The 46,306-nt window shown below is 33.0% G+C and carries 49 protein-coding genes and 1 pseudogene (1 of these 50 cut by a window edge); 23 read left to right on the forward strand and 27 right to left on the reverse strand.

Going from position 1 to position 46,306, the window contains the following annotated elements; all coding sequences use genetic code 11:
* The 6 genes from KO515_RS17475 to miaA all read left to right on the forward strand — a co-directional run.
* Window positions 1-2, forward strand: partial view of a four helix bundle protein gene (locus KO515_RS17475; RefSeq protein WP_215937622.1) — a 2-nt sliver only. It extends 370 nt beyond the left edge of the window; just 2 of its 372 coding nucleotides fall inside the window; the start codon falls outside the window, past its left edge; the stop codon is cut by the window's left edge — 2 of its three bases fall inside, at window positions 1-2.
* Window positions 3-78: 76 nt separating this feature from the next.
* A complete protein-coding gene (locus tag KO515_RS17480) occupies window positions 79-1,317 on the forward strand; it encodes a DUF1015 domain-containing protein (protein ID WP_215937623.1) in 1,239 nt (412 codons plus the stop codon).
* 58 nt (window positions 1,318-1,375) lie between these two features.
* Window positions 1,376-2,035, forward strand: a complete 660-nt coding sequence (locus KO515_RS17485; RefSeq protein ID WP_215937624.1) for a YggS family pyridoxal phosphate-dependent enzyme — start codon at window positions 1,376-1,378, stop codon at window positions 2,033-2,035.
* A 79-nt stretch (window positions 2,036-2,114) separates the two neighbouring features.
* On the forward strand, window positions 2,115-3,479 hold the full coding sequence (locus KO515_RS17490) for an exonuclease domain-containing protein (RefSeq protein ID WP_215937682.1): 1,365 nt from the start codon (window positions 2,115-2,117) through the stop codon (window positions 3,477-3,479).
* A 131-nt stretch (window positions 3,480-3,610) separates the two neighbouring features.
* The gene (locus tag KO515_RS17495; RefSeq protein WP_215937625.1) at window positions 3,611-4,522 is read left to right on the forward strand and encodes an ion transporter; all 912 of its coding nucleotides are present in this window, start codon (window positions 3,611-3,613) and stop codon (window positions 4,520-4,522) included.
* A gap of 25 nt (window positions 4,523-4,547) precedes the next feature.
* Window positions 4,548-5,456 carry a tRNA (adenosine(37)-N6)-dimethylallyltransferase MiaA gene (miaA, locus tag KO515_RS17500; RefSeq protein ID WP_252723898.1) on the forward strand — a complete coding sequence of 303 codons (909 nt, stop codon included), beginning with the start codon at window positions 4,548-4,550 and terminating at the stop codon, window positions 5,454-5,456.
* A gap of 10 nt (window positions 5,457-5,466) precedes the next feature.
* Here miaA and KO515_RS17505 read toward each other — a convergent pair whose 3' ends face one another.
* From KO515_RS17505 to KO515_RS17580, 16 genes are all read right to left on the reverse strand, one after another.
* On the reverse strand, window positions 5,467-5,865 hold the full coding sequence (locus tag KO515_RS17505) for a VanZ family protein (RefSeq protein WP_215937627.1): 399 nt from the start codon (window positions 5,863-5,865) through the stop codon (window positions 5,467-5,469).
* A gap of 68 nt (window positions 5,866-5,933) precedes the next feature.
* A complete protein-coding gene (locus KO515_RS17510; protein ID WP_092469772.1) occupies window positions 5,934-6,641 on the reverse strand; it encodes a response regulator transcription factor in 708 nt (235 codons plus the stop codon).
* Between the two features lie 9 nt (window positions 6,642-6,650).
* Complete coding sequence (locus KO515_RS17515) at window positions 6,651-8,222, reverse strand: sensor histidine kinase (protein WP_252723899.1); 1,572 nt, start codon at window positions 8,220-8,222, stop codon at window positions 6,651-6,653.
* A 72-nt stretch (window positions 8,223-8,294) separates the two neighbouring features.
* Complete coding sequence (gene coaE / locus KO515_RS17520; protein WP_215937628.1) at window positions 8,295-8,885, reverse strand: dephospho-CoA kinase; 591 nt, start codon at window positions 8,883-8,885, stop codon at window positions 8,295-8,297.
* A 1-nt stretch (window position 8,886) separates the two neighbouring features.
* Window positions 8,887-9,849 (reverse strand): hypothetical protein, encoded by a 963-nt coding sequence (locus tag KO515_RS17525; RefSeq protein ID WP_215937629.1) that lies wholly within the window; start codon window positions 9,847-9,849, stop codon window positions 8,887-8,889.
* A 7-nt stretch (window positions 9,850-9,856) separates the two neighbouring features.
* Window positions 9,857-10,858, reverse strand: a complete 1,002-nt coding sequence (locus KO515_RS17530; protein ID WP_215937630.1) for a glycosyltransferase — start codon at window positions 10,856-10,858, stop codon at window positions 9,857-9,859.
* 161 nt (window positions 10,859-11,019) lie between these two features.
* The gene (locus tag KO515_RS17535; RefSeq protein WP_215937631.1) at window positions 11,020-13,065 is read right to left on the reverse strand and encodes a T9SS type A sorting domain-containing protein; all 2,046 of its coding nucleotides are present in this window, start codon (window positions 13,063-13,065) and stop codon (window positions 11,020-11,022) included.
* A gap of 240 nt (window positions 13,066-13,305) precedes the next feature.
* On the reverse strand, window positions 13,306-14,124 hold the full coding sequence (locus KO515_RS17540; protein WP_215937632.1) for an enoyl-ACP reductase FabI: 819 nt from the start codon (window positions 14,122-14,124) through the stop codon (window positions 13,306-13,308).
* A 7-nt stretch (window positions 14,125-14,131) separates the two neighbouring features.
* Window positions 14,132-14,641, reverse strand: a complete 510-nt coding sequence (locus KO515_RS17545) for a tetratricopeptide repeat protein (protein ID WP_215937633.1) — start codon at window positions 14,639-14,641, stop codon at window positions 14,132-14,134.
* Window positions 14,642-14,674: 33 nt separating this feature from the next.
* Entirely contained in the window at window positions 14,675-16,327 is a 1,653-nt protein-coding gene (recN, locus tag KO515_RS17550; protein WP_215937634.1) for a DNA repair protein RecN, read from the reverse strand.
* A gap of 133 nt (window positions 16,328-16,460) precedes the next feature.
* Window positions 16,461-17,348, reverse strand: coding sequence for a DUF4835 family protein (locus tag KO515_RS17555; protein WP_215937635.1), 888 nt, complete (start codon window positions 17,346-17,348; stop codon window positions 16,461-16,463).
* On the reverse strand, window positions 17,341-18,552 hold the full coding sequence (coaBC, locus tag KO515_RS17560) for a bifunctional phosphopantothenoylcysteine decarboxylase/phosphopantothenate--cysteine ligase CoaBC (RefSeq protein WP_215937636.1): 1,212 nt from the start codon (window positions 18,550-18,552) through the stop codon (window positions 17,341-17,343). The genes KO515_RS17555 and coaBC overlap by 8 nt, the downstream gene beginning before the upstream one ends.
* Window positions 18,553-18,566: 14 nt before the next feature.
* Window positions 18,567-18,893, reverse strand: coding sequence for a DNA-directed RNA polymerase subunit omega (locus KO515_RS17565; RefSeq protein WP_215937637.1), 327 nt, complete (start codon window positions 18,891-18,893; stop codon window positions 18,567-18,569).
* An 11-nt stretch (window positions 18,894-18,904) separates the two neighbouring features.
* The gene (locus KO515_RS17570) at window positions 18,905-19,705 is read right to left on the reverse strand and encodes an outer membrane protein assembly factor BamD (RefSeq protein ID WP_215937638.1); all 801 of its coding nucleotides are present in this window, start codon (window positions 19,703-19,705) and stop codon (window positions 18,905-18,907) included.
* A gap of 107 nt (window positions 19,706-19,812) precedes the next feature.
* The gene (dapA, locus tag KO515_RS17575) at window positions 19,813-20,697 is read right to left on the reverse strand and encodes a 4-hydroxy-tetrahydrodipicolinate synthase (RefSeq protein ID WP_215937639.1); all 885 of its coding nucleotides are present in this window, start codon (window positions 20,695-20,697) and stop codon (window positions 19,813-19,815) included.
* On the reverse strand, window positions 20,697-21,215 hold the full coding sequence (locus tag KO515_RS17580) for a DUF6913 domain-containing protein (protein ID WP_215937640.1): 519 nt from the start codon (window positions 21,213-21,215) through the stop codon (window positions 20,697-20,699). Before KO515_RS17580 ends, dapA begins: the two co-directional genes overlap by 1 nt.
* A 71-nt stretch (window positions 21,216-21,286) precedes the next feature.
* On the opposite strand from KO515_RS17580, the gene KO515_RS17585 reads away from it, so the two are divergent.
* Both KO515_RS17585 and KO515_RS17590 read left to right on the forward strand, forming a co-directional pair.
* Window positions 21,287-22,045 carry a 5'-nucleotidase C-terminal domain-containing protein gene (locus KO515_RS17585; RefSeq protein ID WP_215937641.1) on the forward strand — a complete coding sequence of 253 codons (759 nt, stop codon included), beginning with the start codon at window positions 21,287-21,289 and terminating at the stop codon, window positions 22,043-22,045.
* A gap of 3 nt (window positions 22,046-22,048) precedes the next feature.
* Window positions 22,049-22,963 (forward strand): bifunctional metallophosphatase/5'-nucleotidase, encoded by a 915-nt coding sequence (locus KO515_RS17590; RefSeq protein ID WP_215937642.1) that lies wholly within the window; start codon window positions 22,049-22,051, stop codon window positions 22,961-22,963.
* 70 nt (window positions 22,964-23,033) lie between these two features.
* On the opposite strand, the gene KO515_RS17595 is transcribed toward KO515_RS17590, so the two are convergent.
* From KO515_RS17595 to KO515_RS17615, 5 genes are all read right to left on the reverse strand, one after another.
* Window positions 23,034-23,816: a hypothetical protein gene (locus KO515_RS17595; protein ID WP_215937643.1), complete on the reverse strand. Its 783-nt coding sequence runs from the start codon at window positions 23,814-23,816 to the stop codon at window positions 23,034-23,036.
* Between the two features lie 66 nt (window positions 23,817-23,882).
* Entirely contained in the window at window positions 23,883-25,877 is a 1,995-nt protein-coding gene (ligA, locus tag KO515_RS17600) for an NAD-dependent DNA ligase LigA (protein WP_215937644.1), read from the reverse strand.
* A gap of 2 nt (window positions 25,878-25,879) precedes the next feature.
* Window positions 25,880-26,551, reverse strand: coding sequence for a hypothetical protein (locus KO515_RS17605; RefSeq protein ID WP_215937645.1), 672 nt, complete (start codon window positions 26,549-26,551; stop codon window positions 25,880-25,882).
* Between the two features lies 1 nt (window position 26,552).
* Window positions 26,553-27,446, reverse strand: a complete 894-nt coding sequence (gene prmC, locus KO515_RS17610) for a peptide chain release factor N(5)-glutamine methyltransferase (RefSeq protein WP_215937646.1) — start codon at window positions 27,444-27,446, stop codon at window positions 26,553-26,555.
* A 3-nt stretch (window positions 27,447-27,449) separates the two neighbouring features.
* Window positions 27,450-27,941 (reverse strand): GNAT family N-acetyltransferase, encoded by a 492-nt coding sequence (locus tag KO515_RS17615; RefSeq protein ID WP_215937647.1) that lies wholly within the window; start codon window positions 27,939-27,941, stop codon window positions 27,450-27,452.
* Between the two features lie 49 nt (window positions 27,942-27,990).
* Between KO515_RS17615 and KO515_RS17620 the strand changes: the two genes are divergently transcribed.
* The 5 genes from KO515_RS17620 to KO515_RS17640 are packed head-to-tail and all read left to right on the forward strand — an operon-like array spanning window position 27,991 to window position 31,511.
* Window positions 27,991-28,449, forward strand: a complete 459-nt coding sequence (locus KO515_RS17620; protein ID WP_215937648.1) for a hypothetical protein — start codon at window positions 27,991-27,993, stop codon at window positions 28,447-28,449.
* 33 nt (window positions 28,450-28,482) lie between these two features.
* A complete protein-coding gene (gene ribD / locus KO515_RS17625; protein ID WP_252723900.1) occupies window positions 28,483-29,454 on the forward strand; it encodes a bifunctional diaminohydroxyphosphoribosylaminopyrimidine deaminase/5-amino-6-(5-phosphoribosylamino)uracil reductase RibD in 972 nt (323 codons plus the stop codon).
* Window positions 29,441-30,058: an HAD family hydrolase gene (locus KO515_RS17630; RefSeq protein ID WP_215937650.1), complete on the forward strand. Its 618-nt coding sequence runs from the start codon at window positions 29,441-29,443 to the stop codon at window positions 30,056-30,058. The genes ribD and KO515_RS17630 overlap by 14 nt, the downstream gene beginning before the upstream one ends.
* Entirely contained in the window at window positions 30,055-30,906 is an 852-nt protein-coding gene (locus KO515_RS17635; protein WP_215937651.1) for an EamA family transporter, read from the forward strand. Before KO515_RS17630 ends, KO515_RS17635 begins: the two co-directional genes overlap by 4 nt.
* Window positions 30,906-31,511: an IMPACT family protein gene (locus tag KO515_RS17640; protein ID WP_215937652.1), complete on the forward strand. Its 606-nt coding sequence runs from the start codon at window positions 30,906-30,908 to the stop codon at window positions 31,509-31,511. The genes KO515_RS17635 and KO515_RS17640 overlap by 1 nt, the downstream gene beginning before the upstream one ends.
* On the opposite strand, the gene KO515_RS17645 is transcribed toward KO515_RS17640, so the two are convergent.
* The gene (locus tag KO515_RS17645; protein ID WP_215937653.1) at window positions 31,506-31,913 is read right to left on the reverse strand and encodes an acyl-CoA thioesterase; all 408 of its coding nucleotides are present in this window, start codon (window positions 31,911-31,913) and stop codon (window positions 31,506-31,508) included. The genes KO515_RS17640 and KO515_RS17645 overlap by 6 nt on opposite strands.
* Before the next feature lie 200 nt (window positions 31,914-32,113).
* Between KO515_RS17645 and dnaA the strand changes: the two genes are divergently transcribed.
* The 4 genes and pseudogenes from dnaA (at window position 32,114) to KO515_RS17665 (ending at window position 36,215) form a co-directional block, all read left to right on the forward strand.
* Window positions 32,114-33,541, forward strand: coding sequence for a chromosomal replication initiator protein DnaA (dnaA, locus tag KO515_RS17650; RefSeq protein WP_215937654.1), 1,428 nt, complete (start codon window positions 32,114-32,116; stop codon window positions 33,539-33,541).
* A 12-nt stretch (window positions 33,542-33,553) separates the two neighbouring features.
* Window positions 33,554-34,008 (forward strand): annotated as a pseudogene (locus KO515_RS17655) (low molecular weight protein-tyrosine-phosphatase).
* 69 nt (window positions 34,009-34,077) lie between these two features.
* Window positions 34,078-35,499: a PQQ-dependent sugar dehydrogenase gene (locus KO515_RS17660; RefSeq protein WP_215937655.1), complete on the forward strand. Its 1,422-nt coding sequence runs from the start codon at window positions 34,078-34,080 to the stop codon at window positions 35,497-35,499.
* The gene (locus KO515_RS17665; RefSeq protein WP_215937656.1) at window positions 35,499-36,215 is read left to right on the forward strand and encodes an SAM-dependent methyltransferase; all 717 of its coding nucleotides are present in this window, start codon (window positions 35,499-35,501) and stop codon (window positions 36,213-36,215) included. Before KO515_RS17660 ends, KO515_RS17665 begins: the two co-directional genes overlap by 1 nt.
* 6 nt (window positions 36,216-36,221) lie before the next feature.
* Here the strand turns inward: KO515_RS17665 and KO515_RS17670 are convergent, their stop codons facing one another.
* From KO515_RS17670 to dapF, 5 genes are all read right to left on the reverse strand, one after another.
* Window positions 36,222-36,878, reverse strand: coding sequence for a peptidoglycan-binding protein LysM (locus KO515_RS17670; protein WP_215937657.1), 657 nt, complete (start codon window positions 36,876-36,878; stop codon window positions 36,222-36,224).
* A 118-nt stretch (window positions 36,879-36,996) separates the two neighbouring features.
* The gene (locus tag KO515_RS17675; RefSeq protein ID WP_215937658.1) at window positions 36,997-37,902 is read right to left on the reverse strand and encodes a DUF2279 domain-containing protein; all 906 of its coding nucleotides are present in this window, start codon (window positions 37,900-37,902) and stop codon (window positions 36,997-36,999) included.
* 3 nt (window positions 37,903-37,905) lie between these two features.
* Window positions 37,906-38,949, reverse strand: a complete 1,044-nt coding sequence (mltG, locus tag KO515_RS17680; RefSeq protein WP_215937659.1) for an endolytic transglycosylase MltG — start codon at window positions 38,947-38,949, stop codon at window positions 37,906-37,908.
* Window positions 38,950-38,951: 2 nt separating this feature from the next.
* Window positions 38,952-39,476, reverse strand: a complete 525-nt coding sequence (locus KO515_RS17685; RefSeq protein ID WP_215937660.1) for a GNAT family N-acetyltransferase — start codon at window positions 39,474-39,476, stop codon at window positions 38,952-38,954.
* Window positions 39,470-40,243, reverse strand: a complete 774-nt coding sequence (gene dapF, locus KO515_RS17690; RefSeq protein WP_215937661.1) for a diaminopimelate epimerase — start codon at window positions 40,241-40,243, stop codon at window positions 39,470-39,472. The genes KO515_RS17685 and dapF overlap by 7 nt, the downstream gene beginning before the upstream one ends.
* Before the next feature lie 177 nt (window positions 40,244-40,420).
* Here dapF and KO515_RS17695 point away from each other — a divergent pair, with 177 nt between their 5' ends.
* The 6 genes from KO515_RS17695 (at window position 40,421) to KO515_RS17720 (ending at window position 46,286) form a co-directional block, all read left to right on the forward strand.
* A complete protein-coding gene (locus KO515_RS17695; protein ID WP_215937662.1) occupies window positions 40,421-41,830 on the forward strand; it encodes a trypsin-like peptidase domain-containing protein in 1,410 nt (469 codons plus the stop codon).
* A gap of 139 nt (window positions 41,831-41,969) precedes the next feature.
* Window positions 41,970-43,418, forward strand: coding sequence for a glyceraldehyde-3-phosphate dehydrogenase (locus KO515_RS17700; RefSeq protein ID WP_215937663.1), 1,449 nt, complete (start codon window positions 41,970-41,972; stop codon window positions 43,416-43,418).
* A 270-nt stretch (window positions 43,419-43,688) separates the two neighbouring features.
* On the forward strand, window positions 43,689-44,312 hold the full coding sequence (locus tag KO515_RS17705) for a tRNA (guanine-N1)-methyltransferase (protein ID WP_215937664.1): 624 nt from the start codon (window positions 43,689-43,691) through the stop codon (window positions 44,310-44,312).
* Window positions 44,313-44,571: 259 nt separating this feature from the next.
* Window positions 44,572-45,111, forward strand: coding sequence for a menaquinone-dependent protoporphyrinogen IX dehydrogenase (gene hemG, locus KO515_RS17710; protein ID WP_215937665.1), 540 nt, complete (start codon window positions 44,572-44,574; stop codon window positions 45,109-45,111).
* 106 nt (window positions 45,112-45,217) lie between these two features.
* Window positions 45,218-45,895 (forward strand): tRNA (guanosine(37)-N1)-methyltransferase TrmD, encoded by a 678-nt coding sequence (gene trmD, locus KO515_RS17715; RefSeq protein WP_215937666.1) that lies wholly within the window; start codon window positions 45,218-45,220, stop codon window positions 45,893-45,895.
* 172 nt (window positions 45,896-46,067) lie between these two features.
* Window positions 46,068-46,286 (forward strand): hypothetical protein, encoded by a 219-nt coding sequence (locus KO515_RS17720; RefSeq protein WP_215937667.1) that lies wholly within the window; start codon window positions 46,068-46,070, stop codon window positions 46,284-46,286.
* Window positions 46,287-46,306: the final 20 nt, after the last annotated feature.

Below are 46,306 nucleotides of genomic sequence, written 5' to 3' on the forward strand. Positions count from 1 at the left end.
AACATAAAGTAAAATTACATAAATAAGAACCCTTACTATTTACTCAACACTTTTCACTTTACACTTTTCACTAAAAAAATGCCCAAAATAATCCCATTCAAAGCCGTAAGACCAACAAGAGCAATCGTTGGCCTCGTTGCTGCGCGTCCATATCAAAGCTATACAATTGATGAGCGCGAATCTCGAATGGCTTATAATCCTTATAGTTTTCTTCATATTGTGAATCCTGGTTATAAATACGACCAAGAAGTGACAGGTGAAGAACGCTATAGATTGGTAAAAAACAGGTATTTGGAATTTAAGGAGGATGGCGTGTTTGTTCAAGATGAAAAACCATCGTTTTATGTGTATAAAATTGTGAACCGGCACGGACAAGAATTCAACGGTATTGTGGCCGCAACAAGTGCTGAGGATTACGAAAATGACATCATAAAAAAACATGAGGATACCATTGCCAAACGTGAAGAAACCTTTAAAAGCTACTTACAAACCGTTGGCTTTAATGCAGAACCTGTTTTATTAACCTATCCAGACAATGCCATTATTGCTCATATTATAAAAGACGCTCAAAAGGGACATGCGGAGTTTGAGTTTACAATGACCTACAGAGACACGCACTATTTATGGAAAATAGATGATGCCGATACTATTGCTACGATTCAAAGTGAATTCAAAAAAATGAATACTATTTATATTGCGGATGGTCATCATAGATCAGCTTCATCTTACTTATTATATAAAGACGAAAAAGCAAAAAACCCTAATCATAACGGCAATGAATCGTACAACTTTTTTATGTCGTATTTAATTCCGGAATCCGATTTAGTCATTCATGAGTTTAATAGATTGATTAAAGACTTAAATGGCTTTACAAAAGAAGAATTCCTAATAAAATTAGATGCGTCATACAGAATAGAAAACAGAGGATTGATACCTTACAAGTCAACAAAACCACATCATTTTAGCATGTATTTGGATGGTGAATTCTATTCGCTTTATTTACGAAAAACGGCCTACGAAATCCATACCGCATTAGATCAATTAGATGCGCAGGTACTGTATAAAACAATTCTTCAACCTATTTTAGGAATAAATGACCTAAGACATGACAACAGAATTTCGTATGTTAGTGGTCAACACGAAATGATTACTATTAAAAGTAGTGTTGATAGCGGAACATATAGTGTTGGCTTTGGGATGTGCCCTTCCAATGTTGAACAAATGAAACAAATTGCAGACGAAGGTTTAACCATGCCTCCAAAGAGCACTTATATTTTACCTAAGTTGCGAAGTGGCATTACCATCTACGAGTACTAAAAAACACAGTTCTTTAGTTATGAATTAGAACGACATAACTGAATCTAAAATCTTAAAAATGAGCATAAAACAAAATCTAAGTCGTATAAAATCAACATTACCCGAACATATCACTTTAGTCGCTGTTTCAAAAACTAAACCCGTGTCTGATTTAATGGAAGCTTACGATGCTGGTCAGCGTATTTTTGGAGAAAATAAAATCCAAGAAATGGCAGATAAATATGTCGAAATGCCAAAAGATATTGAGTGGCATATGATTGGTCACGTTCAGCGTAATAAAGTGAAATATATGGCTGAATTTGTGAAATTAATTCACGGAGTAGAAAGTTTTAAATTACTAAACGAAATAAACAAGCAAGCCAAAAAACACAATAGAATTATAGACTGCTTACTTCAAATTAAAATTGCAGAAGAAGATAGTAAATTTGGTATGTCTGCTTCAGATGCTTCTACCCTTTTACGGTCTGATGAGTTTTCAGAATTAAAGAATATTAGAATAGTTGGAGTTATGGGCATGGCCACTTTTACAGATGACATGACACAAGTTGAGAATGAATTCAAATTCCTAAAACACACATTCACAGAACTTAAAGCGATAAACCCAGAACTTAAAACAATCAGTATGGGCATGAGTGGAGACTATATGTTGGCAATTGATTGTGGAAGTACTATGGTTCGTGTAGGAAGTAGTATCTTTGGGTCTAGAAATTATAATTAACACGTCATTTCGAATTAGATACGAGGAAGCCAACAATTTGACTTCACACTGCTCTAAATGATGTAAAACAAATATTACTATTTACGCAATACTAGACATAGAAACCACTGGTGGAAAATACAATGAAGAAGGCATAACAGAAATCGCAATTTATCAATTTGATGGTCATAAGGTAACCGACCAATTTATTTCTTTGGTGAATCCTGAACGCGACATTCAACCTTTTGTAGTCAATCTTACAGGAATTAATTCAAAGATGCTTAAAAATGCCCCCAAATTTTATGAGGTGGCGAAACGCATCGTTGAAATTACTGAAGACTGTATCATCGTTGCTCACAATTCTTCTTTTGATTATAGAATTCTTAAAACCGAATTTAAGCGATTAGGGTTTCCATTTAAAAGAAAAACACTTTGCACGGTTGAGCTCTCTCAGCAGCTCATCCCAGATATGCCTTCGTATAGTTTAGGTAAATTAACACGCTCACTAGGCATTCCAATGAGTGAACGTCATCGCGCTAATGGTGATGCTATGGCTACTGTAAAGTTATTCAAATTACTCTTAAATAAAGATTTGGATAAAGTTATTGTAAAAGATGCTATTAAGGTTGAGCAAAAATCTAAAATAGCTCCTAACCTTAAAGATATCATAGAACAACTACCTGCTGACACAGGTGTGTATTATATCCACAATGCCAATGGTGAAATCATATATATTGGTAAAAGTAAAAATATTAGAAAACGCATTATTCAACATTTTACAGGCACCAATTCTAAGTCTAAGAAAATTCAGAAATTAGTAAGCACTGTAACGTATGAAAAAACAGGAAGCGAACTCGCTGCACTCTTAAAAGAAAGTGCCGAAATAAAAGCAAATAAACCTATTTTCAATAGAGCCTTACGACGAACTATTTTTACGCATGCACTATATAGCGTTGTTGACAAAAATGGCTATATCAACCTTTTTATAGACAAATCTAGTAGAGAAGAAACACCTATTACCACCTTTAATACGCGAGGAAGTGGAAAACAGTTTATGTTTAAAGCTGTTGACACGTATAATCTGTGCCAAAAACTCACCAATTTGTATGCAACAAAAACGAGTTGTTTTAAATATGATGTAAAAGAATGTCTTGGTGCATGTATTAATGAAGAACCTGCTACATCGTATAATGAGCGCGTCAATGCACTGATAGAAAAATTTAGCTACGCAAATAAAGATATGCTTATCATTGACAAAGGGCGTACCATTGAAGAAAAAAGTGTGTTTTTAATTGAAAATGGGGTTTTTAAAGGTATGGGATTTTTTGATCTAAATCATCAAATTAATAACAGAGCTATTTTAAAATCGCTGATTACACCCATGGAAAATAATAGAGACACAAAACACATCATTCAGAGTTATATGCGACGAAATAAAAGATTGAAAATTGTTGATTTAGATTGAAACATGTGTTATGTTGGTCATTAATTATAGTCATTACTGACTTCCTTTTTTGGATTATTCAAGATCATCAAAATTAATTATCATCCATTATTTTAGAAAAGCAATAATTTAACTTTTCGTACATTTAGAACATGATATCGAATCAAAAGCAAAATTGGAAAATTAAAATACATGAAGTGATCTATGAAGCCGACACTCCTTCTGGAAAACTTTTTGACATATTATTGTTAATTTTCATATTGGTTAGTATCCTTTTAGTAATGCTAGAAAGTGTTGTTAGCATAGATGAAGAATACCACGAGCTCTTATATATTGGTGAATGGGTTGTCACTATATTATTTTCTATAGAATATATTTTAAGAATAATCTCAGTAAAAAAACCATTTAAATATATTTTTAGTTCGTTTGGAATCATCGATTTCTTATCAACTATACCCATGTATTTATCTTTCCTTTTTGTTGGTTCTCAAGCATTAGTTACGTTGAGGGCATTGCGATTGCTTAGAGTCTTTAGGATTTTAAAATTGGCGCGCTATTTAGGGGCCTCTAATCATTTAAAAGCATCATTAGTAGCAAGTCGTGTAAAAATTATGGTTTTCTTGTTCGCTGTAATGATTAGTTCTGTCATTTTTGGAACGATAATGTATTTAGTTGAAGGTGAAGCCAGTGGTTTTGATAATATACCAAAGAGCGTATATTGGTGTGTGGTAACATTAACTACTGTTGGGTTTGGAGATATTGCACCACAAACACCTTTAGGGCAATTTATTACAACTTTTATAATGATTTTAGGTTACGGAATTATTGCTGTACCCACAGGAATTGTTTCCGCAGAATATGTTAGAGCTGGTAGAAAGACTGACTTAGGAACTGATGCTACAGAAAATGAAGCCATAGAAGCGCATGCTTATAAGGATTCAAATAAACCTTCTGATAATATTAAGCTTCATCTCAATTCGCAACATTGTTCTAATTGTCATGCTTCTGATCACAGAGATAACGCTGATTTCTGTTATAATTGCGGCAATCAACTACATCATTAACCTGCAGATATCATAAATGTCTAAAATGTCCCAAAACTACGTCATTACTATTGTTGGTCCTACTGCCATTGGTAAAACAGCATTAAGTATAAAATTAGCACAGCACTATAATTCTGAAATTGTATCTGCTGATTCTCGTCAATTTTTTAAGGAAATGGCTATTGGTACAGCTGTACCATCTCAAGAAGAACTGAGTGCTGTACCACATCATTTTATTCAGCACAAATCGATTAAAGAACCTTTTAATGTCGGTGATTTTGAACGTGATGCTATATCTAAAATTGAAGAATTACATCAAAAAAATCCTATTGTTGTAATGGCTGGTGGTTCTGGATTATATGTTAAAGCAGTTACAAAAGGCTTAGACTATTTCCCTGAGGTCGATTCTGAAATTAGAACAACGCTTAACCTTAAACTTGAAATGGAAGGTCTCATGCCTTTACAAGAACAACTAAAAACCTTAGACCTTGAAACTTATAATGCTATTGCAATAGATAATCCTAAACGTGTCATTAGAGCTTTAGAAATTTGTATTGGCACCAATAAACCTTATTCATCATTTCTCACTAATTCCGAAAAGCATAGAGCGTTTAAAACGATTCAAATAGGATTAAATGCGGAACGCTCCGTTATCTACGATAGAATTAACCAACGTGTAGATATAATGATTGACAACGGTCTATTGGAAGAAGCAAAAGCTTTGTTACCGTTTAAAGACCTTAATGCCCTAAACACTGTTGGTTACAAAGAATTATTCGCATATTTTGAAGGAGAATCTACGCTAGATTTTGCTATTTCCGAAATCAAAAAAAATACCAGACGCTTTGCTAAAAGACAACTTACTTGGTTTAGAAAAGACAATTCAATTACGTGGTTTGATTATGAAACTGATGTAGAAACTATAGTCAACTATATAAACGCACAAATGTGTTAAACACACTGTGTTATTCCGTTTCTTGCAAATCCACGACTCCATTCGTAACTAATAAATTACCCAAATAGGTAAAGGTCAATATACCTAAACCATCTGCAATCAAATCCATGATATCGAAGGTACGATTTGGGAAATAGCCTTGACTCAATTCTTCTAAAATTACAAATACCAAAACCAACAGCGTGCCTAGCGGTACCTTCTGCCAATACTTAAATTGTTTAAATTGTAAGGCTATGTTTACAACTAAGGTTAGTATTCCAAAGAGAAAAAAATGGCCAATCTTATCCCCAAAAGGGATCATATCTGTGATATTGAAAAATACATTTTGTTTACCACTATCAGCAGAATAGATAATCCATATGATAAAGACTAAACATACAATTGCAATTCCTTTAAAGACCATTTTCATATATAGAAGTTTATGGCAAATAAAAAATCCAGCTCATTGAACTGGATTTTTTATTTTTAAGACTTAACTTATTTGTTGTTAATGACTAATCTAAAGCCTTCACCATGAATGTTCAAAATTTCAACATTAGGATCTGGTTTTAAGTATTTACGTAATTTGGCGATATACACATCCATACTACGAGAGGTAAAATAGTTATCGTCTCTCCATATTTTTGTTAATGCTAATTCTCTTGGCATTAAATCATTTTCATGTAATGCTAGTAAACGTAATAATTCGTTTTCTTTAGGTGATAATTTAGAAGGCTCTTCACCATCAAACTTAAGAAAACGCAGTTTTGAATTTAAATCAAATCGACCAATCTTAAACTCAAATTGTTTACTATCAGCCACGGTATCTTTAGCTTTACGTTGCATAATAGCTTTTATCTTCATTAACAATACTTCGCTATCAAACGGTTTGTTAAGATAATCGTCTGCACCAACTTTATACCCTTTAAGGACATCTTCTTTCATGGCTTTTGCCGTTAAGAAGATAATTGGCACATCTTCGTTCTTTTCTCTTATTTCTTTGGCTAATGTAAACCCATCTTTATATGGCATCATTACGTCTAAAATACATAAATCGTAATCATCCTTTTTGAACTTCTCAAAACCTTCCATCCCGTTTTTAGCATGGACAACGTCGTAATCGTTCATCATTAAATAATCTTTTAAAACCGTTCCAAAATTTGGATCGTCTTCTACTAAAAGAATTTTTTTGTTTTGCTCTTCCATAATTCGTTTTTATGATATTAACGGCATTTTTATAATAAAAGTGCTGCCTTTTCCTTTTTCACTTTCTACTGATATATAACCTTGATGGTCTTCTACTATTTTCTTTACATACGCTAAACCAAGCCCATGTCCTTTTACATTATGTACGTTTCCGGTGTGTTCTCTATAAAATTTCTCGAACACTCTTTTGGCAACTGCCTTAGACATTCCATTACCTTGATCGGCTACTTTTATAAGAATACTATTGCCTACGTTTTCGGTATATACATCTATTTTAGGTGCATCATCCGAATATTTAATAGCATTATCCAAAATATTAACAATCACATTTGTAAAATGCGTATCATTTGCTAAAACTGATGTATGTTCAGCGTTTAAATGTGTTTTTACGTAACCTTGTCTATCCTCTACTATTAATTCTACATGGGTTACAGCATCTTCTACCAATTCATGTACATCTAAACGCTCCTTACTTATATCAAGTTCGTTTTTATCTAATTTAGAAATACGCAACACATTTTCTACTTGAGCATGCATACGTTTATTTTCTTCTTTTATCATTCCTAAATAACGTAGCACTTTCTCTTGGTCGCTAATTATTTTAGGGTTTTTTATAGAGTCTAAAGCCAAATTAATTGTTGCAATTGGTGTTTTAAACTCATGTGTCATATTATTTATAAAATCGGTCTTAATCTGTGATATTTGTCGTTGTCTAATCAACTGATAAATAGCACTCGTATAAGCGATAATTATAATACCTGTAAATATTATTGAAAGCACAATCATCCATAATATTGAAGAGAAAAGGTATTTTTTTCTCTCAGGAAAATCTATCCAAAGATTGTAACTGCTTTCTTTATTATTATCTAAAAATACTTTGACACCGTAAGCACTTTCATCTAGTAATTCAAAATTTTCGGTTTTCACCTTCGTAGCTAAATCATCATCATAAATCGCAAATTCAAAATTGAGATCAATCCCTTCAGATTTAAGCTCTCTTTTTAATAAGGTTTCAACTTGCGCTACTGACACACGCTTATAAACAGGTTTATCCTTTAATAAGGTTTTAAATGTATCCTCGTACACTTGTTTGTCTAGCGCACTTAAAGAGGAATATTCTCTCAATCGTGTTTCAGGATCTAAACGTCTAATTCCATCAATACTCGTATTATTATACGTTTCTGTAACACGCTCGCTAGATAGTTTACTAATATTAAAACTATCAGCATCAATTTCAAAGAACAATGATGGCACTTTAAAACGCTCTTCTAAAACCGTATTACGATGTATTATAGTTTTATCCTCTCCTTCATCTTCAGTAGCTACAAATAATTGCTTTATTATGGAAGAATCCGCCTTATTATCTTTGCTTAAATAAGGTTGAAGTTTCATAAAATAATCGCGATACTCGTACTCCTCTATAGCTTGAGACACTAAACTTAATGAACGTTTTACACTAAACGTAAAATTCTTCTTTTCGTATTCTAAACTATTATTTATAAAGAATAATTGTACAAAAATAATTCCTATAAGTGATAAACTCATTAGGATTACTAATAACACAAACAGTTTTTTGCTCATCAGTCAAATTTAACATTTTAACATTTAGAATAAATTAGGTTTAACCTAACGTTAACAAATGAAGTTAAATTATTAGGGATTTAATATTTTAAGCAGATTATTATGAATATTCTCGGCTTGTTCCCTAGCTTCTTGTAGAGTATTGTTAACTATCACAAAGTCAGATTTTTCTATTTTATCTGCATCAGACCATTGATTTTTCATAATGGCCTCTACTTTTTCTTGTGAAACACCATCGCGTTGCATAACACGCTTAATTCGTAAATCTTTGTCTGCCACAACTGTGATGATATAATCATATTCATTCTGAAGATTGTTTTCAAAAATTATTGCGACTTCTTTAATGACGTATGCTGCATCTTGTTTACTTAGCCACTGTTTAAAATGTGCCGCTACTTTTGGATGCACAATGGCATTCATTTTAGAAAGTAAGGTCTTATCATTAAATATTTTTGAAGCTAAATAGGGTCTGTTTAACACATTGTTTTCATAAGCTTTATCACCAAACAAGTGTATTAGCTTTCGTCGTATTACTTTTGAACGATTCATTAAAGCCTTGGCTTCGTCATCTGCAATATAAACCGGAATACCATAAGACTTAAAGCACTTTAAAATCGTGGACTTACCACTTCCAATTCCACCTGTTAACCCTACTACTACCATATTATAACTCAATAAAGTCTATTTGTTTTTGCTTGATATTTACATGCTTTACAAAATCAGGCTTCTTCACCACCTCTGGGATTAAAAACGTTTGATTATCTTCTAGTTCAGCATAATCGCATTCTACTTTAAAATCTACGGCTTTTATAGCATTATAATTTTCTAAATCTACATAATACGACAGCGTAACCGTTTTAGGAAAGTAATTAATAACCACGTTTTTTGGTTGATTTTTTATAATAATAGGCACTTCTATAGTCCCTTCTGTAAAACGAACGACTTCCCCAGTCACCTCCATAATTTTAGGAAAAACATCCACATTATCATAATCTGAAATATCTAGTCTCACGATATTTTCTATATCACTTTTAACATCATTCAAAACCAATGTTTCTGATGCGACCTCACTAATATTATTTACTTCCTCTAATGAACCTACAACTTTTACACTATCTATATTTAAACTGAACTCTCCTTTTAAATCATAACCGACCGCATAATTAATAGATTTATTAAATACTATAGGAACATATTTTGACGCCCGTTTTGAATAAGAAATTAACAGCGTATCTGGCATAATAGAAATTAAGTCATAAGATTTGCCTAACTGATCTTCTATGAGATACTTGTGTTTAATGACATCGAAAACAAAACTATTAGATGTTATGGTAACATCACTCTTAGCGTTGACCACTAATTCTTTAACATCACTAAATACAAAAGGCACCAACGAAAACCCTTTGGCTTCCACATAAGCTTGAATATAATTGGTTGAATCGTTTTTTAATAAGATTTCGTCATCAACATTGACTAAATTTACTTTTAATTTAAGGGTTTGCTTATAGTCATTAGATAGTTTAGAAAAAATTAAAAACACAAACGCGATTATAAAGAATAAAATAAACAGCTTAACGTTTTTCTTCTTTAAATGATCTAGTATGTTTAAACGCTTCTTTTGATCCATTTTGAATTTAAAAAAATAGTTCTGGAAATGCTTCTTTAGGATCTCTTCCTAAGATAAGTAAATTAAATGTTGATTTCAAAAACCCATAGCCATATCCAAAAAATTGAATTATTATAGCAAACAAGGCTTGAAGCGCCACACTTAGATTTCGATTTGTAATTAAAGCTATTAAAAAAGCTAAAGCAAAATAAAATCCGTACACATATAAAAGTAAATTAATTTGAAAAATTGCTAAAAGTATTGAAACAATGCAACCTAAGCTAAATACTGTAGGAAACCAATAGACTATACTTTTAGAGTCTGGGTGCCATTGGTTAAGAATTGGTCTGACCATTCCAAATTTATAGACTTGCTTATAAAATTTAGACCAAGATACACGTCGTTTGTGATAGACAAAAGCAGACTCAATTAGTGTGGTTTTAAAACCTAATTGATGTAAACGCAACGACAAATCAGGATCTTCACCTGGATGAATTTTTCCAAATCCTCCTGAAGCTTGAAAAGCCTTTTTAGACAAACCCATATTAAAACTTCGCGGTTGAAAATTTTCGACTTGTTGTTTTCCTCCTCGTATACCTCCTGTGGTAATAAAAGACGTCATCGCAAAATTAATGGCTTTTTGAAGATTAGAAAATGAACTATGAGCTGCATCCGGACCACCAAAACAATCGTAGTATGATGCTTCTAAAAACTGTTGTACTTCATTTAAATAATGAGGTGGCAACAACACATCTGAATCTAAAATGATAAAGTAGTTACCTTTTGCCTTCTGCATGCCATAATTCCTAGAATCTCCTGGGCCAGAATTAGGTTTAAAATAATATGCAATATTCAATTGGTTATTAAATTGCTTAACCACCGTTTCAGATGTTTCGGTTGAGCCATCTTCAATAATTACAATTTCATAAACATACTCACCTTCAACGTTTAAATAACTATCTAGTAGTTCTTTAATTTCGTTGGGTCTGTTGTAGACAGGAATAATAAATGAAAAATTGATGGCCTTCATAAGTTACAAAGGTAAATAAACCAAACGCAATTTTTAACAGTTACTGTCGCTTAAAATTAATTCTAAATTTAGAAGACTAATCCATTTCGTTCTGTTGAATTTAGAGCAAAAAAAAGCCGCTAAAATTAGCGGCTTTTCTGTATTTAAAAAGTTTTTAAGACTTATTGCTTAATCACTCGTATGGTTTTAGTCACATTTGCAATAGTTACTTTAACAAAGTAAGTCCCTGTTTGTAAGTGAGACATATCTAAATCACTATCAACGGTATTAGGAGTAGCTCTTAATACTTCTTGACCTAGCATATTATACATTGCCACATGCTCTATTGTATTTTGAGCATTTAATGATAATGTGTTTTTAACTGGGTTTGGATAGTAAGAGAACGCTGCTTCAGTTTCAAAATTGTTTACACCTAAAACTTCATCTTCAGACCAAATTTTTAGATCAAAGGTTTTGCCTACTGTTGTGCTAGTACCATATTGGTAAATTCTAGTGTAATAAGTTTCTCCTACTGTTAAACCTGTAGCATTTATTTCTTCAGTTGTTCCATTATCAGCACAGTCAACAACTGTTAAAGCTCCACAGGTCCCAGAATACAACATAGCAACACCATCAAAACCATTCAGTTCATATGTTATGTTAACATTTTCTGTTGTTGCTTCAAAAGAATACCAAACATCGTCATTAGCTGTTCCTGTCCATGCCCCACAAGTCTCAGCATCTAAGCCAGAAGCTGTTGCCCCTTCAATTGTACCTGCTGTTGCAGTAGCACTAGCAACATCAGCTATTTCAGTTTCTTGAGTTACAGATTGAGCACCTGCACAATCATTGTTAGTAGGAGCACACGCATTAATCACATATGTACCTAATTCAAAATCACAATCTGAACTAGAATGAACAACATCTAAAGTTATAGACGTTCCAAAAGCATATGGTCCTGCTACTGCTGCAGACCCTGAAATTGTAAAAGTATCAGTACCATCACTAACTTCTGTAGCATCACCCAATGTGCTAAATGTAACATTCAAGACAAATGTACTCGCTGAACAATCCTCTACAAGTTCTACTGTAGCTTCAGCTGAAGTACAACTAACATAATAACCACATAAATCAAAAGATCCTATTTCATCATTACCGTAATCCCAAACTCTTAAATAGTATGTTTCACCACTTGTAAGACCTGAAATATCCCATGGCCAACCAGTCCCAAATTCAGTACAACCTTCTTCAACAAGACTACCTACTGTACCTGAATAATATGCACCAGCTACAGATACTAAACCATCGAGGTTAGATGTATTAAGCGTTAGTGCTCCACTTGCTGGTGCCACAAATGTATACCATAAATCACCTTTATCTGTTGGTGCACCATAACTACCACATGATGGTGCCGCAACACCAGAATCTGAAGTTCCAAAATTTGACGCAGAAATTGTATTCGCACCACACTCTGTTCCTTCATCTAATGTTAAGGCAATAGCGTTTGCTGCATCGTCATTAGCAGCAGATGCTAGAGTAGTAAATGATTGCTCTGTACAATCTGTAGGTACACCTACAGTGTTAGAAGGGGTAATAGTTACATAATAAGTTGTACCTTCTGATAAAGCACCAATGTTAGTCGTCAAAACATTGCCTAATGTTTCAGAGTAAACATCTGATAAACCAGACGCAGTACCAACAGTTACATCGTAATTATCTACTAAACCTGTCGCCGCAGACCACGAAATATCACCTTCTAAATTAACGTCTTCAGTTTCTGTTAACACAGCATCACAAAGTGGAGCACTAGTTACAGTAAATGTAACCATTAAATCAATATCAAAATACACAGTATCCGACCAATTATCAATATCATTTGAGGTAATCGTTATTGTGGTAAAACCCGTAACGTCTATACCATTAAAGTCGCTATCACAACCAGACGCTATACTCGTTCCATCTGAAACTCCACCTACAACTGATAAATCAAAAGCATACCAATCTCCACAATAGGTAGTTGTTCCAGTTGCTGAACTATAATGTGTTGTAAAATCTCCTAATGAAATTTCCGTAATTGGATCACTACCATTTACAGTTACATCTGAACTATTAATAGTAAGTACTGTTGGAGCACTATCCAATCCATTAGTACCGAAGTTTTGAGCGACTTGTGAGAATCCAGATAAGGATAGACCAAGTAACAAAATTAATAAAGTAATTTTCTTCATAAAAAATATATTTAAGTTAGTAATTCTTTAAAAATATGTTAAATCTATAGAAGAAAGTAAGGTTTAACTTTCAAATCGTTGAAATGTCGAAAATATCGACGAGAAACATCCAGAGGCACATTTTTTATTCAGTATTCTTTTTTCATTAGTTAAGCTTTCAAAATTCATGAAATTCAAAAGAAACAAAAAGCCGCTATGTAAATTACATAACGGCTAAAAGTATCGAGTTTATTGAGTTTTTTACTGCTTATCTACAAAAGCTTTCATAACCGCATCACTGACGCCCATATTACTAAAGCCACCATCGTTATAAAGATTTTGTAGTGTAACACGTTTGGTTAAATCACTAAATAAGGTAATGGTATAATTAGCACAGTCCATAGCAGTGGCATTTCCTAAAGGGGACATTTTATCTGAATAGGCAATAAACCCATCAAAACCTTTTACTCCACTACCAGCGGTTGTTGGTGTTGGCGATTGTGAAATTGTATTCACACGTACTTTTTTATCTCTACCAAAGAAATAACCAAAACTGCGCGCTACACTTTCTAAATAGGCTTTATTATCTGCCATATCATTATAATCTGGAAAAACACGCTGCGCTGCCATATAGGTTAAGGCCACAATACTTCCCCATTCATTCATAGCATCTGCCTTATAAAGAGTCTGCATCACTTTATGAAACGACATCGCAGAAACATCGGTTCCTTTTTGCGTCCATGCATAATTTTGATCGGTGTAATGTTTTCCTTTTCTTACATTAATAGACATCCCTATAGAATGTAAAACAAAATCAATTTTACCTCCTAAGATTTCCATAGACTGCTCTACTAGGTTTTGTAAATCTTCTTCAGAAGTTGCATCTGCAGGAATAATCTGTGCCCCTGTCTTTTCCGCCAATTCATCTATTTGCCCCATTCGTATAGAAACAGGTGCGTTGGTTAATACAAATGTTCCTCCTTCTTCGTGAACACGGATTGCCGTTTTCCAAGCGATCGAATTTTCATCTAAAGCTCCAAATATGATTCCTTTCTTTCCTTTTAGTAAATTGTATGACATGTTTAAATTATTTAAATATGATTGATATTTTTTGAAAAAAATTCATTTTCCCTTGAATTCTTTGTAATGATGCATTAATTTCCTCAATATAATTTCCTGCAGTGGAATGCATTTTAGCCGTCTTATAATAACGATATGCCTCTTTTAGCTTAAATTTAAGTTCGTATGCTTTTGCCATCTGATTATATATTATGCCTTTATCAACGCCATTAATTTTGAGAGTATCTTCACCAAATTTCAGCATAGCGTCATAACTCTTTATATCTATTAAGAAATAGGCATAATTTGTGTATGTGGAATAATATTTTTTTTCATATTTCAAAGCGAGCTTATAATGTTTCTGAGCTTTTACAAAATCCACTAATTTATAATGATAAATCCAACCAAGGTGATTGTGAGCCCTTCCGTAATCAGGGTAATCCATCAATATCTCTAGTAGTAAATCTCTCCCTTCAATTATTTTATTATCAACAAGTAACTTATCTGCTTCAAAGAATAAACCCTCTATATCATTCATTAAATCAACGCTTTTATGAATTCAAATATACTATTAATTCAATAATTGCTTCGCATGCGCCATAGCAGAATCTGTAATGGTTAAACCACCTAGCATTTGTGCGATTTCTACAATACGCTCATCCTCATTAAGTTTTTTGAGCTGCGTATGTGTTATATCTTTAATGTCTGTTTTAAACACTTTAAAATGTGAATTACCTTTCGCTGCAATTTGAGGTAAATGCGTAATAGAAAATACTTGCATCCTACTACTCATTTGTTTCATAATGTCTCCCATTTTATTCGAAATTTCACCTGAAACACCAGTATCAATTTCATCAAACATAATAGATGGAAGCTGAATGTATTCCGCCAAAATAGATTTAATAGCTAACATAATACGCGATAATTCTCCACCTGAAGCTGACTTTTTCAACTCATTAAAACTAGACCCTTTATTGGCCATAAATAAAAACTGCAAGCTATCTTTTCCGTGTTTAGTAAACTGAGCTGTGGCTTCTAATTCTACTTTAAATTTGGCATTTGGCATCCCTAAGTCTGACAGTATTGCTTCTAATTTTGAAACAAAAACAGGAATCACTTTTTTTCTATTCTTATGAATCTTTAAGGCAATTTGATTTAATTTATCATTTGCTTTTAAAATCTCTTGTTCTTTATCTAATATCGATTGATCTAAACTTTCTGTATTATCAATCTTTAATTGTAAATCCTTCTTAATTCCTATTAAATCTTCAATTTCTGAAACGGCATGTTTTTGAAATAAATTATTTACAATTTGAAGTTTACTATTGATGCGTTCCAATTCTTGAGGATCGGTAGAAAGGTTATCTTCAAGATTATCTATTTCAATAAGAATATCATCTAATTCTATACCAACACTGATAACGCGTTCTTTTAATAATTCATACGGCTTACCGAAACTCGCAATCTTGGACAATTCTTGTTTTACTATATTAATCTGATCAATCACTCCAAGATCTTCTGCACTTAAAGTTGCTTTAGCACTACTTAACTTCTCACCTATGACTTCTACATTATTGAGTTCTTCGTACTGCGTTTCTAAATCTTCGAGATTAATTTTATCCAAATTAATTTCATTTAATTCATTAGATAAAAATAGATTGTAGTCGTACTCTTTTATTAATTCGGCTTTAGACGATTTTAATTCTGCTAAAGTTTTATTAAGTTTTTTATAAATTCCTAATTGCTTAGAGAAATCTTCTAAGTTGGATTTATTAGCCGCCAAAGCATCAATAACCTTAAATTGATAATCATCTTGAGTTAACTGTTGGGTTTGCTGCTGTGAATGAATATCTATAAGATAACTACTTAAAGCTACTAAACTTTCTAAAGTTACAGGTGTATCGTTAATAAAGGCTCTAGATTTTCCAGAAGGTAATATTTCTCTTCTAATAATGGTGTGCACATCGTAATCTAAATCTAAAGCATCGAATAAGGCTTTTAAATCATAATTCGCAATATCGAAAATGGCTTCAATAATACATTTCTCTCCGTCATTTTTTACCTGACTTAAATCGGCACGTTTCCCTAAAACCAAAGACAAACCTCCTAATAATATGGATTTACCTGCACCTGTTTCACCGGTGATAATAGTAAAACCATTATTAAACGCTACATTGAGCTCATCAATAAGTGCGTAATTCTTTATGTAAAGTGATGTTAGCAATTGCTTATAATTAGGTATTACAAATTTAAGTTTTTAAGACTAAGTAATATATAAATTATATTGGAAATATGATGGAGTTATTAAAGCCTTCAGTTTTACCCCAGAACCTATAGAAAGGCGTGTTGATAAAAACTCAATACTTAATATTTCTCCATTTTTGAGAGTGCATTGGAGCTATTCTATTTAAGATATCTGTTGCGTCAGCAATATTAACATTTGGCCCACCAGATAAAACATCTAGAATTTCATCAGCTTTAGCATCAAAAAATACACGCATCAAATAAGAATTAGGTCTAGATCTATGCACATTTTGCAAATCATCTAATGCCGCTATAATCTTAGTTTTACCTTCTTTTACATTTTCATTCATAAGGTCTAAACCACCTCTATGATAATTGTACATAGCCAACCGTATATCTTTGTAAGACGGCGACATTAAACTATTAATTAAAGCAAAACGGGATTGTAATCCGTCTTCTAATTTCCAACCTTGTCCGTTAAGTTGTTGAGAATAGTTTGCGATAATTTGGGCTTGTTTAAAATACTCATCTCCACCGTTAAGCTCAAAGGTATCAGCATCCATGCCTAAAATCATATATACATGAAATGATAATACAGAAATTAAGTTCGATTCAAATTGACCTTCATTGAATACTAAATTTTGAAACTCTAAATACTCAAAATTAAAAGTCTTATCGTTATAATTATATACAGGTGAGCTGTAACTAGAATTAAAAATAGGTCGGGATGAAGATACTTGAAGCGATGCTGAAAATAAATTATTACTTTGTTGTGACACATTAATCACCATATTACAATTAATGCGCTCTACTGGACTAAACGCTTTACTTGTCCATTTTGTATTATTGATAAACTCTGTAAGTTGATTTCCTAAGGTTTTAAAAATAACATCATTTTCATTGCCTGTTTGCTGTGCAATAACATTCACTGTACAATTTAACTCTTGAGAAAATACTACAGATGTTAATAAAAAAGCAAATATAAAAATTAGGTTACGCATGAGTTTGTTTTAGTATTAAGTCCATTAAATCTACAGCTACGTCAGCTTTTGATTTTAATTCATTTTCAATAATAACGTTAGAAAACGTTATAAATGTAACTTTATTTGTTGACACTCCAAAACCAGCTCCTTTATCTTGTAACGAGTTGAGCACTATTAGATCTAAATTTTTAGACTTTAATTTTCCTTTAGCATGCTCTAAAGCATTTTGAGTTTCTAATGCAAAACCTACGAGAAATTGATTTTCTTTAATGTCTCCAAGCGACTTTAAGATGTCTTTAGTTTTTTCTAACTCAATAGTTAACGTCGTATCCTTCTTTTTTATTTTCTGAGACGCCACATTCTTTGGTCTATAATCTGCAACTGCAGCCGACAGGATAGCAATATCTGACGTGCTAAAATGCTTATGCACTTCATTATACATATCTTCTGCACTCACTACAGGTTTAACAGTGATACGGTTATTTGAAACTTTCTGATGAGTCGGTCCGGTGACTAAAACCACTTCTGCACCTAATTTAGATGCTGCTTTAGCAATTTCGAAACCCATTTTACCACTAGAATGATTACCTATAAAACGGACTGGATCAATAGCCTCATAGGTTGGGCCAGCCGTTAATAATACCCGTTTACCACGCAATGGTAATTGGTCTAGAATATCATTTTCAATAAAAGCAACAATATCCTCTGGTTCTGCCATTCTACCTTCACCTACTAAACCACTGGCGAGTTCACCAGTTCCTGCAGGTATTAGTTTATTTCCGAAAGACATTAGTTTTTGAAAGGATGTTTTGGTAGATTCATGCATATACATGTCTAAATCCATTGCTGGTGCAAAATACACCGGACATTTTGCAGAAAGGTAAGCAGCTAAAAGAATATTATCGCAAACACCATTAGCCATTTTAGCCATGGTATTGGCTGTAGCCGGAGCAATCACAAAGATATCTGCCCAAAGACCTAAATCGACATGGTTATTCCATACGCCATTATCATCATCTTCATCTATAAAAGACGAATAGACTGGGTTTTTTGATAGTGTGGAAAGGGTAAGTGGAGTTATAAACTCTTTAGAAGCAGGCGTCATAACGACTTTAACGTTAGCGCCTGCTTTAATGAATAATCTGACTAAACTGGCAGACTTATATGCGGCAATACCAGCAGTAATGCCCAATAAAATATTCTTATCCTTTAGAATAGACATCTAAGGCTTTTGGTTTATTTCTGAGAATCCTCAGTATTTCTATGATAAATCTTATTATCTAACCATTCTTTAACTGCTAAAGCGTGTGGCTTTGGTAATTTTTCGTAGAATTTTGAAACTTCAATTTGTTCTTTGTTTTCAAAAATTTCTTCAAGACTATCATTGTAAGTTGCAAATTCTTCTAATTTGTCTATTAACTCACGTCTAATGTCTGTATTAATTTGTTCCGCACGTCTTGAAATAACTGAAATCGCTTCATAGATATTATCCGTTGCCGCATCAATTTCATTTCTATTGTAAGTAATTGTACTTACTGGCGCATCTGTCTTTTTTAAATCCATCGTTATAATGTTTAACTTTTAGTAGTAAACGTATTTAATTGTTGTTGTAATTCTTCATTCATTATTGTAGCCGCTTCCAAATATTCTGAATTAGGAAACGCTTTCTTCAAAGCTTTAAAATATCCGATAGCCTCTTTAAGACGATCTTCTTTTAAATAATCAATACTTAATATCGATAAATTGTAAGCGGAATCAAATCTGTAATAAAATGCCTCATGTCTTAAATCAGCACCAGGAAACTCGAGCATAAAATTATTAAACGCTTTAATAGACGCTTTATATTCACTTATAGTATTGTATTGCTTGGCTATTTCAAATGATTTTTTCTGCAATTTGAAATCCAACTCTTTCACCAATTCGTTAGCCTCACCTAAATATTGTGATTCTGGATATTGGTTTACAAACAACTGTAATTTCTCAATTGCTTCAATCGTTTCTTTCTGTTCTTTAGAATAGACCGGAGAATTATGATAGTACCCTTTAGCAGCTAAAAAAGACGCTTGTTCAGCTTTTTCACTTTGAGGATAAATATCTGTAAATTTATCAAAATGAAAACTTGCAATATAATAGTCCTTTAACTGATAAGAACACATAGCATGCATAAACGTTATTTTTTCCGCTTGTGGTTTTCCTCTAAACTGTTGAAGAATTTGATCCAACAATCTATAAGATTTATTCCATTTTTCGGCTTCGTAAAGTTCAGTAGCCATTTCGAATTTTGCAGCGGTATCTTCAGATTTTAGAGTTTTCTGAAAGTCGCTACAAGAAATAAGTAGAATACCGATAAGTAGTATGTAAAGTCCTTTCTTCATAATTTTAAACAGAATGCAAAAGTAAGCATTATTAACGGATTTAAAAAACAATTATTATCCGCTAAATTAAGTGTTGTATCTGGGCGAAAAACCTATTTATATTAAGTTTAACTTTTTCCTAGAATTTTTAACTCAGATTTAATGGTTTCATTCAATTGATCTGTAGCCTCAACAAGTGGTAAACGCACGTGTGGCTTAGAAATACTCAATGCGCTTAGAACGGCTTTGATGCCAGAAGGATTATTCTCAGAAAAAATGAGTCCTGTAATTGGCATTAACTTAAAATGAATATCATAGGCTTCCTTGGCTTTACCTGCTATTCCTAAACGTATCATTTCAGAAAACTCCTTTGGCAAAGCTTGACCAATAACAGATATCACACCAGATCCGCCAGCTAAAGCAACACCTAATGCTAAATCATCATCACCAGATAAGACTAAAAAGTCTTCAGGTTTTGTTCTTAATAACTCTAAATATTGATGAACATTGTTTCCTGCTTCCTTCACAGCAATAATATTATCGAAGTCTTTTGCTAATCGCAACGTGGTTTCAGGTAACATATTAGATGACGTTCTACCAGGAACATTATATAAAATAATTGGTTTTGGTGTTACCGCAGCAATAGCTTTAAAATGTTGGTAAATACCTTCTTGAGTTGGTTTGCTATAATAAGGAGATACCGACAAAACACCATCAATACCCGTAAAATCTGTTGCCTCTATTTCACTTATCACATTCGCCGTATTATTGCCGCCTATACCTAAAACCAATGGCAATCTTCCATTATTAATTTTAGTTATAAAGGTAATTAATTGCTTTTTCTCCTCTGGGGTCACTGTCACACTTTCGCCTGTTGTTCCACTTATAACTAAGTAGTCCGTTCCGTTAGCAATGTTATATTCTACCAAACGCTCTAAAGCATCAAAATCGATGGTTAAATCTGCGTTAAAAGGTGTAATTAGCGCAACACCTGTTCCTATAAATTTGGTCATTATAATTTATTTAAAATATTTAAGTATTTTTTCAATTCTTGTTTAAAAATGTTGATATCCTTTAAATTAATATCAATTATTAAATCGTATAAGCGTTCATCAAAATTAGATATGCCAACTTTAAAATTAGCCTTAGACGCAGCTGTTATCATATTCAACTGCAACACATTAGACTTATAAAAGCAAATCAACATATCATAAGGTTCATCTATAAAAGCTTGCAGGTCTAGATTTTTAATAGCTCCTTTCCATCCAAAGTCTTTTGGACTATAGTGGGTGTTCCACTTATTATGTTCCAATTTATCATCTAAAGTAAATGCTACAATTTTATGCTTTGGTGACGTTAAATTCAACTGCTTAAAATAAACTCTAAACACCTCAAATTCATGAAACTCACTCGCATTAAGCAATACCGCAATCGTCTTTACTTTATTGTTATTAACGGCAGGTTGACGCGTTGTCAATAAATTGTTGACATATTTTCGATTAGATTTTTCTTTAAATGCTTTTAAAATCATTTACCTTTAGCCTTTGTGCAAATTTAATAAAAGCACTCACATTTTATTATAAACTTCTTATAAGTTATTCAATGACTATTAAACATATTCTAAAACTCTGTTTATTGTTGCTCATTTTCTCTTGTGCATCAACAAATCTTACTAAGATTGAAGGCAAACGCATTGATATTGATGATACCCTGCAAACCAATCAGGCGATTGAAGATTTTATTGCACCTTATAGAACGCATGTAAATAAAAATATGGATAGCATAATTTCTTATGCCCCAGAGACCTTTTCTAAATCAGATGGGGAATTTAATACTGCTATTGGAAATTTAATGGCAGATGCGGTTTACAGCGAAAGTAATCCCGTATTTAACCAACGAACTCAAAAAAACATCGATTTTGTGCTGCTAAATCACGGTGGTATTCGATCTATAATTTCCAAAGGAGATGTAACCGTCAGAACAGCTTATGGTGTGATGCCTTTCGAAAATTCTGTTGTTGTCGTTGGGATCAAGGGAAATCAAGTTAATGATATGATGGAGTACCTTTCTAAAGCTAAACGTGCACATCCTGTATCATCACAATTACAATTAACTTTAGATAAAAAATCAGCCGTAAGTTCGGCAACTGTCCATGGCGAACCAATAGACGTAAATAGAACGTATTATATTGCTACCAATGACTACCTCTATAATGGTGGAGATGGTATGACGTTTTTCCATCCCAATGAAGGTTTACATGTTTTAAATTATAAAATTAGAGATGTTTTAATCGACAACTTTAAAAAGAAAGATACCCTGAACCCTAAACGAGATCAACGTTTTATACAATTAAAAGATTAAATTATGAAAAGAAGACAATTTATTCAAAAATCGACAGCTGCAACAGTTTTAGCTGGTGTTGGAGGTCTAAGTTTACAATCTTTTACCCCGTCTAAAACAAAGAAAATCACCATTCTTCACACTAACGATGTGCATAGTCATATTGACCCTTTTGGACCCGATGATGGCAGAAACGCGAATAAAGGTGGTGTTGCCAGACGTGCCTCTTTAGTAGAATCAATTAGAAAGGAGAATCCCAATACATTATTGCTAGATGCAGGAGACATATTTCAAGGCACACCTTACTTTAATTATTATGGCGGTGAATTAGAGTTTAAGCTCATGAGTATGCTAAAATACGATGTTGCTACTATAGGTAATCACGATTTTGACAATGGAATTGATGGCTTATACGCTCAGATTCCGCATGCAAAGTTTGAGTTTGTATCTGCTAACTATGACTTCACTAATACCGTAATGGATACGCATGTTAAGCCTTATAAAATTATCACTAAAGATGGCATTAAAATAGGTGTTTTTGGGTTAGGAATCCAATTAGATGGTTTAGTAAATAAGGACATGTATAAGGAAACTGTTTATCATAACCCTATTGAGATAGCCCAAGATATGTCACGTATCTTAAAAGAAGAACAGTCTTGCGATTTAGTGATTTGCTTATCTCACATTGGTTATTACTACAAGAATAATCCGGACAAAGTAAGCGATATTACTTTAGCAAGAGCAACTAAAGATATTGATTTAATTATCGGAGGACACACCCATACCTTTTTACCTAAACCAACGATTGAAAAAAACAGTGTTGGCAAAAATGTACTTGTGAACCAAGTGGGTTGTTTTGGTTTATATCTTGGTAAAATTGATTTTTATTTTGAACCAGGCAAGAAGGTTACGGCTGAAGGGGCGTCAATTATAGTTTAAATAATATTAGAGTCATCCTTTAAGCACATATCAAAAAACAATACGATTGGGAGTTCGATTCTAATAAAAATTAAGCATCAATAGGATCGTCAGTATACGCAGGAATAGGTTCACTTACAGCATGTTGCGACTGCAAGTAATAAAAGATAAATGCCACAACTAAAAAGAAAGAGTAAATATAACCCAAATTAGAATTAGTACCATCGATTAAAATATAGTAATATGCTAACTGAATAATCTCCGAGAACACAATAAAAATAGAGCCCAACAAAAATAACATAGACTTATAATTATTGCGATACATATAGTTAATGAGTGCAAATGATAGTAATATCATTACTACTGCATTATAAGTAAATTCTAAGGCATACTCATAATAGGTAAACGAACTTTTTGTAGTACTAGATATTAACGTTACACAAAAAATATCTAAAATCACCAATATTATTATAGGAACTGTTAATTGAGATAAGACTTTTTTGAAATTTAATTGTATAAACAGTTTAACAATGAGCACAGTATAAGAAACAATACTTAAGATGTTTGTTAAAAAATATAAGTAATCTATTTGCCCTTCAGGCACTGGCGTACGAAAACAAGCTAGGAAACCTAATACTTGTGCTACTGCAAAAACAACTAAAAATAAAATGAATAATTTTGATTTACGTTTGGTCCACCCCATATAAAGCCATATGAGCAAAACAAAAGCTACTGCACTCACTGCATCTCCTTCTATTTGCAAAGCAAAGCCTTGTAATAGTACGTAACTGATACCCAAAAGCACCAGTACGACTTTTAAAATTTTATTTACTAACATTAATCTTCCCTTATTAATTGAAGCAAATATAAACATTTTTTTTACATATAAACGTATAAATCAAGCATTTCGTCGAATAAAACACTTAAACCATGTAAGAATTTACTTCAACATATCTAAAAACGCCATTTCTGTAAGTATCTCTATATTTAAATTTTCAGCTTTTGTACGTTTACTTGGCCCCATTTTATCACCAGCAACGAGATAAGATGTTTTAGACGAAATAGATGAAGATACTTTACCTCCATTATCTTCAATTAGTTTTTTCAGCTCGTTTCTAGATATGGTTTCAAACACACCAGACACTACAATAGACAAACCTTTTAGTTTTTCAGTTTGGTTGGCTAATTTCTCTGCTGAGATTTCTAATTGCACTCCAAAACGTTTCAGTCGCTCTATAATTTGCTTATTTTCTTCCGAAGAGAAAAACTCTACAACACTCTGCGCAATGCGTTCTCCTATTTCATCAACTGTAACCAAATCTAATAGTGACGCAAACATTAAAGCATCAATAGATTTATAATGTTTTGCTAGTTTTTTAGCAACCGTTTCACCTACATAACGAATTCCTAAGGCAAATAGTACGCGCTCAAACGGAATTTGTTTTGAAGCTTTAATGCCATTAACCAAGTTTATAGCACTTTTTTCTGCCATACGCTCCAACGGAATCACTTGTTCAACAGTTAACTCATATAAATCGGAATAATTATGAATTAAACCCTCCTTAACTAATAAAGCCACGGTCTCACCTCCTAATCCATCAATATCCATGGCTTTTCTTGAGATGTAATGCTGTATTCTCCCAACCACTTGTGGTGGACACGCTATATAATTAGGACAGTAATGTTTAGCTTCACCTTCTAATCGCACTAATTCAGTGCCACATTCCGGACAATTAGTAATGTAGCTTGTCGGCACAGAATCTGCAGGACGCTTTGTTAAATCTACAGCAATGATCTTCGGAATTATCTCTCCTCCTTTTTCAACAAACACTTCATCCCCTACTCTTATATCTAATTTTTCGATCTGGTCTGCATTATGAAGTGATGCGCGTTTTACCGTGGTGCCAGCCAACTGTACTGGTTCTAAATTAGCCACTGGTGTTATGGCACCCGTTCTTCCCACTTGATAAGTAATTTCATTTAAACGTGTTGACACCTGTTCAGCTTTAAACTTATAGGCCATAGCCCAACGTGGTGCTTTGGCTGTAAAGCCTAATTCGTCTTGCTGATAGAGATTATTCACTTTAACCACCACACCATCTATTTCGTATGGTAAGTTATGTCTGTTGTTATCCCAATAATCTACATACTCTAAAACTTCATCAATAGATTTTACCAATTTAGCTTCTTTTGGGACTTTAAAACCCCAGGCTCTTGCTTTTTCTAAACCTTCGTATTGCGATGTGATATTCAGATTATTTCCTACGATACTATATAATAGACATTCTAAAGGCCGTTTTGCCACTTCTGAACTATCTTGAAGCTTTAAACTTCCTGAGGCTGTATTTCTTGGGTTTTTATAAGGCTCTTCTTCGTTTTCAATGCGTTCGGCATTCATTTTTAAGAAGCCTTCAATAGGTAGAACAATTTCTCCTCGTATATCAAAACGTTCAGGAAAATCGCCTTTTAATTGCAATGGCACTGTATTTATGGTCTTTATATTCGCAGTAACTTCATCACCTTGTACGCCATCACCACGAGTTACAGCTCTTAATAATTTACCATTTTCGTAGGTTAAACTAATTGAGGCACCATCATATTTTAATTCGCAAGTATAGTTGACATCTCCATCAACCATTTTCTTGATTCGGGTTTCCCAATCCAACAAATCTTCTTTAGAATAGGAATTATCCAAAGAGTACATACGAGAATCATGAACTGTAGTTTTAAAATTCTTGGTCACCTCTCCTCCTACACGTTGCGATGGCGAATTAGCATCAAAAAACTCAGGATGCTTTTCTTCTAAAACTTGAAGTTCTTTTAATTTTAAATCAAATTCATAATCACTTATGGTGGCATCATCTAAAATGTAGTAATTGTAATTATGCTGACGCAATTCTTCTCTAAGTGCCTCTATTTGTTGTTGTATGTTCATTGCTATGGAATGTAAATAATCCGTTTTATGTTTAAGACTTCATCTATAAAAAAAGTGACATTATAGCCCAAATAGCCATCACTATTTCCCATTCTAATAATAATTTCTTTATCGTAATAATAAGCTTCAGTTAAATCGAAGTTAGGCTCATATAAATCTTCAAAATAACGTTTATCGATTTCAACAATGTTATTGCTTAAATCTAAATACATTTTAGAAATATAAGAATTAGGAACATCTTCTGCCCCAACAACATCATGATTATCAATTTGAATGATATTTAAGCTATCACTGTCATAAGTAAGTTTTGATTTTGTTTTATCAAACTTTGACTTATGAATTACAACTTCCATGTTTTTGGTGTATAAACTAATAGAATCTGAATTAATTCGTTTTACAAAAGGTTCGTAATCAAAACTGTAATCAATATTTGTATCACTTTCTAAAAAATCATACCCAACAATGGTATCTGTGACAGTTTCAAAATCATAAAGTTTAATATGGTAAAACCGTTCTTTTAATTCTTGTAGTTTTTGTTTAACCAACTCATCTTGCTTATTTATTGTTGATAGTGTATCTATAATAATTATATCCTCAACCACCATTTGGGCTTCCTTTTTCTTTTTACAAGAAAAACAAAGTACTAAAATCAGAAGTAAAACTAATTGCCGCATCCTATATTTTTTCACCTTTCAACATCCTATCATTTCCGTTTAAATCCTTCAATAACTCAACATCTTTAAATTTAGCATCAACTAACAATTGCTTGGTATCCTCTCCAAGATATTGATTAATTTCAAAATACAAATGACCTTTTGGTTTTAAGTTGTTTATCGCGAAATCTGTTATAGCCTTGTAAAATACTAACGGGTTATCATCGTCTACAAACAACGCTAAATGCGGTTCGTTGTCTAAAACATTAGGTTTAATTTCTTGCTTTTCTAGGTTCCTAACGTATGGTGGATTGGACACAATGACATCAAACAAAAAGCCCTTCTCTCGCGAAGCGACATCTTCCCAAAGGGAAGAATTTTCAGCAACCTCTATAATATTTGCTTCTATAAATGTGATTTCTACGTTATTTAGCTTTGCATTTTGTTTGGCAACTTTTAAAGCTTCTTTTGAAATATCCAATGCATAAACTTTTGCATTGGGCAAGTTTTTCACCAGTGAAATAGCTATACAACCAGAACCTGTACCAATATCTAAAATTTTAAGTTTAGAAACTTTGTTCTGTTGAGAATGACCTTTAATAATTAAATCCACGAGTTCTTCCGTTTCTGGTCGTGGAATTAATACATTTTCATTCACTTTAAAAGGCAATCCATAAAATTCGGTTTCGCCTAGTAAATATTGAATTGGTTGTTGTTGTTTTAAATGTTCTAAAGCTTTAAAAAAAGTTTCAGTTTCAGGCTTTGTAATGGCTAATTCTGGCTCTAAAGTCAATTGTATTCTTGCTATATTTAAATAATACTCAGTACACAAATAGAACAAACTATCGACTTCATGCTGACCATAAATAGCATCTAATTCGATATGAAATATATTCTGAAGCTCTTTTAATACCATAAATTATAAATCTTTAAGCATCCAAACTGTACATGAGTAGTGCCCCGTGTTTCCAAGTGGTTTGTCAATCGATTTAAAACCTACCTTTCTGTATAATTTACGTGCATCATCCATATATGGTAAGGTTTCTAAATAACATTGCTCAAAACCAACTTGCTTGGCAAAATCGAGACATTTTTGCATCATCTCACTTCCTAAACCTTTACCTCTAGCTTCTGGCATAAAGTACATTTTTTGTAATTCGCACACATTACCTTCATAATTATCTAAAGGTGAAATTCCGGCGCCACCAATAATGTCATTGCCATCTTCAACTACAAAATACGCCTTCTTTGGTGCGTCGTAGGTTTCCGTCATACAATCTAAAGCCGAATCTTCATAGGCTGTGCCCACTTTAGGCACTCCCATTTCTATTAAAACATTCCGAATCGCCTTAGCAATTTTAGGATTATCCTTAACTTCAATTTCTCGAATAACAATAGTATCTTTACGCACTCAATAATTAGGTTTTAGCAATTTCAAAAATACGTATAAAAACAATTTTATGTTTAAAAGACTCTTAATGTTTTCTCTAACTTTTACATTACTTTTCAACTGTGCTATTACTAAAAAGCCAGAATTTGTAAGACTCGATAACGTTGAAATATTAGACTCTAGCTCTAAGGCTATTACACTAAAAGTAGATGCCTTATTCTTAAATAAAAACCATGTTGGTGGTACATTAAAAACAGACGATTTTAAGGTGTACATCAATGACATTGAAGTTGCAAATATCATTTCAGATGAATTTGATGTTCCTAAACGAGAAAATTTTACAATCCCCTTAACCGTTGCCGTGGACACAGAAAAACTTGTTGACAAGAGTAGTTTAGGTGGATTACTTGGAAGCCTAATAGCTCAAAATTTAAAAGTGCATTACAAAGGCGATATCAAATATAAAATTATGGGCTATTCCTCTACATATACCGTTGATGAAATTCAAGATGTAAAAATTAAACTCTAGTTGACTACGCACGAGACTTATATAAAACGCTGTTTGCAAATTGCAAAAAACGGATTGGGAACCACGAGACCTAATCCTATGGTTGGTGCAGTGATTGTTTATGATGACTGTATTATTGCTGAAGGATTCACAAGTGCATATGGCGGCAATCATGCCGAAGTCAATGCTATAAATGCCGTAAAAGACCTATCCCTTTTAGCTAAAAGCACCATTTATGTGACATTAGAACCTTGTAGTCATTTTGGAAAAACACCACCTTGTAGTGACTTAATTATTTCGCATCATATTCCGAATGTAGTAATTGGTTGTATTGACGATAATCCTGAAGTTGCCGGTAAAGGCATCGCCAAACTTAGGGCTTCTGGTTGCCATGTTACTGTTGGTGTTTTAGAAGCAGAATGCAAAGCACATCTCAAACGATTTTTCACCTTTCACAATAAAAAGCGTCCTTATATTATATTAAAGTGGGCAGAAACTGCTGATGGTTTTATTGCTCCTTTAAAAAAGGATGAACAAAAACCCGTTTGGATTACGAATCCATATTCACGGCAATTGGTACATAAATGGCGTGCTGAAGAACAAGCAATTTTAGTGGGAACAAATACTGTTGTAGCAGACAATCCAAGTTTAACCGTCAGAGATTGGTCTGGCGAAAACCCTGTGAGAGTGGTTTTAGATAGAACTTCAAAATTACATACGGATTATGCTGTTTTTAATGCTGAAGCTAAAACGATTAGAATAACTTCCGAAGAGATAGATTTTGAACAACCCATAGCCATTCAAATTGCGACATTATTATATGATAAAAATATAAACTCTGTAATTATTGAAGGTGGCTCACAAACGTTACAAACGTTTATAGACGAAAAACTTTGGGATGAAGCCAGAGTTTTTACAGGTAAAACCGAATTTAAAACAGGTGTCAAAGCACCACAATGCACTGGGAATTTAATTTCCGAAACAACCATTAAAAATGATACTTTAAAAATATATGCAAAAGATTAAGACTATAATTTTCGATTTTGGAGATGTATTTATCAATCTTGATAAGCAAGGTGCAATGCAACATGCTTTAGATTTATTCAATCTAAAGACCTTTGAAGCGGATATGATTGGAATCAATGAATTATACGAAGTGGGAAAGATTTCGACTTCAGAATTTATTACGTTTTATAAATCAAAATTTCCTAAGGTTAGCGAAACAGCACTTATTAAAGCTTGGAATTGTATCATTAAAGATTTTCCAGCATACCGATTAGAGTTTATTAAAAACTTAGCGCTTCAAAAAAAATACAAGCTTATATTATTAAGTAATACTAATGATATGCATATTGATTATGTAAAGGAAACGGTTCCTTTTTTTGAAGAATTTAAGTCGTGTTTTGATGTCTTTTATTTATCCCAGCAAATTCATTTTAGAAAACCGAATACAGATATTTTTGAATTTGTGTTAAATGAAAACAAACTTAATGCTAGTGAATGTCTATTTATTGATGACACTAAAGACAATACAGATACTGCAGGCCAAATGGGATTCCACACTTGGAACATCGATGAAACTCAAGAAGATGTCATCACACTTTTTGAAACTAAAAAAGAGCTCTTTTGATATATTTATTTTTAAGCGTATTATCATCTACGGCAATTTTTGTGTTATTTAAACTTTTTAATAAGTATAAGATTGACACCTTACAAGCTATAGTAGTAAATTACATTACAGCTTTTTCTTTTGGCGTATTATTTAACGATACACAAATCACTTTTTCTGAAATCGTACAATCCAATTGGTTTATTATTGCCGTTGGCTTAGGCTTTTTATTCATCTTTATATTTAATGTGATGGCGCTCACTGCTCAGAAAAATGGCCTTTCGGTTGCATCTGTATCGAGTAAAATGAGCTTCATAATTCCGGTATTATTCGGTATTTATGTAAATCATGAAAGCACAGAAACTCAAAAACTAATAGGAGTTGCTTTAGCTTTAGTTGCGGTCTACCTCACCTCTGTTAAACAAAATGAGAATGCCGTTATAGCAAAATCTATTTACTTACCAATTATTCTTTTCTTAGGCTCTGGCATCATTGATACTTCGGTCAATCATTTTGCACCAAAAGGCAATATTCCGTTGTTTTTATCCTCTATTTTTAGTGTCGCAGCACTGATTGGTATATCTATAATCGCTTATAAAAGCAGTGTAAACAAAAGCACATTTCAACTAAAATGTATACCATTTGGCATTCTATTAGGCATTGCCAACTATGGTTCAATGTATTTTCTTTTATTAGCTTTACGATTAGAAAACACAGAAAGCTCAACCATATTCACCGTAAACAATATTGCAATATTAGCCTTATCAACCTTGGTCGGACTAATTTTATTTAAAGAAAAGATTTCAAAGAAAAACTGGATTGGTATTACCCTTGCTTTTATTGCCATATTATTAGTAACATTAGTATAATGGAAAACGATTTATACAAAACAATACTCAAACCAGCAGAAGGCGCATTATTTAAAGATAAAAACAGTAAGTTTTATGGATTTGCATTACCTGTAACTGACGAAAATCAAGTAAAAGAACATTTAGAACGTATAAAGAAAGCACATTATTCAGCAAGACATTGGTGCTACGCTTATCAAATAGGTACCGAAACTATTCAATACAGAGCGAATGACGATGGTGAACCAAACAATTCTGCCGGAATGCCAATCTATGGCCAAATACAATCTTTTGAAGTTACCAACATTCTAATTATAGTCGTTAGATATTATGGTGGAGTAAAACTTGGTGTTGGAGGCCTAATTAACGCTTACAGAACAGGAGCGCAATTGGCCTTAGAAGCTTCAAAAATTATAGAAAGAACGATAAATAAAAAATTTCAACTCAATTTCGAATATAATAACATGAGTAAAGTGATGCGTTTATTAAAAGAAAATGATGTTGAAATTATAAATCAAACTTTAGAGCTCGATTGTTTGCTAGAAATATCTGTCAGAAAAAACAACAGCACTAAAGTGTATGAACTTTTTGATCAATTTTTCGGAGTTGAAATCAAAGAATTATAACGAATAATTATGCAGTTTATCTAAAAGATATTTTGGACAACGCGTAGGTCTATTCCTTTCCTTGTTAATAAACGCTAAAATCGTAGTACCAGTAGCTAAAATAACGTCCGATTCATTTCGCAATTCATATTCAAATTCAATAGTTGCTGTCGGCATCTTTTTCAATGTCGTTTTTACTTTAAGCACATCGTCATAACGTGCTGAACTTTTGTAATTTATAGCTAGAGAAACCACAGGCATCATTATCCCATCAGCCTCCATCCCACTGTAGCTAAGGCCAAACTCTCGCAACCACTCTGTTCTACCCACTTCAAAATACGCGGCATAATTGCCGTGGTACACAACTCCCATCTGGTCAGTCTCTCCATAGCGAACTCTAATACTTGTTTCATTATAATTCATATAAAAATGATTTAATTAAGAAAAAATTTTGTAATTTTCAAATGTTTTAAACATGAGGAAAAAATTCTAAATATTCAATGTAATTTGATTTTTTTATTAAGAATTTTGTTCACATATTTGTCCTGTTGAAAACTACTAGAGAATTCCAATTCTCTTTTTTTTTGCTAATATAACTAACAACACAAAACTTAACTTAACGAATGGAGATCACAGCGCAATCTGTATGGAGTAATTGTCTCGCTTTTATAAAAGATAATATACAACCACAAGCCTATAAAACTTGGTTTGAACCTATAGATGCCGTTAAACTTTCGGGTAATGCACTGAGCATTCAAGTTCCTAGTAAATTTTTCTATGAGTGGTTAGAAGAGCATTATGTAAAAATCTTAAAGGTTTCTCTTACAAAAGAATTAGGTGCTGAAGCTAAATTGGTGTACGTTATTAAAATGGAAAACACCTATGGCAATAAACAGCCGTTTACAGAAAAGATTCCTAGTGCAAACCGTTCAGCGTTAAAATCGCAAGACGTCGATGTTCCTTTTAATAATAAAAGTCCTGAACTCAGAAATCCTTTTATCATTCCTGGAATTAGAAATGTAAAGATTGAATCGCAACTTAATCCAAGTTATAGTTTTGAGAACTTCTTGGAAGGAGACTCTAACCGTTTAGCCAGAAATGCAGGAATTGCAGTAGCTAACAAACCAGGAGGAACCTCTTTTAATCCGCTTTTGATTTTTGGTGGTGTTGGTTTAGGAAAAACACATTTGGCACATGCTATTGGTGTTGATATTAAAGATAAATATCCTGAAAAAACAGTTTTATATATTTCTGCTGAAAAATTCACACAACAATATATAGACTCTGTTAAAAAGAATAATCGAAACGATTTTATTCACTTCTATCAAATTATAGATGTTCTTATTATAGATGATGTACAATTCTTGTCTGGTAAAACAGGAACACAAGATGTTTTCTTCCATATATTTAATCACTTACATCAAAACGGAAAGCAAGTTATTTTAACGAGTGACAAAGCTCCCGTAGATATGCAAGACATTGAGCAACGCTTATTATCGCGTTTTAAATGGGGACTTTCTGCAGAATTACAAACTCCGGATTTCGAAACTAGAGTTTCTATTTTAAAGAACAAGCTTTATAGAGATGGTGTTGAAATGCCTGAAGACATTATAGAATATGTTGCAAAACATATTAAAACGAATGTTAGAGAGCTAGAAGGAGCTATTATTTCACTAATTGCACAGTCGTCTTTTAACAAAAAAGAAATCACCATTAATCTTGCAAAAGATATTGTAGAGAAGTTTGTTAAGAATACAAAGCGTGAAGTTTCTATTGATTACATTCAGAAAGTCGTTTCAGATTATTTTCAAATGGACGTCAATACATTGCAATCAAAAACACGTAAACGTCATATTGTTCAAGCACGCCAATTAGCCATGTTTTTCGCTAAAAAATACACAAAAGCATCTTTAGCTAGTATTGGTTCTCAAATAGGACAACGTGATCATGCCACTGTATTACATGCTTGCAAAACCGTTGATAATTTATCTTCAACTGATAAGCAATTCAGAAAATATGTTGAAGACTTATCTAAAAAATTAGCCCTTTAATTACATTATAATATGACGCGTATCTTAATGGTGTGCTTAGGTAATATTTGCCGTTCGCCATTAGCTCATGGCATCATGCAATCTAAACTCTCTGAAGATCATTTCTATATTGATTCTGCTGGTACAGGGGCTTATCATGTTGGAAATTCTCCTGATACACGTTCCATTGCAGTTGCTAAACAACATGGTTTAGATATTAGCACACAAAGCGCCAGACAATTTAAAGTGTCCGATTTTGATGATTTTGATGTAATATATGCGATGGATGATTCTAACTATAACAACATCGTTAGTTTAGCTAGAAATCATAATGATATAAAAAAGTATCGTTGTTTCTTGATGCCAATTCTTTAATTCAAAACAAGAACGTCCCTGATCCTTACTATGGAGGTCAAGACGGTTTTAAATATGTTTTTGATCTTATCAATGAAACTTGCGACATACTTGTTAAGAAACTAATTAACTAATACTTAGACGTTTTCATTCAATTAGAAGTCATTTTTTTGTAAATTAGTACCTTAACCACTCCATTAATTATGAAAACGACTATATCACTTTTTTTTACAGCCTTCATATTTTTTCAATATACTAATGCTCAAGAATTAGAACTAGAACTCATCGCTTCTAATTTAAATAGTCCTGTTAGCATTAAGCACGCAGGAGATGACAGGTTGTTTATAGTAGAACAAGATGGCCTAATAAAAATAATAGATGCTCTTGGCACGTTACAGACGACTCCATATTTAGATATCAACAGTAGTGTTATAAATTCAGGGTCAGAAAGAGGTCTTTTAGGCCTAGCATTTCATCCAAATTATGATGAAAATGGTTATTTTTTTGTCAACTATATTAACAACTCTGGGGACACTGTAATTTCAAGATTTACAGTAGATGATACCAATAGTGAAGTGGCAGACCCAGATTCCGAACTTATAATATTGTCTTACGATCAACCATATTCAAATCACAATGGTGGGGATTTAGCTTTTGGTTCTGATGGTTATCTCTATATATCTTCTGGAGATGGAGGTTCAGGTGGAGACCCTGAAAATCGAGCACAAAACAAATTGAGCTTTTTAGGAAAAATATTACGATTAGATATTGATACACCCACAGAAACCGAAAACTATAGTATACCGACGGACAACCCTTTTAGTGATGACAGTAATGCTTTACCCGAAATTTGGGCTTACGGACTTAGAAATCCTTGGAAATTTTCTTTCGACCGACTTAATGGAGATCAATGGATTGCAGATGTGGGCCAAAGTGATTATGAGGAAATCAATAGAGCCTCTGCTTCTGATGCATCTACTGGATTAAACTATGGCTGGAAATGCTACGAAGGTAATGATCCATACGACACCGCTGGTTGTGCAGATCAAAGTACATATACGTTTCCAATCAGTGGTTATAACCATTTTGGAGATGGTGCTCCTAAGTGCTCAATCACTGGTGGCTACAGATATAGAGGTACAACGTATCCTAATTTTTATGGCTGGTATTTCTTTGCAGATTATTGCAGTCAAGAAATTGGATATTTAGTTTATGATGAAGCTAATGACACATGGAATAGTACTTTTCAACAATTTTCAGGACAATGGTCTGCATTTGGTGAAGACGTGAATGGAAATATTTATGTTTCAGATATTTCTGGCGGACATATTTATAAACTTACAGATCCTACCTTAAGTAATAATGACTATTCATTATCAGAAATCTCAATTTACCCAAATCCTACGAAAAATACCTTTAATATTAATTTTGGTTCCAATAGTAATATAGATGCTATAACTGACATAGCCATTTATGATATACAAGGTAAAAGACTAAAATCGATACATCGCAACACTGAAATAATTCAAACCGTAAATACTACCAAATTGTCCAACGGTATTTATATTTTAAAAATAAATATTGAAAACGGAAAACAAAGCACACATAAACTAGTTATACATTAATGAGCAATACCAAAGGAAAACTATATCTAATACCTACACGACTAGGTGACAATCCACCTCTTGAAGTTTTACCTATTTCAATTAAAAAAATAGTTGAAGACATTGATTTTTACATCGTTGAAAACGAAAAGACAGCACGTCGTTTTATAAAACGTATTTCACCTGGAAAATCACAACCTTCACTAAAACTTCAAGTTCTAAATAAATACACTACAGAAGCAGAACGCAATACCTTTTTAAATCCATGCTTAGAAGGCATCTCGATAGGATTACTGTCTGAAGCGGGTTGTCCTGCCATTGCTGATCCCGGCGCTGATATTGCCGCTTTGGCTCATCAAATGGATATAAAAGTGGTTCCACTTGTTGGACCTTCCTCTATATTATTGGCCCTAATGGCTTCGGGAATGAATGGCCAAAGTTTTACTTTTAACGGCTATTTACCAATTGATAAAAGTGAACGGAAAGCAAAATTAAAAACTTTAGAACGCATATCTTCAGAACATAACCAATCTCAAATTTTTATAGAAACTCCTTATAGAAATATGAAAATGCTCGAAGATTTAACCCATATCCTTCACCCTAGTACAAGACTTTGTGTGGCCTGTGACTTAACACTACCTACTGAGTTTATAAAAACAATGCCGGCAAAAGATTGGAAACACAATAAAGAGGATCTACATAAGAGACCTACTATATTTATTATTCAGAAAGATTAATTGAGGCTAGAGTGTTACTCTAGCCTTTTTATCTGGAATAATCATAGACGTATCATAACCAGAAAACTTTTTCATATAATACTTAACAGAGGAACCATAAGCGTCAGACAGATTATGACCTCCATAACTACGTAAAAATTTCTTAACATTACCAGGACCGGCCAAATGTGCAGCAGCTAAAATCCCAGATTCAGTAATTTTTACACCTGCAATTTTCTGACCTTCAAAACGTTTAATATCGTTTCTAAGCACCCATTTATTACGTTCTGCATTCGCGATAAATGCTTTTTCTTGTAATTCTGGATTATATAAAAATTGATTAGGAGTATAAATACCTATTAATTTTAAAGTTTCTGTACCAAATTGATACTTGCCTAAATAGCCTAATGTATTTACCGTAAAATAGTCTCCTCTAGATTCTTTAAAAGCCAAAGCTTCTTTAAAACCTTCAAAAGATTTACCCAAATGTGGTGTAAATAAATTATGCTTCACGTTATGGTCTTGAGAAACCATCCCTAATTCTTCAGAAATATTATAATTGAGCTCTAATCCTTCGGTAGAATACATATCTGGATTAAGAGAAGAATCTGGATACAAGGCTAATGCCATAAGTACACAAATTGAAAATGGTATTACTATATTCTTAACGCTACTTTTAATCATAACAGCTAAATTTTTACAGTAAAATAGTTTCCCCAAACTATCATACAAAATTCGCGTGCAAATATACGACATTTTTTCAATTACTGAAAACCAGCCGATTAAGTGCTCATTTATCCACCTAAAAGTAGATATAATAGCCTTTTACATGTGCATTACTGCTAATCTCCAACGTAGGAAATGGTACCTTAATAACGTTAAAAACATCAAATAATGTTTTTAAGAAGTGAGAATTTGTTTGAATTCGGGTTAAATCAATATCTAAACTTAGGTAATATTGACGTGTTCTGTTTTGATTTAAAAATTGAGGATCATAGGCATCGCCTGATAGCATGCCTTCTGCTCCATACCCAAAAGCTAAATTTAACCAATTAGGAATAGATTCTGTTTTTAAAAATGAATTAATGTTCACACTTAACCAATACGTTTGTCCATTATAATCTTTTAAAAATTCTTCGGCTAAACCGCTACCCAATTTATTTGGTCGCTGCTTTGCGTATTGTGTTCTATGAAATGAATACTTTAATACAATGCGCTGTTCTTCCCAAAGTAATTCTTGTCCTATATGTAACCCTGTTCCTGTGGCATTAGCTGCCATATCTGTCCATGAAAATCCCCATTCCTCTGAAAAACCATCCATAACTTCAACAGCAGTTAAAAACCCGAAACCTAAAGTAGAACCATAAAGTAGTTGGTTTTTTTCGCTAACACCTGCCCAATTCAATGTGTTTGTTCCTAACCTTCCCAACTGATAAGACGAAAACACATGCCCCATTTTATCCATTTGTAACCATTCACCACTATCGTTCAACGTTTTAAAATTTGAACGTGGATAATCTGCATACCATAATTGATTAAGTCCTATTAAAGTAGAAGTTGCCAAAGTAGCTTCTGAAATAACAACCGTATTACGACGCGATATATCTAGTGTATCACTTGGTTTTAAAAACTGATTGAACTGAGATTGCGAAAAAAGCGAAGCATTTGCAACAAAGAATACTATTATATAGACAAGAGTTCGCTTCAAAGCCTATTTATTAATCCCTTGAGACGATAAGTATCTGTGATATTCTCTAGCATTATTGTTATGTTGCCCTAATGTTTTTGCAAACTTATGGTAACCGATTCGTTTAGCATCTGCAGCAAAATAGAGGTAATTATGCGTTTCAGGATTTAAAACCGCTTTAATAGCAGACAAATCTGGCATGGCAATAAGTCCTGGAGGTAGGCCAACATTTTGATACGTATTATAAGGAGAGCTAATATCCTTATGAACATTTAATACACGCCTAATAATTGTGTTTTGGTATTGTGGTAATTGATAGGCTGCAAACTTCAAAGTAGGATCTGCTTGCAAGGGCATGCCTATTCGTAAGCGATTTAAATACACCCCAGCAACTCTTGGTTGCTCGTCTGCTTGTTTGGATTCTTCATGTACTATGGACGCTAATGTTATCACTTCATTAGGTGTTAAATTCAATGCTTTTGCCTTTGCTTTTCTAGCCTCTGTCCAAAATCGATTGTATTCAACCAACATTCTATCTCTAAATGTCTCAGCTGAAGTATTCCAGAAAAATTCATAACTATTCGGTAAATACATCCCAAGAGCTGTAGCTTTATTGAAACCATTTTTAGTTAAAAATGTGTCATCTAACATCACTTTTTCTAAGGTTAAACTATCAGCTTCAATTTGCATACTTATACGTCCCGCCAAATCTTTTATACTATGCTGATTGTTAAATGCTATTTTAACGGGAAGATTTTTACTTCGAATTGAATTAATGATTTCATTATTATTCATACCTTTAGTAATAGCAAATCGTCCTGCCTTAATATTGGTAGTGTATTTTTTTTGCTGTGCTAAGGCATCAAACGCATCCATATCATTTAGTAATGGCTCTAATTGCGATCTTACTTCGGCATATGATGCGTTAGTTGGAACATAAATATAGGCCTCGTCATTCTCAAAATTGGTGTTCGGTGAAAACATTGTTCCGTATATATAATACGCAAATGCTCCACAGCCTATTAAACCAATAAGAGCAACAGCCCAAAGAATCTTTTTAATATACATAGTTAATCGTTAATTCGTTGTAAAATATATTCGTTGGTATAAGTTTCACCATCGAAACTCCAATCTTTTTTTAATCCTATTTTTTGAAAACCATTGGATTCAAAAAGCCCCAGACTAGCCAAATTACTTTCAGATATATTAGCGTAAACCTGATGTAAATGCAGAGTTTTGAAACAATAATTCACGAGCAAGTCTAAGGCCTCTTTACCATAACCTCGATGTCTGTTTTCCGTATTTTGAATAAGAATTCCGATACCAGCACGTTTATTTTTAATATCAAAATCAAAGACATCAATTAAACCAACAGTCTCATCGTCTGTATCGCAAATAGCTAAACGAAGTTGCTTGGCTTCAAAAATATCTTGCTGAGCATTCTCAAGGTACTGTTTTATTAAAAATCTTGAGTATGGTGTTTGTGTATCACTTAATTCCCAAAGCGAGGTATCATTTTCGATGGTAAACACAAAATCGAGATCTTCGGGCTCTAAAGCTCTTAAATATATATGATTTCCTTTAAGACTTACCATTCGATTTCGCCTTTAAAAACTTGTTGAGCTGGTCCAACTAACCAAATATTATTGTAACCGTCACCATCACTATTAAATGTCACATTGAGTTCGCCGCCTTGTGTCTGTAAACTTATTTTTTCGTATTGAGTTTTCCCGCTTGAATGCATGGCAAGTGCAACAGCTGTAACACCTGTCCCGCACGATAGCGTTTCATCCTCTACTCCACGTTCGTATGTTCTAACAGCGAAATTTTCTGTAGATAATTGTTCTACAAAATTCACATTACTACCTGCAGCGTTGTAAGGTGCTCCATTTCTAATTCTTGATCCATTGGCTTTCACATCAAAACCCTTTAAATCTGAAACAAGTTCTACATGATGTGGAGAGCCTGTATCTAAAAACAAATGATTATCAAAAGATTCAATTTTAGAAACATCTTGCATTTGAAGATGCACCAAATCATTTTCAATTTTGGCTTTATGCAGCCCATCAATAGCTATAAACTCGGTTTCGTTTTCAATGATATTTAAAAATTTCGCAAAGGCCACAATACAACGTCCACCATTACCACACATCGTGCTCTCGTTACCGTCTGCATTGTAATAGACCATTTTAAAATCTACTTTTTCATCAGTTTCTAACAGAATAAAACCATCGGCTCCTATGCCAAAACGTCTGTCACAAATAGTCGCTATACGCTTGGTATCATTTTTGTTTATAGTTTGTAAACGATTATCTACAATTACAAAATCGTTACCTGTTCCTTGATATTTATAAAATGTCATAGTCTTATTTATGGAGCAAATATAAGAATATTAGACTGTATTTTGTGGTGTTAATAGGGCGTTAAATTTGACGTTAAAAAGTCGTTAAATTGAAAAATGATTTCAATAAATTTCTAATTTTAATCGTTAGTTAAAAGAAAAATAATTTTAAAATAGTAAAACTTAAATCTGAAAATTATGAAGAAGATAATAACATTGGTATTTGTTTCTGTGTTAGGTGGTCTATTAACTTTAGGTGGATATAAACTTTTTATTGAAGCTGAAACACAACCTATAGCCGTTGAACAATCATCTGAATTCCCTGTGTTTGTCCCTACAAATACTACAAACACATATAATAAGATGGTAAGTACACCAAATTTTGTGGAAGCTGCTGAAAAATCTTTGGATGCTGTTGTCCATGTAAAAAACACATCGATAGTGAGTTCACCAACCTCAATGCAAGATTTATTCTTTGGGCGTCAGTCGCAACGTGCGCAAGTTGGAACTGGTAGTGGAGTTGTTATTTCACCAACGGGTTATATTGTGACTAACAATCACGTGATTAAAAACGCTAACGAAATTAGCATTACCTTAAACAATAACAAATCTTATATCGCAGAACTAATTGGCACAGATGAAACAACTGATATTGCTTTGTTAAAAGTTGAAACAGATGAAGACTTACCGTTTATGGCGTTTGGTGATTCTGATAATGCTAAAGTTGGTGAATGGGTTTTGGCCGTCGGAAATCCCTTTAATTTAAATTCAACTGTAACTGCTGGAATTATAAGTGCAAAATCTAGAGATTTATCCGGCCAACACTCACAATCATTTATACAAACTGATGCTGCTGTAAATCCAGGAAACTCTGGCGGTGCATTAGTAAATGTGAATGGAGATTTAATAGGCATTAACACAGCTATTTCATCGCAAACGGGTTCTTATATAGGGTATTCATTTGCTGTACCAAGTAATATTGCTCGAAAAATAGTGAATGACATTATGGAATACGGTAATGTACAAAATGGTATTCTAGGTGTCTCCGGAGGTGCTCTTAATAGTGAAGCAGCAGAAGAATTAGGCACTACAACTACCGAAGGATTTTATGTTAACAAAGTACAAGAAGATACAGGAGCTGAAAAAGCAGGAATAAAGCCTGGTGATATCATTAATAAAATTGATAACGTAAAAATTAATAAATTTTCAGATTTAACAGGCTATTTAAAAACAAAAAGTCCTGAAGATGTCGTTAATGTAACGTTATTAAGAGACGGTCATGAGGAAGTGTTACCTGTAACCTTATTAAAACCAACAATTACAATAATTAGTACTATCGGTTATGTGAAAAATGCTTCTAAGAAAGAATTAAAAACTTTCAATGCAGACTATGGTGTTATAATTTCAAAATTTGCAGATGACAATTATAAAGCAGGTTGGAGTCGTGTTGGTGTTGAAGAAGGCAGTGTCGTCACTAAAATTAATGGTAATAAATTATATACAGTTGAGGATGTTCAAAACGCAATGAAGACAAGAAATCTAAGAGAGCCGCTTCAAATAGAAATTATAAATAATCAAGGCGAAAAAGTCGTGCATAGTTTTAGATAAATTCACGATTAATTAGTTGAATTAAACCCTTCAAAATACTATTTTTTGGAGGGTTTTTATTTTTGGTAAAAGTTGCTACGAAAACGTTTGAAATATAGTATTTTTGCAAAAAATCAAACATCAATTTAATTAAAAAAACATGGGATTTAACGATACTTACGAAAAAGAGTTAGCGTTTCAAGCCGATCGTCGCAGAGCCACTGTAGAATTCATCAAAATCATCAGCGATTTATGGTATGATAAATCTATTGAGCTCGTCATATTTAGAAATCAATTAATTGATAGAAATGTGAGCGAAATTTTAAACTTGCATGAGTATGCAGGTAAATTTGTTCAGAAACCAATCTCTATTTTTGATTCTGTTGAAATTGCACAAGCGATAAGTACTTTAAACTTACCTCCTGCAAAGTTAGACATCGGAAAATTAACTTATGAATTTCATTTAGAAGACCAGAAATATGGCAATGCTACTGCTTTTGTAGCTTCTAAATTAGGCAAAGCTAAAGACAACAAAGCGATTGAACCTAAAAATGTAGTTCTTTATGGTTTTGGTAGAATTGGTCGTTTAGTGGCTCGTGAATTAATGACAAGAACAGGAAAAGGCAGTCAATTACGTTTAAGAGCTATTGTTACACGAGGAGAAATAACTGAAACAGTTTTAGAAAAACGCGCTTCCTTATTAAGAAACGATTCTGTTCATGGAGATTTCTCAGGTATGGTGAGCATTGATGTTAAGAACTCTGCATTAATTATAAATGGGACAACTGTAAATGTCATTTCGGCAAATGCTCCAGAGGATATTGATTACACGTCATACGGCATTAGTAACGCTTTGGTGATAGACAATACTGGTGCGTTTAGAGACAAGGAAGCACTGAGCAGGCATCTGAAATCGAAAGGTGTAGATAAAGTTTTATTAACTGCTCCTGGTAAAGGAATTCCAAATATTGTGCACGGTGTTAATCATTTAGAACACAATCCGGATAAGGTAAATATCTTCTCTGCGGCATCTTGTACAACAAATGCGATTACCCCAATTTTAAAAGCGTGTGAAGATTCTTTCGGAATTACAACAGGGCATTTGGAAACAATCCATGCATATACCAACGATCAAAATTTAGTGGATAATTTCCATAGTAAATACAGACGTGGACGTGCTGCGGCTTTAAATATGGTAATTACAGAAACTGGTGCTGGCAAAGCAGTGAGCAAAGCTTTACCTACTTTAGAAGGGAAGTTAACGTCTAATGCGATTAGAGTTCCTGTTCCTAATGGATCTCTCGCTATTCTGAATTTAGAATTAGAAACTAAAACTACCGTTGCCAGTATAAATACCATTATGAAAAAGTATGCCCTAGAAGGGGATTTAGTAGAACAGATTAAGTACGAAATGAGTGACGAATTAGTCTCTAGCGATATAATTGGAAGTTCTGCACCTGCTATTTATGACAGTAAATCAACCATTGTAAGGAAAGATGGGAAAAATGCAATACTCTATATATGGTATGATAATGAATATGGGTACAGCCAACAAGTTATTCGTTTAGCAAAGTATATTTCTAAAGTAAGACGCTATACTTATTATTAGAAAGTTTTGAAGAGGGAAAAGGAAAAATCTTGTCGTATGGCAAGATTTTTTTTTATTTCAAATTATTTGATTTTAAGACATTTATTAATCACTTAATTCCAAATCGAAGTGATAGTCCATAAAAGTCAACATCTAAAACTAAACTTCTAGCGTATATAAATAGCCTTAGTAAAAACTAGGGCTATTTGTTTGGAAATTTGTTTATGAAATCCTCATAAAATTATTATCTTGGCAATCAATTAATCTAACGCAATCAAAATTACCTCTAAGATGAAGTTCTTAACCAAAGTTATTGTAATTCTTATAGTTACACTTAGTTTTCAAACCGTATTCGCACAGAATGATACTGATGACGAAGATAAATTATCTCTTAATAGTGGTACTATTGATAGTCAGTTTGAATATGTATTTCAAAAATCTGGTAATTTTAAAGGTACGAATGGACAGAATTATAAAGCAGTGAAATATGCGTGGCTTTTAGACTTAAAATCTCATGTCCTAGATTCTTTAAAAACAACTTACACTGATTTAGAAAACTCTGAAAAAGTAGTAGGAAATCAAATTAAAGAAATTGAAGATTTAAAAGCTAAACTTGCTACTACACAAAGTAATTTAGATCAAACAGACTCTGAAAAAAATAATATGGCATTATTAGGTATGCAAACTAGTAAAACCAATTACAATGTAATTATGTGGTCGATTATAGCTGCTTTATTAGCATTTTTATTGTTTTTTATCTACAAATTTAAAGGTAGTAACTCTTCAACTCGTGAAGCCAAACACAAACTACAAGAGGTAGAAACAGAATTTGAAGAGCACAGACGTAATGCTTTAGAACGTGAGCAAAAAGTAAGACGTCAGTTACAAGATGAATTAAATAAGCAGAAGTCTTAAAAAGACTATTAGCCTATACTCATATAAGTCCGTAATTTTTAATTGCGGATTTTTTTATGCCCTTAATTAAAGCCTATATTGAAAGTTTCCCTCATGATTAGAATAATATAGAATGAATAAATGGACATAACATTTCCTAAAGAATATATTTAAGACACGCACAAAAAATCATTATCTTTATAATAGACAATAGTAGGCTGTAAGTTTCTTTACCTGTATTGTATTACATTATGAGAAACACTTATTAAAAGCAACAATTATGTCACAGAAAATTGGAATAATTTATTCTTCTATAGATGGGCAAACCAAAAAGATTTGCGAAAAATTACATGCTTTTTTTAACAATCAACAGATTAAAAGTGAGCTTTACGCCATCGATAATTTTAATAGGGATATTTCAGAATTCAACCCCCTAATTCTCGGAGCTAGTATTCGGTATGGAAAACATAATAAGCGTGTTTATGATTTTGTTCAAAATAATATTACTTCTCTTAATAAAGTAACAACCGCTTTTTTCTCAGTAAACCTTGTTGCCAGAAAAGAAGATAAAAATTCTACTGCCACAAATCCATACCTGATTAAATTTCTAAAACAGACGCCTTGGAAACCTGATTTACTAGAAGTCTTTGCAGGAAAATTAGACTATAAGTCATATCCCATACTAGACAGAATTATGATTAAGTTAATCATGAAACTAACACATGGGCCAACAAATTCAGATTTACCTATAGAATTTACAAATTGGAACAAAGTGAACAATTTCGGACTAAGAATAAGCAATACCCTTAAAGCACAATAAAAAACGCTAAATTATTAATTATAAAGATTCATTTATTAATCTCTATAATCACAAGTCTTAAAATCACATCAATTATTTATACCTTCGCACTCAATTAAGACAAGCCATGCGCATAGACATTATAACCGTACTACCAGAACTTTTAAAAAGTCCATTTGAAGCTTCCATTTTAAAACGAGCTATAGAAGCTGGTTTAGTAGAAGTCCATTTTCATAATTTAAGAGATTACGCAACAGGGGGCTATAAATCTGTTGATGATACACAATTTGGCGGAGGTGCAGGCATGGTAATGACCATAGAACCTATTGATAAGTGTATTTCTAAATTACAAAAAGAGCGTCATTACGACGAACTTATATATATGACACCAGATGGTGAGCAACTCAACCAAAGTATTGCTAACCAAACCTCCTTAAAAGAAAATATAATTATTTTGTGTGGACATTACAAAGGAGTTGATCAACGCGTACGTGATAAATTTATTACTCGCGAAATATCAATTGGTGATTATGTGTTGTCCGGAGGTGAATTAGGAGCTGCTGTTTTATGTGATGCTGTTATCCGATTAATCCCTGGAGTTTTAGGAAATGAAACCTCTGCCCTAACGGATTCGTTTCAAGATAATTTATTGGCACCACCAATTTATACCAAACCTAGAGAATATGATGGCATGAAAGTTCCAGAAGTATTATTCAGCGGCAACTTTGGAAAGATTGAAAAATGGAGAGAAGAACAAGCCTATAAAAGAACCCTGGAAAGACGACCAGATTTACTGGAAGATTAAGCATCTATAAATACTACATTTTAAATCTCGAATTCGAATAAACTAGAGCATAAAACGTAATTGACAGTGAATAATTCTACAGAAATTCTTTTTGGCATAGGTCAAAGTATTGGTGGTATATCGACCTTTATCGTTTTAATTGCTGCCATAATTCTTTTTATTAAAAAGAATTATGGCAACTTGGTTAATTTTTATTGGTAATCTGCTTGTTGTACTAACCTATATAGCCAGTTTATTTATTAGTGTTTTTTCAGGAAGCGAAAATTTTGACACCATAATATTAGCTCAAAGTATTTGGGGCATTATTCAAAATTTATCGTATTTAATTTTTGCTATTGGTTTAATAATTTTAACTAGTTCTGAATTTTCGAAAAACAAAATTTCAAAATAAACACTGACCACTGACCACTG

Source organism: Winogradskyella psychrotolerans, from assembly GCF_018860545.1.
GTDB classification, from domain to species: Bacteria; Bacteroidota; Bacteroidia; order Flavobacteriales; family Flavobacteriaceae; genus Winogradskyella; species Winogradskyella psychrotolerans_A.

Coding starts and splice junctions, on each gene's coding strand:
- KO515_RS17555 (WP_215937635.1), bottom strand. CDS start 17,348: ATGCGTAACCTAATTTTTATATTTGCTTTTTTATTAACATCTGTAGTA.
- KO515_RS17620 (WP_215937648.1), top strand. CDS start 27,991: ATGTTTAAAAGACTCTTAATGTTTTCTCTAACTTTTACATTACTTTTC.
- KO515_RS17660 (WP_215937655.1), top strand. CDS start 34,078: ATGAAAACGACTATATCACTTTTTTTTACAGCCTTCATATTTTTTCAA.
- KO515_RS17705 (WP_215937664.1), top strand. CDS start 43,689: ATGAAGTTCTTAACCAAAGTTATTGTAATTCTTATAGTTACACTTAGT.
- KO515_RS17645 (WP_215937653.1), bottom strand. CDS start 31,913: ATGAATTATAATGAAACAAGTATTAGAGTTCGCTATGGAGAGACTGAC.
- KO515_RS17515 (WP_252723899.1), bottom strand. CDS start 8,222: ATGAGCAAAAAACTGTTTGTGTTATTAGTAATCCTAATGAGTTTATCA.
- miaA (WP_252723898.1), top strand. CDS start 4,548: ATGTCCCAAAACTACGTCATTACTATTGTTGGTCCTACTGCCATTGGT.
- coaBC (WP_215937636.1), bottom strand. CDS start 18,552: ATGTCTATTCTAAAGGATAAGAATATTTTATTGGGCATTACTGCTGGT.
- KO515_RS17700 (WP_215937663.1), top strand. CDS start 41,970: ATGGGATTTAACGATACTTACGAAAAAGAGTTAGCGTTTCAAGCCGAT.
- KO515_RS17670 (WP_215937657.1), bottom strand. CDS start 36,878: ATGATTAAAAGTAGCGTTAAGAATATAGTAATACCATTTTCAATTTGT.
- KO515_RS17665 (WP_215937656.1), top strand. CDS start 35,499: ATGAGCAATACCAAAGGAAAACTATATCTAATACCTACACGACTAGGT.
- KO515_RS17530 (WP_215937630.1), bottom strand. CDS start 10,858: ATGAAGGCCATCAATTTTTCATTTATTATTCCTGTCTACAACAGACCC.
- KO515_RS17545 (WP_215937633.1), bottom strand. CDS start 14,641: ATGAATGATATAGAGGGTTTATTCTTTGAAGCAGATAAGTTACTTGTT.
- KO515_RS17640 (WP_215937652.1), top strand. CDS start 30,906: ATGGAAAACGATTTATACAAAACAATACTCAAACCAGCAGAAGGCGCA.
- KO515_RS17570 (WP_215937638.1), bottom strand. CDS start 19,705: ATGAAGAAAGGACTTTACATACTACTTATCGGTATTCTACTTATTTCT.
- KO515_RS17495 (WP_215937625.1), top strand. CDS start 3,611: ATGATATCGAATCAAAAGCAAAATTGGAAAATTAAAATACATGAAGTG.
- KO515_RS17685 (WP_215937660.1), bottom strand. CDS start 39,476: ATGGTAAGTCTTAAAGGAAATCATATATATTTAAGAGCTTTAGAGCCC.
- KO515_RS17630 (WP_215937650.1), top strand. CDS start 29,441: ATGCAAAAGATTAAGACTATAATTTTCGATTTTGGAGATGTATTTATC.
- dnaA (WP_215937654.1), top strand. CDS start 32,114: ATGGAGATCACAGCGCAATCTGTATGGAGTAATTGTCTCGCTTTTATA.
- KO515_RS17720 (WP_215937667.1), top strand. CDS start 46,068: ATGGCAACTTGGTTAATTTTTATTGGTAATCTGCTTGTTGTACTAACC.
- coaE (WP_215937628.1), bottom strand. CDS start 8,885: ATGGTAGTAGTAGGGTTAACAGGTGGAATTGGAAGTGGTAAGTCCACG.
- KO515_RS17695 (WP_215937662.1), top strand. CDS start 40,421: ATGAAGAAGATAATAACATTGGTATTTGTTTCTGTGTTAGGTGGTCTA.
- dapA (WP_215937639.1), bottom strand. CDS start 20,697: ATGACCAAATTTATAGGAACAGGTGTTGCGCTAATTACACCTTTTAAC.
- KO515_RS17505 (WP_215937627.1), bottom strand. CDS start 5,865: ATGAAAATGGTCTTTAAAGGAATTGCAATTGTATGTTTAGTCTTTATC.
- KO515_RS17535 (WP_215937631.1), bottom strand. CDS start 13,065: ATGAAGAAAATTACTTTATTAATTTTGTTACTTGGTCTATCCTTATCT.
- KO515_RS17580 (WP_215937640.1), bottom strand. CDS start 21,215: ATGATTTTAAAAGCATTTAAAGAAAAATCTAATCGAAAATATGTCAAC.
- ligA (WP_215937644.1), bottom strand. CDS start 25,877: ATGAACATACAACAACAAATAGAGGCACTTAGAGAAGAATTGCGTCAG.
- KO515_RS17595 (WP_215937643.1), bottom strand. CDS start 23,816: ATGTTTATATTTGCTTCAATTAATAAGGGAAGATTAATGTTAGTAAAT.
- KO515_RS17585 (WP_215937641.1), top strand. CDS start 21,287: ATGACTATTAAACATATTCTAAAACTCTGTTTATTGTTGCTCATTTTC.
- KO515_RS17605 (WP_215937645.1), bottom strand. CDS start 26,551: ATGCGGCAATTAGTTTTACTTCTGATTTTAGTACTTTGTTTTTCTTGT.
- KO515_RS17525 (WP_215937629.1), bottom strand. CDS start 9,849: ATGGATCAAAAGAAGCGTTTAAACATACTAGATCATTTAAAGAAGAAA.
- KO515_RS17565 (WP_215937637.1), bottom strand. CDS start 18,893: ATGGATTTAAAAAAGACAGATGCGCCAGTAAGTACAATTACTTACAAT.
- KO515_RS17540 (WP_215937632.1), bottom strand. CDS start 14,124: ATGTCATACAATTTACTAAAAGGAAAGAAAGGAATCATATTTGGAGCT.
- KO515_RS17590 (WP_215937642.1), top strand. CDS start 22,049: ATGAAAAGAAGACAATTTATTCAAAAATCGACAGCTGCAACAGTTTTA.
- KO515_RS17510 (WP_092469772.1), bottom strand. CDS start 6,641: ATGGAAGAGCAAAACAAAAAAATTCTTTTAGTAGAAGACGATCCAAAT.
- hemG (WP_215937665.1), top strand. CDS start 44,572: ATGTCACAGAAAATTGGAATAATTTATTCTTCTATAGATGGGCAAACC.
- mltG (WP_215937659.1), bottom strand. CDS start 38,949: ATGTATATTAAAAAGATTCTTTGGGCTGTTGCTCTTATTGGTTTAATA.
- KO515_RS17485 (WP_215937624.1), top strand. CDS start 1,376: ATGAGCATAAAACAAAATCTAAGTCGTATAAAATCAACATTACCCGAA.
- prmC (WP_215937646.1), bottom strand. CDS start 27,446: ATGGTATTAAAAGAGCTTCAGAATATATTTCATATCGAATTAGATGCT.
- trmD (WP_215937666.1), top strand. CDS start 45,218: ATGCGCATAGACATTATAACCGTACTACCAGAACTTTTAAAAAGTCCA.
- dapF (WP_215937661.1), bottom strand. CDS start 40,243: ATGACATTTTATAAATATCAAGGAACAGGTAACGATTTTGTAATTGTA.
- KO515_RS17480 (WP_215937623.1), top strand. CDS start 79: ATGCCCAAAATAATCCCATTCAAAGCCGTAAGACCAACAAGAGCAATC.